General features: G+C 65.0%; 47 protein-coding genes and 2 tRNA genes (1 of these 49 cut by a window edge). 12 read left to right on the plus strand and 37 right to left on the minus strand.

Annotated elements, in window-relative coordinates:
• Positions 1 to 12 precede the first annotated feature (12 nt).
• The 13 genes from BN3266_RS11635 to pdxS all read right to left on the minus strand — a co-directional run bounded on the left by BN3266_RS11635 (position 13) and on the right by pdxS (position 15,060).
• Entirely contained in the window at positions 13 to 366 is a 354-nt protein-coding gene (locus BN3266_RS11635) for a CHC2 zinc finger domain-containing protein (RefSeq protein WP_059005262.1), read from the minus strand.
• 1,056 nt (positions 367 to 1,422) lie between these two features.
• Positions 1,423 to 1,899 (minus strand): GNAT family N-acetyltransferase, encoded by a 477-nt coding sequence (locus BN3266_RS11645; protein WP_059005595.1) that lies wholly within the window; start codon positions 1,897 to 1,899, stop codon positions 1,423 to 1,425.
• A gap of 114 nt (positions 1,900 to 2,013) precedes the next feature.
• Positions 2,014 to 2,100 (minus strand) — tRNA-Leu (locus tag BN3266_RS11650).
• 47 nt (positions 2,101 to 2,147) lie between these two features.
• Positions 2,148 to 2,735 carry a ribonuclease M5 gene (locus BN3266_RS11655; RefSeq protein WP_059005264.1) on the minus strand — a complete coding sequence of 196 codons (588 nt, stop codon included), beginning with the start codon at positions 2,733 to 2,735 and terminating at the stop codon, positions 2,148 to 2,150.
• A gap of 13 nt (positions 2,736 to 2,748) precedes the next feature.
• On the minus strand, positions 2,749 to 3,780 hold the full coding sequence (gene holA / locus BN3266_RS11660) for a DNA polymerase III subunit delta (RefSeq protein ID WP_059005265.1): 1,032 nt from the start codon (positions 3,778 to 3,780) through the stop codon (positions 2,749 to 2,751).
• Between the two features lie 925 nt (positions 3,781 to 4,705).
• Positions 4,706 to 5,878, minus strand: a complete 1,173-nt coding sequence (locus BN3266_RS11665; protein WP_059005266.1) for a dehydroquinate synthase/iron-containing alcohol dehydrogenase family protein — start codon at positions 5,876 to 5,878, stop codon at positions 4,706 to 4,708.
• An 817-nt stretch (positions 5,879 to 6,695) separates the two neighbouring features.
• The gene (locus tag BN3266_RS11670) at positions 6,696 to 6,902 is read right to left on the minus strand and encodes a hypothetical protein (RefSeq protein ID WP_059005267.1); all 207 of its coding nucleotides are present in this window, start codon (positions 6,900 to 6,902) and stop codon (positions 6,696 to 6,698) included.
• A 47-nt stretch (positions 6,903 to 6,949) separates the two neighbouring features.
• Positions 6,950 to 7,489 carry a phosphoribosyltransferase family protein gene (locus BN3266_RS11675; RefSeq protein WP_021659837.1) on the minus strand — a complete coding sequence of 180 codons (540 nt, stop codon included), beginning with the start codon at positions 7,487 to 7,489 and terminating at the stop codon, positions 6,950 to 6,952.
• Between the two features lie 236 nt (positions 7,490 to 7,725).
• On the minus strand, positions 7,726 to 8,463 hold the full coding sequence (locus BN3266_RS11680; RefSeq protein ID WP_059005268.1) for a gamma-glutamyl-gamma-aminobutyrate hydrolase family protein: 738 nt from the start codon (positions 8,461 to 8,463) through the stop codon (positions 7,726 to 7,728).
• A gap of 733 nt (positions 8,464 to 9,196) precedes the next feature.
• On the minus strand, positions 9,197 to 10,414 hold the full coding sequence (locus BN3266_RS11690) for a YibE/F family protein (RefSeq protein WP_075109751.1): 1,218 nt from the start codon (positions 10,412 to 10,414) through the stop codon (positions 9,197 to 9,199).
• A gap of 797 nt (positions 10,415 to 11,211) precedes the next feature.
• Positions 11,212 to 13,095: a DUF3825 domain-containing protein gene (locus BN3266_RS11695; RefSeq protein ID WP_059005270.1), complete on the minus strand. Its 1,884-nt coding sequence runs from the start codon at positions 13,093 to 13,095 to the stop codon at positions 11,212 to 11,214.
• Positions 13,096 to 13,604: 509 nt separating this feature from the next.
• Positions 13,605 to 14,180: a pyridoxal 5'-phosphate synthase glutaminase subunit PdxT gene (gene pdxT / locus BN3266_RS11700; RefSeq protein ID WP_059005271.1), complete on the minus strand. Its 576-nt coding sequence runs from the start codon at positions 14,178 to 14,180 to the stop codon at positions 13,605 to 13,607.
• Between the two features lies 1 nt (position 14,181).
• Positions 14,182 to 15,060 carry a pyridoxal 5'-phosphate synthase lyase subunit PdxS gene (gene pdxS, locus BN3266_RS11705; RefSeq protein WP_044993025.1) on the minus strand — a complete coding sequence of 293 codons (879 nt, stop codon included), beginning with the start codon at positions 15,058 to 15,060 and terminating at the stop codon, positions 14,182 to 14,184.
• 120 nt (positions 15,061 to 15,180) lie between these two features.
• Between pdxS and BN3266_RS11710 the strand changes: the two genes are divergently transcribed.
• Both BN3266_RS11710 and BN3266_RS11715 read left to right on the plus strand, forming a co-directional pair.
• The gene (locus tag BN3266_RS11710) at positions 15,181 to 16,548 is read left to right on the plus strand and encodes a MocR-like pyridoxine biosynthesis transcription factor PdxR (protein WP_059005272.1); all 1,368 of its coding nucleotides are present in this window, start codon (positions 15,181 to 15,183) and stop codon (positions 16,546 to 16,548) included.
• Positions 16,549 to 16,612: 64 nt separating this feature from the next.
• Positions 16,613 to 16,942, plus strand: coding sequence for a rhodanese-like domain-containing protein (locus BN3266_RS11715; protein ID WP_082671821.1), 330 nt, complete (start codon positions 16,613 to 16,615; stop codon positions 16,940 to 16,942).
• Between the two features lie 1,191 nt (positions 16,943 to 18,133).
• Here the strand turns inward: BN3266_RS11715 and putP are convergent.
• Positions 18,134 to 19,627 carry a sodium/proline symporter PutP gene (gene putP / locus BN3266_RS11725; RefSeq protein WP_021659841.1) on the minus strand — a complete coding sequence of 498 codons (1,494 nt, stop codon included), beginning with the start codon at positions 19,625 to 19,627 and terminating at the stop codon, positions 18,134 to 18,136.
• A 165-nt stretch (positions 19,628 to 19,792) separates the two neighbouring features.
• On the opposite strand from putP, the gene BN3266_RS11730 reads away from it, so the two are divergent.
• Entirely contained in the window at positions 19,793 to 20,233 is a 441-nt protein-coding gene (locus tag BN3266_RS11730; protein ID WP_059005275.1) for a GNAT family N-acetyltransferase, read from the plus strand.
• Between the two features lie 756 nt (positions 20,234 to 20,989).
• Here the strand turns inward: BN3266_RS11730 and BN3266_RS11735 are convergent.
• From BN3266_RS11735 to BN3266_RS11775, 10 genes are all read right to left on the minus strand, one after another.
• The gene (locus BN3266_RS11735; RefSeq protein WP_044992461.1) at positions 20,990 to 21,547 is read right to left on the minus strand and encodes a hypothetical protein; all 558 of its coding nucleotides are present in this window, start codon (positions 21,545 to 21,547) and stop codon (positions 20,990 to 20,992) included.
• A gap of 27 nt (positions 21,548 to 21,574) precedes the next feature.
• Complete coding sequence (locus tag BN3266_RS11740) at positions 21,575 to 23,929, minus strand: endonuclease MutS2 (protein ID WP_059005276.1); 2,355 nt, start codon at positions 23,927 to 23,929, stop codon at positions 21,575 to 21,577.
• Positions 23,930 to 24,008: 79 nt separating this feature from the next.
• A complete protein-coding gene (recO, locus tag BN3266_RS11745) occupies positions 24,009 to 24,758 on the minus strand; it encodes a DNA repair protein RecO (RefSeq protein ID WP_082671823.1) in 750 nt (249 codons plus the stop codon).
• The gene (locus tag BN3266_RS13990) at positions 24,706 to 24,867 is read right to left on the minus strand and encodes a hypothetical protein (RefSeq protein WP_154669079.1); all 162 of its coding nucleotides are present in this window, start codon (positions 24,865 to 24,867) and stop codon (positions 24,706 to 24,708) included. The genes recO and BN3266_RS13990 overlap by 53 nt, the downstream gene beginning before the upstream one ends.
• Positions 24,868 to 25,027: 160 nt before the next feature.
• Positions 25,028 to 25,939 (minus strand): GTPase Era, encoded by a 912-nt coding sequence (era, locus tag BN3266_RS11750; protein ID WP_021659323.1) that lies wholly within the window; start codon positions 25,937 to 25,939, stop codon positions 25,028 to 25,030.
• Between the two features lie 9 nt (positions 25,940 to 25,948).
• The gene (locus tag BN3266_RS11755) at positions 25,949 to 26,395 is read right to left on the minus strand and encodes a diacylglycerol kinase family protein (protein ID WP_075109752.1); all 447 of its coding nucleotides are present in this window, start codon (positions 26,393 to 26,395) and stop codon (positions 25,949 to 25,951) included.
• Positions 26,396 to 26,470: 75 nt separating this feature from the next.
• Positions 26,471 to 26,971: an rRNA maturation RNase YbeY gene (ybeY, locus tag BN3266_RS11760; RefSeq protein ID WP_044991953.1), complete on the minus strand. Its 501-nt coding sequence runs from the start codon at positions 26,969 to 26,971 to the stop codon at positions 26,471 to 26,473.
• Positions 26,972 to 27,043: 72 nt separating this feature from the next.
• A complete protein-coding gene (locus BN3266_RS11765; RefSeq protein ID WP_059005277.1) occupies positions 27,044 to 28,018 on the minus strand; it encodes a PhoH family protein in 975 nt (324 codons plus the stop codon).
• 281 nt (positions 28,019 to 28,299) lie between these two features.
• Positions 28,300 to 29,475 carry a sporulation protein YqfD gene (locus tag BN3266_RS11770; protein WP_059005278.1) on the minus strand — a complete coding sequence of 392 codons (1,176 nt, stop codon included), beginning with the start codon at positions 29,473 to 29,475 and terminating at the stop codon, positions 28,300 to 28,302.
• A 21-nt stretch (positions 29,476 to 29,496) separates the two neighbouring features.
• Complete coding sequence (locus BN3266_RS11775) at positions 29,497 to 29,796, minus strand: YabP/YqfC family sporulation protein (protein WP_021658386.1); 300 nt, start codon at positions 29,794 to 29,796, stop codon at positions 29,497 to 29,499.
• A gap of 217 nt (positions 29,797 to 30,013) precedes the next feature.
• Between BN3266_RS11775 and BN3266_RS11780 the strand changes: the two genes are divergently transcribed.
• Positions 30,014 to 31,111 carry a hypothetical protein gene (locus BN3266_RS11780; protein ID WP_059005279.1) on the plus strand — a complete coding sequence of 366 codons (1,098 nt, stop codon included), beginning with the start codon at positions 30,014 to 30,016 and terminating at the stop codon, positions 31,109 to 31,111.
• A gap of 46 nt (positions 31,112 to 31,157) precedes the next feature.
• A complete protein-coding gene (locus BN3266_RS11785; RefSeq protein ID WP_021658383.1) occupies positions 31,158 to 31,376 on the plus strand; it encodes a hypothetical protein in 219 nt (72 codons plus the stop codon).
• Between the two features lie 913 nt (positions 31,377 to 32,289).
• Here the strand turns inward: BN3266_RS11785 and BN3266_RS11790 are convergent.
• Positions 32,290 to 32,643 (minus strand): hypothetical protein, encoded by a 354-nt coding sequence (locus tag BN3266_RS11790; protein ID WP_021658380.1) that lies wholly within the window; start codon positions 32,641 to 32,643, stop codon positions 32,290 to 32,292.
• Positions 32,644 to 32,682: 39 nt separating this feature from the next.
• Positions 32,683 to 33,516, minus strand: coding sequence for an SGNH/GDSL hydrolase family protein (locus BN3266_RS11795; RefSeq protein ID WP_082671824.1), 834 nt, complete (start codon positions 33,514 to 33,516; stop codon positions 32,683 to 32,685).
• Positions 33,517 to 33,656: 140 nt separating this feature from the next.
• On the opposite strand from BN3266_RS11795, the gene BN3266_RS11800 reads away from it, so the two are divergent.
• Positions 33,657 to 33,732: transfer RNA gene (locus BN3266_RS11800), tRNA-Thr, on the plus strand.
• A gap of 114 nt (positions 33,733 to 33,846) precedes the next feature.
• Positions 33,847 to 35,124 carry a GmrSD restriction endonuclease domain-containing protein gene (locus tag BN3266_RS13335; protein ID WP_075109753.1) on the plus strand — a complete coding sequence of 426 codons (1,278 nt, stop codon included), beginning with the start codon at positions 33,847 to 33,849 and terminating at the stop codon, positions 35,122 to 35,124.
• A 108-nt stretch (positions 35,125 to 35,232) separates the two neighbouring features.
• Here the strand turns inward: BN3266_RS13335 and BN3266_RS11805 are convergent, their stop codons facing one another.
• The 3 genes from BN3266_RS11805 to BN3266_RS11815 all read right to left on the minus strand — a co-directional run bounded on the left by BN3266_RS11805 (position 35,233) and on the right by BN3266_RS11815 (position 37,547).
• Positions 35,233 to 35,718, minus strand: a complete 486-nt coding sequence (locus BN3266_RS11805) for a pyridoxamine 5'-phosphate oxidase family protein (RefSeq protein WP_059005281.1) — start codon at positions 35,716 to 35,718, stop codon at positions 35,233 to 35,235.
• A 6-nt stretch (positions 35,719 to 35,724) separates the two neighbouring features.
• Complete coding sequence (locus BN3266_RS11810) at positions 35,725 to 36,837, minus strand: nucleoside 2-deoxyribosyltransferase (RefSeq protein ID WP_021658377.1); 1,113 nt, start codon at positions 36,835 to 36,837, stop codon at positions 35,725 to 35,727.
• A gap of 164 nt (positions 36,838 to 37,001) precedes the next feature.
• A complete protein-coding gene (locus BN3266_RS11815; protein ID WP_059005282.1) occupies positions 37,002 to 37,547 on the minus strand; it encodes a dihydrofolate reductase family protein in 546 nt (181 codons plus the stop codon).
• Between the two features lie 457 nt (positions 37,548 to 38,004).
• Here BN3266_RS11815 and ileS point away from each other — a divergent pair, with 457 nt between their 5' ends.
• Entirely contained in the window at positions 38,005 to 41,118 is a 3,114-nt protein-coding gene (ileS, locus tag BN3266_RS11820; RefSeq protein ID WP_059005283.1) for an isoleucine--tRNA ligase, read from the plus strand.
• 630 nt (positions 41,119 to 41,748) lie between these two features.
• On the opposite strand, the gene BN3266_RS11825 is transcribed toward ileS, so the two are convergent.
• Entirely contained in the window at positions 41,749 to 42,522 is a 774-nt protein-coding gene (locus BN3266_RS11825) for a type III pantothenate kinase (RefSeq protein WP_021658371.1), read from the minus strand.
• Between the two features lie 250 nt (positions 42,523 to 42,772).
• On the opposite strand from BN3266_RS11825, the gene BN3266_RS11830 reads away from it, so the two are divergent.
• From BN3266_RS11830 to BN3266_RS11845, 4 genes are all read left to right on the plus strand, one after another.
• Positions 42,773 to 43,447: a hypothetical protein gene (locus BN3266_RS11830; protein WP_154669080.1), complete on the plus strand. Its 675-nt coding sequence runs from the start codon at positions 42,773 to 42,775 to the stop codon at positions 43,445 to 43,447.
• 32 nt (positions 43,448 to 43,479) lie between these two features.
• Positions 43,480 to 44,127: a hypothetical protein gene (locus tag BN3266_RS11835; RefSeq protein WP_059005285.1), complete on the plus strand. Its 648-nt coding sequence runs from the start codon at positions 43,480 to 43,482 to the stop codon at positions 44,125 to 44,127.
• Positions 44,128 to 44,538: 411 nt separating this feature from the next.
• Positions 44,539 to 45,063 (plus strand): RNA polymerase sigma factor, encoded by a 525-nt coding sequence (locus tag BN3266_RS11840; protein ID WP_059005286.1) that lies wholly within the window; start codon positions 44,539 to 44,541, stop codon positions 45,061 to 45,063.
• A complete protein-coding gene (locus BN3266_RS11845; RefSeq protein ID WP_059005287.1) occupies positions 45,056 to 46,441 on the plus strand; it encodes a hypothetical protein in 1,386 nt (461 codons plus the stop codon). Before BN3266_RS11840 ends, BN3266_RS11845 begins: the two co-directional genes overlap by 8 nt.
• A gap of 62 nt (positions 46,442 to 46,503) precedes the next feature.
• On the opposite strand, the gene BN3266_RS11850 is transcribed toward BN3266_RS11845, so the two are convergent.
• The 7 genes from BN3266_RS11850 to BN3266_RS11880 all read right to left on the minus strand — a co-directional run.
• A complete protein-coding gene (locus BN3266_RS11850) occupies positions 46,504 to 47,424 on the minus strand; it encodes a putative ABC transporter permease (protein WP_154669081.1) in 921 nt (306 codons plus the stop codon).
• Positions 47,425 to 47,461: 37 nt separating this feature from the next.
• A complete protein-coding gene (locus BN3266_RS11855) occupies positions 47,462 to 48,781 on the minus strand; it encodes a 2-hydroxyacyl-CoA dehydratase (protein WP_059005289.1) in 1,320 nt (439 codons plus the stop codon).
• On the minus strand, positions 48,768 to 51,719 hold the full coding sequence (locus BN3266_RS11860; RefSeq protein WP_059005290.1) for an acyl-CoA dehydratase activase: 2,952 nt from the start codon (positions 51,717 to 51,719) through the stop codon (positions 48,768 to 48,770). Before BN3266_RS11860 ends, BN3266_RS11855 begins: the two co-directional genes overlap by 14 nt.
• A gap of 67 nt (positions 51,720 to 51,786) precedes the next feature.
• The gene (locus tag BN3266_RS14475; RefSeq protein ID WP_059005291.1) at positions 51,787 to 52,344 is read right to left on the minus strand and encodes a TetR/AcrR family transcriptional regulator; all 558 of its coding nucleotides are present in this window, start codon (positions 52,342 to 52,344) and stop codon (positions 51,787 to 51,789) included.
• 418 nt (positions 52,345 to 52,762) lie between these two features.
• Positions 52,763 to 55,000, minus strand: a complete 2,238-nt coding sequence (locus BN3266_RS11870; RefSeq protein WP_059005292.1) for a CehA/McbA family metallohydrolase — start codon at positions 54,998 to 55,000, stop codon at positions 52,763 to 52,765.
• A 40-nt stretch (positions 55,001 to 55,040) separates the two neighbouring features.
• Positions 55,041 to 55,958 (minus strand): ABC transporter permease, encoded by a 918-nt coding sequence (locus tag BN3266_RS11875; protein WP_021658361.1) that lies wholly within the window; start codon positions 55,956 to 55,958, stop codon positions 55,041 to 55,043.
• 2 nt (positions 55,959 to 55,960) lie between these two features.
• Positions 55,961 to 56,913: the 3' portion of an ABC transporter permease gene (locus BN3266_RS11880; protein ID WP_075109754.1), read on the minus strand. The gene runs 148 nt beyond the window's last position; 953 of the gene's 1,101 nt are visible here — the last part of the coding sequence; the start codon falls outside the window, past its right edge — the gene reads right to left on this strand; the stop codon is at positions 55,961 to 55,963.

The following is a 56,913-nucleotide window of genomic DNA, read 5'->3' on the forward strand; positions in this document are numbered from 1 at the left end:
CACCTCCCCCCCTCACTGGAAAGGGCAGCGCGCCACCTCTGGGCGTACCCCATCAAAGCCATTGCAAGGGCTGTCTCTTATACACAGCGAGAGTGGATAAGGGACAGCGTCCAGCCGCACCAGGGCCTGGGGGTAGGCCAGGCTGAACAGCCCCATCACCAGGTCGATCACCGAGCCCCCCGCCCCGCAGACAAAGCAGTGAAACCGCCGCTGGTCGTAGGCGAAGTTGGGCCCCTCCCCCCCGTGGATGGGGCAGGCGATCCGCCCCCGGGGGGAGGTGGGCAGCCCGTAGCGCCGCAGCGCCTCCGGCAGGCTTACCCGGACCTTGACCTCCTCCGCCGCGCCCCTCCCCGCCAAACCGCTCATTTCATAAACTCCCCTTTTGACACATTTCTTCCCCACCTTTCCCGGGCGGGAAGCAGGGTGCCTTCCCCGCCCCCCTGCCGCGGACGCCGGATTTTCCCATGCAGCGCCGAAACGCCCCGCCCTATGACCACTCTACCACGCAAAACCGGTGCTCTCCGTCCGAGTCAAAATGCCCGCGTTCCGACCTCCGCCAGCGCCCGCCGAGCGGCAGCGACCCCCAAGCAGGGCCTCCCCCGCCCCCACCGCAAACCAGCCGCCCCTCCCCGCAGAGGGCGGCCCGCCAATGCCACACAAAAAAAGCCGGGGCAAGCGATCGAACGCCTGTCCCGGCCCGGGAAGGATGCGTCACTCCCTGAAAAAAGGAAGCCGCCCGGCAGCTTATAAGGGCAAATCCCAGCAAAAGAAATTCGCCCGAAAGGAATCCCCCTCGGCGAGAGTTCCCCCGCCCAAAAGAAACCCCTCCCCCCTTTCCAACCCGCAAAAAAACTGCTCCCCCAAGGGCCCCACACTCAAAAAAAGGGCGGCCCGCAGGCCGCCGAAACTGCCAGAAAGAAACCCGCCTGTCCGAAAGGAGCCCCCCTCGGCGAGCGTTCCCCCGCCCAAAAGAAGCCCCTCTCCCCTTTCCAACCCGCAAAAAACTGCTCCCCCAAAGGCCCGCACCAAAGAAAAAAAGGGCGGCCCGCAAGCCGCCGAAACTGCCAGAAAGAAACCCGCCTGCCCAAAGGGCGAACCTTCTGTCGAGAGCTCCCCCACCCAAAAGAAGCCCCCCCTTTCCAACCCGCAAAAAACTGCTCCCCCAAGGGCCCCTCACCAAAGAAAAAAGGGCGGCCCGCAAGCCGCCGGAACTGCCAAAAAGACGCCATTTTCATTTCTCGGATGCGAGCGCAAAAAGAGCGCTGAACGCAATCGAAATCGGGTCCAGCGCCGCGCTGTAGGGGTGTGCCCATCCTGAGCGCCATTGCATTTTTAAGAGGAACGCGGGGAAATCGGACCCGCACGGCGAACGAGACCATACATCGAACTGCCGGGCATCCCGCCGAATGGGGCGTCGTCCCTCTAACACAGATGACGGAGCATGATATACTCTTCATCCTTTTCGTCTACGATTTCAAATCCAAGCTTTTTGTACATGTTCAGTGCGCCATTCGCCTTCTGCACCGCCAAGGAAGCTTGCCGGTAGCCCTTTTCTTTCAATTCATCGAGCATCGCCTTCATCAATGCCGTGCCCATGCCTTGACTCCGGTATCCCCTGTAAAGCGAAATCGCAAAAGAGGGTGTTTCATCGTCGATATGCCCATAATCGTCCATCACGCGGACCCATACAGCCCCAACGACCCTGCCGTTCACCTCTGTAACATAGCAAATATCGCTGTCCCTCTCCCCAAAAGCAGATGTGTAGACCTGAAGTTCCGGCCGGTCGATGATTTCCCTTGGCGGCGGTGCGACCCCTTTCGGAACAAATATTGCTTCATATAGAAAATCAGATAACAGCGGTATTTCTGACTGCTTTATCTTTCTGATCGTATGGTCCATAGCCGCCTCGCCCACTTCCAATTTATCAAAATACGGCATGTTGCCGTCCCCCCATACAGCGCGATTGAAAACACAGAAAAAGACCTATCGTCCCCCAGGGGAAGATAGGTCTTTTGGTGCCGCTGACGAGACTTGAACTCGTACGGAGTCTCCCCCGAGGGATTTTAAGTCCCTTGTGTCTGCCGGTTCCACCACAGCGGCATGCCTCTCTGGCAGCTTTTTCAGTATATCCGCCGGGGCTGCGTTTGTCAAGGCCGCTCCAGCTCCTCCACCAGGGCCGCCAACTCCTCCCGGGTGCAGAGGTCGTTGACCGCCCCCAAAAGCCCCTTGGGGGAGAGGTTTTCCGGCAGGTCCAGCCGCGCAAGCAGCGCCCCCCGCCGCGCCGCGCTGTCAGCTCCCCCCACCAGCCCCCAGTTGTAGAGGTCCAGCCGGGTGATCTCCCGGGGGCGGGGCGCCCCGTCCGCCAGGGCGCCGGCGGTCTGCAGCGCCCGCAGCAGCACCTCCCCCGGCACCCCCTCGACCCCCAGCTTCCCCTCTTTGGAGGGGCGGGCCTTCCGCCGCTCCTTGCCGTAGATGTCGGGGATGTAGGCGTCCACCACGTCGCAGTCGGCCAGGTAGTTTTTCAGGTAGCTGCGGATCTGAAACCCCGCCACGTCGCTGTCGGTGAGGATCACCGCCCCCTTCTGCCGCGCCAGGGTGCGGATCTCCCGCTTCTTCCCCTCGTTGTGAAAGAGGGAGAACCCCCCGCAGGGGATGATGGTCCCCTCCACCAGGTTGGACAGCTTGATCTTGTCGTAGCGGCCCTCCACCACGATCACCCGCTCACAGCGAACCATCCTGCTCCCCCCTCTAGCGCGCCCGCAGCAGCAGGCTGATCTGCACCAGCAGCCGCTGCAAGATCACGGTGGCGTCGGCGCCGGAGGACTTGAGGGCCAGGTCGGCCTCCAGCAGCTCCTCCAATATCTTCACCACCTGCCCGTACTTCAGGCTGCGGCTGTTCTGCACCGCCTGCTTGACCCGAAAATCCCCCGGCCGGTAGCCAAAGGTCTTTTCGATCTGCGAGGTGGCCAGCCGGTCGGCCTGGCCGCACTTGACCTTGTACATGTCGCAGAAGTTGGTGGCCAGGGCCGCCACAATGGTGATGGGCTCCTCCCGGGCGCCCAGCAGGTCCCCCAGCAGGTGGAGCGCCCGGCGCACATCGCCCCGGATCAAAGCCCGCGCCATTTCAAAGGAGGTGCGCTCCACCGTGGGGGCGGTGAAGCGGTCGATGTCCTCCCGCCGCACCGTCTCCCCCAGCCGGTAGCTGCCCAGCTTCTTCAGCTCGTTTTGCACCTTCAGCAGGTCGCCGCCGCAGTGCTCCACCAGGTAGGCCACGTCCCGCTCGGCGATCGCAATGCCCTCCTCCCGGGCGAGGGCCGCCGCCAGCTTGGCGCAGGAGGCCGCGTCCGGCTTGTTGACATCCACCAGCGCCCCCTTGGCGTCGGCCAGCTTGCGCAGCTTCTGGGCCTTGGCCCGCTTGACCTTGTAGCTCTCCTTGACAAACTTCTCCTGGGCGATGAGCACCGTCTCCAGGGAGAGGTAGTCGGCCATCTCCCCCAGCCGCTTGATCTGGGCCTCGCTCATCCCCTCGGGGGAGAGCCCGCTGATCACTAGCACCTTGGGCGGGGTAAAGGAGACGGTCACCACCTCGTCGCCCAGGGCGTCGAAGTCCAGCTCGTCCCCGTCCAGGCGGACGACCTGTTCCTCCCCCGCGCCCAGCGCCTCCAGCAGTTGTGCGGTGAAGCGCTCCATCAGGTAGCGCTGGTCGCCGAAAAAGTAGATGAGCCCCCCCAGGGGCCCGCCCTTTACCGCCTTGGCAAAGTTGGTGGCCGTGTACTTCAAGCTCGCCTCTCCCCTCTCGCCGGGCCGCCCCGCGGCCGCCCGTATCTCTAGTTATTATAGCAAACCGCCGCCCCTTTTTCCATAGGCAATCCGCCGCCCGCCCCACCAGAGGGCAGTTGGGGCCAAGCGCCCTCCCCCCGGCCGCCACCGACGCCGCCCCCCCGCCGCCGAGCTCCCCGCCGTGGCCGCGCCGGAGCGGCGCTCTCCCCATCCATCCCCGACAGACCTTTTCCCCGTGCCGACACAGCGCCCGGCCCCCGCGCACAGCCGGCCAAGAGCTCGCCCGGCAGCCCCTTTCCTTCACCCAAACGCTCTCCCATCGGACAAAAGGGCAGCGCCCCGGCCGCCGCCCGGGCAGAGCATCCTGCCAGAGAGAGGGCCAAGCTCCCCCATCATACCGCCGGCCAAAAGGGCGTTCGCACCCCTCTCCCCCCGCCGAGTGAAATGCCCCCTCGAAAGGAGCGCAAAAATCCCCGGGAAACCCGACGGAGAACCCGGCCGCCGAAATAGCCGTTTTCTTCCACCCCCCTCCGTGCAGCGGCGAAGGAGCGGCCGAAAGAGGGGCCCGCACAAGCCCAGACAGCCCCCCGGCACGGACCGAGACGGCCCCACCAGAGCACCGCCTGCAAAGAGAGCGGCCCGCCGCGCCCTCCTTCCGCCCGGTGCAGCGGCAGAAGGGGTCCACTCCGCCAGACGCCCCAACCGGCCGCAAAAGCAAAAAGGACATGAGGCCGAGGGACTTCCCTACTCGCCCCCGCCAGACATCCCCCCTCGTCCCCAGCCCATTCCCCGCCACCCCAGTACAGCAGCGGGCCACACCCCTCCGTCCCCGCCACAAGCCCCCCTCGCCCCTCCGAGCGCAAAGGGGCAAAAAAGGGGCGGGGCCAAGGGACTGTTCCTCCCTTTGCCCCACCCCCTGCGCGCCTCACAGGCAGGCCCGGTAAATTTCCAGCACGTCGGCCGCGTCCAGGGGAACGACCCCCTCCTGCAGCGCCGGGTTGGCGGCCCGCTCGGCCAGCTCCCCCAACTGTCCCCCGGTGACGCCCAGCTCCCCCAGCCGCTCGGGCAGCCCCAGCACCTGGGTGAAAAAGCGCTGGGTCTCGTCGATGGCCCGGCGGGCCAATTCCTCCTTCGGCAGCTCCCTGTTCAGCCGCCAGACCTGCACGCCGTACTCGGCAAACTTCTCCAGGGTGGTCGCCCGCAGCACATAGCCCATCCAGGCCGGGGCCAAAACCGACAGCACCGCCCCCCAGGGGGCGTCGAACCGGTCGCAGAGCTGCCGTCCCATGCCGTGCACCTCCCAGGGGAGCTTGCGGCCCCAGCCGGGCAGCTCGCTGACGGCCAGCCCCAGGGCCCAGAGCAGGTCGCCGCAGTCCCCCTCTTCCCCCCGCAGGGCGCCGCCCGCGCAGTGGATGCAGGTCTTGAGGATGCCCTCGGCCAACCGCCGCTGCAGATAGGCCCCCTCCCCCGGGGCAAGGTAGAGTTCCAGCCCCCGGCAGAAGAGACCGGCGATCTCCTCCGCCACCTGCCCCCGGTCGCCGGTGTAGGCAAAGACCGGGTCCAGGGCGAGGAGCCGGGGCAGCGGTCCGGGCGATCCCACCGGGGCGAAACCCGGCAGTGCCCCCTCCCTGCCGGAGGAGGCCAGTGTAAAGACGGCGAAGAGGGGGAGGGCCGGCTCCCCGCCCTCTCCCCGCCTGCCGAAGCGGCCCGCCGCCGCAATGGCCTGGGCGCACTGCAGGGTGCGGGCCCCGCCCACGGCGAGGATGCCGTCGAGCCGGTATCTCTGGTAGATGTCGATCCCCCGGGCCACCACCCGACTGCCACCGGACGGGTCCTCCCCGCCCGCCAGGGACGACGGCCCCAGCGCGTCCCGCGCAAACGGCGGCCCCTCTCCCTCGGCCAGATCCATCTCGGTCCAGTGAAAGCCGTGGGCCCAGAGGGTCTCGTAGACCAGGTCGTGCAGCCGCCCGCCGATCACCCGCCCGTCGTAGAGCACCATCAGCTTGTCCAGGTGCCCGCGCACCGCCCCGATGGCCCGGTCAAAGACCTGGGGACCGCTGATGAACTCGGTGTCGACCCGGCCGCAAAACTGTGTCATATCGTTTCCTCCCCTCGCCGTGCGGCGCCCCTTTGCCGCCGTCTCTCCCTTTCCCCTATTGTAGCGGCCGGGGAGAGATTTGAAAAGAGTATGTAAAAAATTCCCACGTCTCTCCCGCCCCCGCCCAGCTCCACCGGCCCGCTCACATCGCTGGAGAAAGGGAACGCCGTCCCCTTGACCGGCCGCGCCACCCCAGCGGGAGGCAGCCCTCCCCATGAAAGCTTCCCCCCCTCACTGGAAAGGGCAGCGCGCCACCTCTGGGCTGTCCCCCATCAAAGCCATTGCAGGGGCACACCAGCCCAATTACAGCACCGCTCCTGCCGGAGATACCGTCCCCTTGACCGGCCGCGTCGCCCCAGCGGAAGGCAGCCCTCCCCACGAAAGCCTCTCCCCCTCACTGGAAAGGGCAGCGCGCCACCTCTGGGCTATAACCCCATCAAAGCCATTGCAAGGGCACACCAGCCCAATTACAGCACCGCTCCCGCCGGAGATGCCGCCCCCCTTGACCGGCCGCGTCGCCCCAGCGGGAGGCAGCCCTCCCCATGAAAGCTTCTTCCCTCCTCACTGGAAAGGGCAGCGCGCTACCTCCGGGCTGTACCCTATCAAAGCTATGCGCAGTCGGAGATGCCGCCCATCCCCTCAACGGCCTACCCAAGTCGGTCCTCCCCTGCAGCAATAACGGCGCCTCCCCCTCGACCAGACATCCCCGTCTCTCGCCACGCCTGCCCCCTCTCCCGCACCGCCAAAGCCTGCGCCCGCCGCTCCCCTCCTCACCCCGCCAGCAGCCACCCCCCCAGCGCCTGTCCCTTATCCCCATCTAGATGTGTCTACGAGACAGCTTTGGAGGGGCGGGCCGTCCGCCGCTCCTTGCCCGCCGCCGCGCCAGCAGCAAAAGCAGCAGCCCGGCCGCCGCCGACCCCGCCGCCAACACCCCCTTGGCCAGCGGGGAGAGGGGCAAAAAATAAGCGGCCTCCAGGGACAAAAACCAGCCAAAGCCGATCGTCCCCAGAGGCCGCTTCACCAACTGCCCCACCTCATCAGTGGGCGGGCCGCAGCCCGCCGCAGTCTGTCCTATTTTTCAAAAACGGGAAGTTTGTCCAAAAAGATGATGTCGTCGCGGTTGGCGGCATCGCCCTCGGCCAGCACGGTGGCCTTGCCGACGATGTTGCCGCCGGCCTCGTTGACCAGCACTTCCATGGCGCGCAGGGAGTCGCCGCCGCTGATGACGTCGTCCACGATCAGGATGCGCTTGCCCTTGAGCACGTCGGCGTCGGCCTTGTCCAGGTAGAGGTCCTGCACCTTGGCGGTGGTGATGGACTTGACGCTCACGTGGATGGGGTCGGTCATGTAGAGCTTGGTCATCTTGCGGGCCGGGTAGTAATTCTTGCCGCTCTGGCGGGACATCTCGTACGCCAGGGGGATGCCCTTGGCCTCGGCGGTGACGATGTAGTCGAATTCCGGCACGATCTTCAGCAGCTCTCTGGCGCAGGCGATGGTGATCTCCACGTCGGAAAACATGACGAAGGCCGCAATGGACAGGTGGTCGTCCACCTTGCAGATGGGCAGCTGCCGCTTGCACCCGGCGATCTCGATCGGATAGAACTTTTCCATGCTAAACTCCCTTTACACCGCTTCGGCGGCCCGCCCCCGCAGGGGCCGCGCCCGCCGAAACTTTTTTTGGGCCGGGCCTCTCCCGGTCCCCCGTTTTGCCCCCCTCACGCCCCTGCGAAGGGGGAAAAGGGAACGCCGGCCGCCCCCGGGGGGACAGCCGTCCTCGGCTATTATAGCACAACTTCCCCCGCAATAAAGGGGAAACGCCAAAAAAGGGGCGAAAAATTTTGCCCCGCCTACTCCTGTTCCCCGCCGCCGCAGGTCTCGACCAGCAGCCGGAAGACAGCCAACATGTCCCCCCGGGTGGCGGAGAGCATCTCCGGGTGAAACTGCAGCCCCAGGGCAAAGGAGCCGCCCTGGCGCTCGATGGCCTCCACCACCCCGTCCTTGGCGGTGGCGGCGGTGAGAAAGCCCTCGGCCACCCGGTCGATGGCCTGGTGGTGCAGCGAGTTGACCTGCGCCGTCTCCCCCAAAATGGGGGCCAGCACCGACTGGCTGTCCACGCTCACCGTGTGGCTGGCCTGGGTGGGGTGGCTAGGCTGCAGGTGCTGCACGAAGGAGGAGGAGAGGCTGGGCAGGTCCTGGTGGAGGGTGCCGCCGCAGACCACGTTGAGGATCTGGCAGCCCCGGCAGATGCCCAGGATGGGCAGTTCCGCCTGCAGCGCCAGCTTGCAGACATACATGTCAAAGCGGTCGCGCCGGTCGGAGACGGCGGTGAGGTTTTGGTGGGGTTCCTGCCCGTAGAGCAGGGGGTTCACGTCGTGCCCGCCGGTGAGCACCACCCCGTCGCAGAGCTCCAGCTGGGCCTGCACCACCGCCCGGTCGCCGGTGATGGGAAGCAGGATCGGCACACCTCCCGCCCGCTGGACGGCGGCGATGTACTCCTCGTGCACATAGTCGCTGCTGCAGCCGAAGAACACCGGGTCGTCGTGCACGGTGGTGCCCGCGGTGATGCCGATCACTGGTTTTTTCATACGAATCACTACCTTTTACATATTGGCGCTTTGCCTGCAATCAGTATACCAAAAAACACAAAAAACAGCCAGTGCCCAGGCTCATTTTCTACCATTGTATCAGTTTTTTCCCCTGTTCAGGTGCAGATTGCCGGACGACCCCTCCCCAGCCTGTATAAAGCTACTTGCCTTTACAGTGCTTGCCGTCCATTCCGCAGCCGTCCCCCAGGGAAAAATCCCCCCCTCCTCCCTCCAAAAGGCCCTGCCGCTCCCGACCCGGCCGCCTTCCCCGCCCAGGCAGGCCGTGTCCGGAAGGCAGCGCTAACGCTGCTCCCGTCCCGACTGTCTCCCCGCCCAGGTGGGCCGTGTCCGGAAGGACAACGCCGCCATCTGCTTCCATCCCGACCGTCTCTCCTGCCCAGACGGGCCGCCCGGAAGGGCAGCGCCTTCATCCACTCCCATCCTAGCCGTCTCCCCGCCCAGGCAAGCCGTGTCCGAAAGAACAGCACCGCCACCCGCTCCCACCCCAGCCGTCTCCCCGCCCAGATGGGCCGTGTCCGAAAGGGCAGCACCGCCACCCGCTCCCCGCGTCTCCCCCCTTGCCGGCAGCCCCCTGAAAAAGAAGGAGGGGCGGCGGTCCCGGTGCCCTCCGCACCAGAGCTGCCGCCCCTTGGCCGCTTCTCCCGTTTGGTCCCACCCGCGCCGCGGCAGCCTGTCCGCCGGGGCGCGTCGAAACGTGTAAAGTCCATCCCCTTTATAGGTTGGGCAGGTCCTCCCAACTGGGCTTCCGGGGCGCCTCCTCGGCTTTATGGGAGCCGTCCTCCCCCTCTCCTCCCCGGTGGCCGTAGAGCAGCCCGCAGATCAGGGAGGTGGCGGGGATGGTCAGGAGGATGCCGAAGCTGCCCACCAGCGCCTGCAGGATCTCCACCACGATCATCTCCCGGTTGAGGATGTAGAGCAGGGAGTCGTTGTAGGCAAAGAGGAGGAGCACCACCGACAGGGAGCTGCCGATGTAGGCCAGCACCAGGGTGTTGGCCATGGTGCCCAGGATGTCCCGCCCGATGGTGTAGCCCGAGCGCACCAGGCTGTGAAAACTCGAGTTGGGCAGCTTCCGCTTGATTTCGTAGAGGGAGGCGGCGATGTCCACCGCCACGTCCATGATGGCCCCCACCGCGCCGATGATGATGGCCCCAAAGATGATGGCCTTCAGATCCAGCGGCTTCTCCCCGTTGAGGTACATCAAAAACATCGAGTTCTCGTCCACCATCCCCGTCAGGCGGATGATCTTGTCCATCCCAAAGGTCAGCAGCCCGGTGATCAGCACCCCCGCCGCGCAGCCCAGCCCGGCGGCCAGGCTCTTACGGCCCGGCCCGTTGACGATGAGCAGGGTCATCACCACGATGAAGGCGCAGACCAAAATGGCCCAGAGGTAGACGTTTTGGCCCGAGAGGATGGCGGGCACAAAGACCGCGAAGATGGCGGCGATGGTAAAGCCCAGGGAGAGGATGGTGTTGACCCCCTTGGCCCGCCCAAAGGCAAAGAGCACCAGGCAGAACGCCACTCCCAGCCAAATCAGGGCGTCGCTGCGCACCCGCTCGGCCCAGATCCAGTCGGTGTCGGCCTGCTCGTCGGGGTTGTGGGTCAGCAGCACCTTGTCCCCCGCCTGCACCTGGTCGGGCTGCCCACCCATGAGGGGGTCGAGCTGCTGCTTGGCAAAGAGCACCTGCCCCTTGCGCGCCCCGGCGAGCACCTCCCCTTTAAAGTAGGTGCTGTCCTGGGTGGTCTGGGTGATCCCGTCGATGACCACCTGGCTGGGCACCCGGGCGGTGATTTCCACCACCCGCACCTTCACCGTCTCGGCGGCGGTCCCATCGCCCTGCAGCGCCAGGCCCTCGGTGGCGATCTTGTTGCCGCCCCAGAGCAGCAGCACCGAGCAGAGCACCGTCAACAGGTAGATCAGTTTCTGCTTCACGCGTCCGTCCTCCCTCTCTTCCGTCCGCCCCTGTGGCGGGCAATATTGTACCAGTATACCGTCCCGCCGCCGCCCTCGTCAACCGCCGGGCAATGTCAAATTTCCCCGCCGGGCAGCAAAAAAGGGGGCCATTTCGCCCCCTCTCCCGCCGCCATCTAGGGGGCGGGCCGCCGTCCCGCCCACACACACGACTGCCGCAAGCGGGTGTCCCCCTATTCCCCGTCCAGGCAGCTCTCCCCCTCGCTGAAACGCCGGAACGGCGACCTCCACCGCCCGTTTCCAAATGGCAAAGGACCAGCAGTGCGCGCGGCCCCCACTGTGAGGGCGGGCCCTCTGTGGGAAAACGTCAAAGCAACCCGGGAGAGGGGCCTCAAAAGGGCGCTCTCCCCCTTCCCGTCCCCCCTCATTCCTCCGGCAGTAGGAGGGGGAAGACCGGCAAAGCGATGCGCCCATCTCCCAGGCAAAAGGCCCTCTGCGGGGAATATCTCCCCCGCAGAGGGCGTCCGCAGAGGCGCAGAGAGGGTCCGGCCGCCGGACCCGACCGGGCTTTCTTTCAGAGGAGCCGCTCCAAGGCACAGCCGCTCCGCTCTCCTCGGATACTACTGCAAGCGCCTCCCTCAACAGCGCGCCGCCGTACCCGGCGACAAACAGCAGCCCGCGCCAGACAAAGCGCCCCCTCCGCGAGAACGCCCCGCAGAAGGGCCGGGGCACCGCCCCCCAAAAGCCCTCTTTGCCTTCCCCCGCAGCCAGCCAGCCACCCCGGCGGGCCATCCGCCCGCGCCGGCCTCTCTGCCGGCCTAGTCCTCCTCCCCTGCGGCCGCGGCGGCGCTGGTGTCCAGCCAGTCGCTGTCGGGCCGGCAGAGGAGCCGGGCGTCGATATAGGCCTCCCGCAGGGGGAGGATGGTCTGTCCCTGGTAGTTGCCCGACTGGGTCAACTCCACCACCAGCGCCACGTCCACCCGGTCGTCGCGCAGCAGGGCCAGGGGGAGCATCAAACTCATCACATTGCGGGTGGGGAAGAAGCAGGGCAGGGCGGTCTTGAAGTTCCACCGCACCCGCTTCTTGGCCAGTTCCACCGCCTCGTCCACCCGGCTGCAGATGCGGCGAAAGTGCTTGTCGCCGCTGTCCAAAAAGGCCCGCAGCCGGTCGTAAAGGGCCTTTTGCTCCCCGGGGCGGCCCTCCCGCAGTTCGCAAAGCACCGGGCGCATCTCCCCGCTGTCGTAGAGCACCTCCTCCAAAAAGTCCAGGGGGAGGCGGTTGACGTTGTCCACAATGATGTGGTGGCGGTCGAGGATCAGCTCCCGCTCCAGGTCGTAGAGCAGGTCCTCCTTGCGGCGGAAGTAGCTGGCCGCCTGGGGCAGGGGGTTGAAGCTGTCCACCAGCCGCTTGCCCGCCCCCCGCGAACCGGCGGTACAGAAGCAGTCAAAGGCCCAGGGGGTCTTTTCCGGCTGGGCGTTGGGGAGGAAACAGGCGTAGATCTCCTCGTAGGTGTGGTCCACCAGCCCGGTGTTGAAGGCCGCGAACTCCCGCCGCCCCTCCCGCTCGAGGATGCAGACCTTCCCCTCCTGCTTGAGGCGGTAGAAGGTGTACTTGATGTAGCGCACCAAAATGGAGTAGTCGTCGGCGTTGTCCCGCGAAAAGCTCCAGCGCTCGGGCAGGGCCATCTGGGCCAGGGTGCGCAGGAACTCGGTCATGTTCCCCAGGTAGGCGAACTTGCCCAGCTCGTCCCCGGGGCGGCTGTTGTCCCGGTCGTAGCCCACCCAGTTGACATACCAGCCGTAGCTGCCGCCGGGGCTGGCCTCTTTGAAGGAGGCGACCACCCCTTCGCCGGTGGTGCCGGTGAGGGTGGTGTCGAAAAACCAGGCGTCCCCCCGGCGCTCGATCCGGTCGTCCCGGTAGGCCGCCCGGTACCCCTCCATCAGCTGGGCGGTCTGCTGGTGGCTCAAATAGCCGCCCCGCAGGCCGGTGAGCAGGTAGTTGGCGTTCTGCACCGCCGCCTTGGTGAGGAAGATGTTCCCCTCCATCCCCTCGGGAATGGGGCGCTCTCTCCCGCCGCCCGGGGGTGTCTCCTCGGGGGCGGGCGCAGGCTCCTTCGGCCCGGCAGGGGCCGCCGGCGCGCCCTGCGCCCCCTCCCCCTCGTACCGGGGACAGGGGCGCAGCACCACCTCTACCACCGGCGGGTCGAACTCCTCCCGGGTCAGCAGCTGGGCAAACTCCTCCAACTGCTCAAAGGCGGTCTTCATCTTGTACACCCCTAAGCTGACCTTGGTGTACCCGGCGGCAATCAAATCGCTGCTGGCCTGGGCCAGGGGGATGGGCTCCCCAAAGGGGTGCAGCCCCGTCAGCAGCCGGTAGATCTCCCCCCGCACCTCCTCCGAGAGGGCGGCCGCCTCGGGCCGCAGCTCCCCGCCGATGCGGTATTTCAGGTAACAGGGCCGGTCCCGGGCCGGGTTGCTGTTTTTCACCAGCAAGATCTCCACCCCGCCGTCCAGGGAAAAGCCGAGGCCCTCCCCCTCCCGCCGCAGGGTACCGTCCGCCCGGGCGCCCTCGTAGGCTGCACAGAGCCGCTCGAAGAGGGTCCCCTCCTCTACCTGTAACCGCTTTGCCAGGGAGTGGACCACCCCCCGGTCGATCAGTTCTTCCAGTGGGCAGTCCTCCCACCGCATCTCCTCGCCGTCCATCCATCTGCTCCTTTGCCGCAAAATCGGCCGCCCGCCGGCGGCGCTCAAACTGGTCTTATTGTACCATCATCCGCCGGCAGTGACAAGGCACAGCCCGTCCCGGCGGGGGGCGGGATAGAACCCCTTTTCCCGGCAAGCCGTTCCCCACCGCGCAGAGGGGCCGCCCCCTCTGCGGCCGGGCAAAAGGCCCCCTTTTTCCCAAAAGGGTCGTCCTTTCCCCCGCAGACCCGCACCCGCCGCCCCATTCGGTGGCCTCTCCCCCCAAAACGCCCCCTCCGCCCCAGGGCGTTGGAAGAAGGCCCCCCGCGCCGCAACCGCCCCTCGTCCAGCCCCCGCGCCAGTCTCCGCGCGCCCCCGCGCGCCCCGCAAAAATTGCCTGCCCCCTCCCCGCGCAGACACCCACGCCGCCGCTCTCCCCACCCACTGCCGGACTGCCCCTTCCCCCAAACCGAGCAAAAAAAGAGAGACGCGCCGCCCGCAGGCAGTGCGTCCCCCTTCCCGTTTCCCCCTCACAGCGAGAGGAAATAGCGATAAAAATCCAGGTCTCCAGTTAGTTCCGGGTGAAAGGCGGTGGCCAGCAGCCGCCCCTGGCGGGCCGCCGCGATCTGTCCCCGCACCCGGCAGAGCACCTGGGCCCGCGGCCCCACCCGCTCGATCCAGGGGGCGCGGATGAAGACCAGCGCCCGCTCCTCGGGCCCCACCTCGGCAATCGCCTGGCGGGCGGTAAAGCTGTCCAACTGGCTGCCAAAGGCGTTTCGCCGCACGGCGATGTCCATCGCCCCCAGGTGGGGGTCCTCCCCCACCACCTCGCCAGCCAGGAGGATGGCCCCGGCGCAGGTGCCCCAGGCGGGCATCCCCTCCGCCAACCGGCCCTTCAGCGGCTCCCAGAGACCGGCGCGCCGCAGCAGCCGGCTCTGGGCGGTGCTCTCCCCGCCGGGCAGGATCAGCGCCTCGGCCCGCGCCAGGTCGGCCGGGGTCTTGACCGGCAGGGGCCGCACCCCCTCCAGCCGCCCCAGGCAGGCCAGGTGCTCGGCAAAGGAGCCCTGCAGGGCCAGCACCCCGACGGTCCTCTCTCCTCCCGCCATCCTACCAGCCCCGGTTCTCCATCCGCTGGCTCTCGGGGATCTGGGAGATCTCCACGCCGCGGATGGCCTCCCCCAGATCGCGGGACACCTCGGCGATGATCTTGGGGTCGTTATAGTAGGTGGTGGCGGTGACGATGGCCTTGGCCCGCCGCTCCGGGTTCTCCGAGCGGAAGATGCCCGAGCCCACGAACACCCCTTCGCTGCCCAGCACCATCATCAGGGCCGCGTCGGCCGGGGTGGCCACCCCGCCGGCGGCAAAGTTGACCACCGGCAGCCGCCCCTCTTCGGCCACCTGGCAGACCAGCTCGTAGGGCGCGCCGATCTCCTTGGCAAAGCTCATCCGCTCCTCTTTCGGCAGGGAGCACAGCCGGGCGATCTCCTCGCTCATGCAGCGCTGGTGGCGCACCGCCTCGACGATGTTGCCGGTGCCCGCCTCCCCCTTGGTGCGGATCATGGCCGCCCCCTCGCCGATGCGGCGCAGGGCCTCCCCCAGGTTGCGGGCGCCGCAGACAAAGGGCACCGCAAAGGCCCGCTTGTCCAGGTGAAAGCGGTCGTCCGCCGGGGTGAGCACCTCGCTCTCGTCGATGAAGTCGATCTTCATGGCCTCCAGCACCCGGGCCTCCACAATGTGGCCGATGCGGGCCTTGGCCATCACCGGGATGGAGACGGCCGCCTGGATCTCGGCGATCATCTTGGGGTCGCTCATCCGGGCCACGCCCCCCTCCCGGCGGATGTCCGAGGGCACCCGCTCCAGGGCCATCACCGCCACCGCACCCGCCTCCTGGGCGATCTCCGCCTCCCGGGGGTTGGTCACGTCCATGATCACCCCGCCCTTGAGCATCTGGGCCAGGTTCCGGTTCATCTGTTCGCGCTCTGTCATCTCACGCTCTCCTCTCGTCGCCCCCCAAGCGGGGGTTGCATTTGGTATGGGGCCATTGTACAATCATACTGTTCCCTTGAAAATATACAATTTTATTATTTTTAGTAAGGACAGTTTGCAATGGAGAGTTTTGTTTTCGCAGTGGACCGCGCCAAGCCGGAGCCCCTCTACGCCCAGCTCACCGGGGCGGTGCGGCGGGCGGTGGCGGCCGGGCAGCTCCCCTCCGGGGCGCAGCTCCCCTCGATCCGCGCCCTCAGCGCCAGCTTGGAGGTCAGCAAGACCACGGTGGAGAGCGCCTACGCCCAGCTCCTGGCCGAGGGCTATATCGCCAGCCGCCCGGGCAGCGGCTACACCGTCTCCCCCCTGGGGGTGGTGCCCCCCCTCCACCCGTCCGGGGCCGCCGGGCCCGCCGCCGTCCCCGCCTCCCCCGTGCGCTACGACTTTGCCGCCAGCGCGGTGGACGCCTCCCTCTTTGACCGCCGCCTCTGGAAGCGCTACCTGGGCCGGGCGCTGGAGACCCAGGCCGCCATGACCAGCTACGGCGACAGCCAGGGGGAACCCGCCCTCCGCCGGGCCCTCTGCGAGTACACCCGCCGCTCCCGTGGGGCCGTCTGCACCCCCGAAAGCCTGGTGGTGGGGGCCGGGGTGCAGAGCCTGCTGCAGATTTTTTGCACCCTGCTGGGGCGGGACGGGCGGCCCATCGGGGTGGAGCACCCGGGCTTTTTGCAGGCCGAACAGGTCTTTTTCGACCACGGCTTCCCCGCCGAGCCCTTCTCCCTGGAAAAGCTCCTCGCCCGCCGGGAGAGCCCCTACCCCGCCATCTACCTGAACCCCTCCTCCCCCTACCGGGGCCGCCCCCTCGCCGCCGGGGAGAAGCTCCGCCTCCTGGCCTGGTGCCAGCAGACCGGCACCTACCTGTTGGAGGACGACTACAACGGCGAGTTCCGCTACGCCAAACAGCCGGTGCCCGCCCTGCAGGGGCTGGCCGAGAACGACCGGGTGGTCTACCTGGGCTCCTTCTCCCGGCTGCTGCTCCCCTCCATCCGCATCAGCTACATGGCCCTGCCCCAGCCCCTGCTGGCGCGCTACCTCCCCCTCAAGGGCCGCTACAACCCCAGTTGCTCCACTCTGGAGCAGTTGGCCCTGGCGGGGCTGATCGCCGACGGCCACCTGGCCCGCCAGATCGGGCGGATGCGCCGCCTCTACGCCGAGAAGAGCCGGCTGCTGCGCCAGTGCCTCGCCGCCTCCTTCGGCCCCCTCTGCCGCCCCGGCAGCTTTGCCAGCGCCCTCCAGCTCACCGCCCGGCTGGAGCTGGAGGAGAGCGCCGCCTCCCTCTGCCGCCGGGCCCTGGCCGCCGGGGTCAAGCTGCGCCCGGTGCCCCCCCTGACCCCAGGGGAGCGCCCCCAGGTGCTCTTCTCCATCTCCGCCATCCCCCGGGAGGAGATCGCCCCAGCGGTGGAGACCCTGCGGGCCTGTTGGCTGCCCTGAACGGTCCCCTTTTTCCCCCTCTCTCATAGGATGGGGGCAGCCATAGGAGAGAGGAGGCGTATACATGCCGCAACAAGAATTGTTTCAGGACATCACCCCCCAGGCGGCCCGGGCCCTGATGCAGGCCCACCCCGAGGCGGTGATCCTCGACGTGCGGGGCCCGCAGGAGTACCGCTCCCGGCACATCCCCGGGGCCCTCAATCTGCCCCTGGAAAAACTGGTGGAGCGGGCCCCCGCCCTGCTGCCCAACAAGGACGCCCTGCTGTTGGTCTACTGCCAGATCGGGGTGCGCAGCCTGCGGGCCAGCGCCCTGCTGGCCGGTCTGGGCTACCGCCGGGTATGCCACTTCGGCGGGATCGAGAGCTGGCCCTACGACACGGTGTCCGGCAGTTAGGGCCCGCCGTCACCCCCCCTCTGCACAGGAAACGCCCCCGGATAGACGACCGCTTGCCGCCTGTCCGGGGGCGTCTCTCTCCGCCCGGTGCGCGCCCGGGCAGCATACTCCCCGCGCCCCTTGCCCCTCGCGCCTCCCGTGAAGGCCCTGGCACAGCGGGCAAGTCCCCTTTCAAGACCTAGCCCCCGCATCAGAAAAACATCCGCTTTCCCCACAACCCGACCGGCAGAGAAAAAGGGGGTCCCAACCGCCGTCTGTTCCCCATACTTCTCTGCGGCAAAGGGATAAAAAAGGCCGCCCGACCACCGGGCATCCCCTTTCCCGAAAAACCTCCTGCCCGCTCGGGTCCTGTGGACAAATATCCCCCATTGGCAGCGACTGGACTCCTCTTCCAACCTTCACCGTCCGCAACAAACCGGCCGAAAGGGACCTCCCGGCGACAAAACAGCTTCCCTTACGCCAAACTACATCCCCGTCCGGACTCTGTGACCAAGTGCCCGCCCAACCCGGCGGCGGTGGCTCCTTTTCCCACCAGCACCACTTCCCCGCGCCTGCGGCAAAGCGGCTGCGATGCGACCACCCGAAAACAGGGCAGCCCTTCCCTCATAAAGTCGCCCATACCCAATCGGCGAAAAGCCTCTCCCCATTGGCGCCGGCTCCCCGCGTCTGCGACAAACCGGCCAAAAGGGGCCTCCCGGCGGCAAAACAGCTTCCCCTACGCCAAACCACATCCCTGTCCGTGTTCTGTGACCAAGTGCCCGCCCAACCCGGCGGCAGTGGCTCCTTTCCCCACCAGCACCAACTCCCCACGCCTGTGTCAAATCAACTGCAAGCGACCACCTGACCGCAGAACAGCCTCTCCTGCGCAAAGCCGCTCACCCGCCGGGACACACTGCTAAGCCCCCGTCCAACCGACAGCAGAAGAACCTCTCTCCGCCCAGCGCCGGTCCCTCACAGCCCATCCGCGGCCACCTGGCAAAGGCTCGACCACCGGGCATCCCCTTTCCCGCACCCCCACTCCACCCAAACCGCCCGGCTGCTTTTCCTCCCCCTCCCCCGGCAGATCCCCCCCGCCGCAGGGGGCCAGAGACCCGTCCCTTCCCTTCCCGGCCGACGCCCCCTCCTCCCCAACCCAACAAAGAGAGCCAGCCCCCGCAGGGACTGGCTCTCTTTCATTTTGATTCCGATTCCCTACCGCGCCTTGGCGGCCCGCTCAAAGAGGTCGGTCACCTCTCTGCCCGGCGCCTTGTCGCAGAGGGAGACGACCAATACCAGCGCCAGGGCCAGGAAGAACCCGGGGATCAGCGAGTAGAGGCCGGTGGCCTTGCAGACCGGCAGGTTCTCCCACAGCAGCACCACGGCGCCGCCCGAGACCATCCCGGCGATGGCGCCCTTGAGGGTCATCCGCTTCCAGAAGAGGGAGAGCAGGATCACCGGCCCAAAGGCCGCGCCAAACCCGGCCCAGGCGTAGGAGACCAGCCCCATCACCGAGCTGGTGGGGTCCAGCGCCAGCAGGTAGGCCAGCACCGACACGGCGATGACCGCCCCCCGGCTGACCCACATCAGCTCCTTGTCGCTGGCCTGGGGGCGCAGCAGGGGCTTGTAAAAGTCGTTGGAGACCGCCGAGGCGGTGACCAGCAGCTGGCTGTCGGCGGTGCTCATCACCGCCGCGAGGATGGCCGAGAGCAGCACCCCCGCCAGCAGTCCCGGGGCCAGCCGGCCCACCATCTGCATGAAGATGACCTCGGCCGCCGCGCTGTCGGCGTAGACGATCCCCTCCTGGGTCAGGTAGACATACCCCACCATGCCGATGACCACCGCCGCCGTCAGGGAGATGACCACCCAGATCATGGCGATGAGGCGGGAGCGCTTGATGAGGGAGCGGCTCTTGATGGCCATGAAGCGGGTGAGGATGTGGGGCATCCCGAAGTAGCCCAGCCCCCAGGCCAGGCTGGAGATGATGGCCGTGAAGGAGAGGGCCCCCTGGGGGCTGTTGAAGAAGCTGGTGAAACTCCCCCCGGCGATGGATGTCAGGGTGGAGAGGGAGAAGTCGGGCACGTTCATCACCGCCAGCACCGGCACCAGCACAATGGCGCAGAACATGAGGATGCCCTGGATCAGGTCGGTCCAGCAGACGGCCAAAAAGCCTCCCAAGAAGGTGTAGGCGATGATGATGAGCGCGCCGATGGTGAGGGCGGCCACATAGCTGTCCATCCCCAGCACGTACATGAAGAGTTTGGCCCCGGCGTTAAAGGCCGACGCGGTGTAGACCAGGAAGAAGACGAAGATGATGACCGCGCAGCACAGCCGCAGCACCTTGGACTTGCTCATAAAGCGGTTTTCCAGGTACTCGGGGATGGTGATGGCGTCGCCCGACAGCTCGGTAAAGCTGCGCAGCCGCCCGGCCACCACCTTCCAGTTGAGGTAGGTGCCCAGCCCCAGGCCGATGGCGATCCAGGAGGCCGAGAGCCCCGAGATGTAGGCCGCCGCGGGCAGCCCCATGAGCAGCCACCCGCTCATGTCCGAGGCCTGGGCGCTGATGGCGGTGACCCAGCTCCCCAGGCCCCGTCCGCCCAAAAAGTAGTCGGACAGGTTGTTTGATTTGTTGAAAAAGAACACCCCGATCCCCACCATCAACAGCAGGTAGAGAACGAAGGTGATCAGTGTGGTGACACTGACTTCCACAGAAAAATCCCCCTCTTTTCAGATCGTTGCCGCGCCCGGGCCCGAGGGCCCGACGCAGAGATATTTGTATTATACCTTTTTTTGGACCCAACCGCAATGTTCGATTTGGAATATTGTAAAACCTGTGGTATAATAGCGGTCGAATGCCGAAAAGGAGGGCAAAAAATGAATATACGAGACTTCGCCCATGCAGATCGAGACACATTTCTCACCCTCTCGCGGGCCTTCTACCACACCGACGCCACCGATCACGACATCCCCGACGCCTACCGGGAGAAGACCTTTGCGCTGGCGGTGGAGAAAAGCCCCTATGTGCGGGGTCTGCTGCTGGAGGAGGGGGGCGCCCCCGCGGGCTACGCCCTGCTCTCCCTCTCCCACACCTGCGAGTTCGGCGGCCTGTTGGTGCTGCTGGAAGAGCTCTACGTCGACCCGGCCTTTCAGGGCAGGGGGCTCGGCCGGGCCTTCTTCGACTGGCTCTTCACCGAGTACCGCGAGGCGGCGGCCTTCCGGCTGGATGTGACCGCCGAGAACGAGGGGGCCATCCGCCTCTACGGGCGGCAGGGCTTTCAGTTCCTCCCCTACCGCTGCATGGTCAAACCCAACTGACTTTCCCTTTCCAAAGCGCCAAAAGCGGCGGTCAGCCCACCCGGGCCGGTCGCCTCTTTCTCTATCTGTCCACCCCAGCGGCGGCAGGCCTTTTGGAGGCGCAAAACGCCGCGGGCCGTCGCCGCCCCAGCGGCCGACAGGGCACCGCCCCTCCCTCTCCGCCAGCCTGCAGGTGGAAAAAGTCTGCCCACGCCCGCACTCCCAAATGCAGTCCCCTCGGCGTCGCCCCCGGCAGCGCCCAAGGGGCTTCTTCTCCCCCCGACCCAATCAAAGCCACCGGCCAACCCCCGGTGTGCGCCACCCCTAAAAGGAGACCATGCGGGCCTTGCCCCCGAGGGCATCGATCGCATCCCGCCCGCCGCCACCGGCCAACCGGGCCGCCCTCTCTTGCGCCTTTCGCGCCCTTCCTCTCACCCCGCCACCGGCAGAGCCGGAGGACAGGGCGCCAACGGGACCGCTGCGACCACCCACACATCCGCTCGCCCGCTCCGGCCGCGTAAGGGCCCGGCGACGGCAGGCAGGCGAAGACCCGCCGAAATTTCGCTTCCCCTGCACTTGCACTGCCTGCCCTATGGCCAAGGAAGCGTTCTTGTGACATCCTCTTCGGGTCGTCCCTCCGCCGCTGGCAGTCCGCTCAATGCCGCAGCAAACGCCCCCTTTGGGACATCTCCCCCGGCGGCTCCCGCCGACAAAATAAAAAAGAGGGCCCGGCGCACCCCGCGCCGGGCCCTCCCTCTATTTTTTGCTCCCCTCGGCCTACTGCCGGCTCTCCCCCTCTTTGCGCCGACCGGCCAGGCGGTGGAGCCATTCCAGCACCGCCGAAGGGCTCGCCTGGCCGCCCAGCTTCTGCTGGCAGTGGTCGGCCAGCAGGGAGAGGAGGGCGAAGATGGCCGCCGAGAAGAAAAACCCCAGGGCCAGCCCCTCCATCACCTGCATCAGGGGGGCCATCCGCAGGGTGGCCTCCTGCAGGACGGTGTCGCTGAAGGCCACCTGCACCGTCCCCCGGCTGGCAAAGAAGCGCAGCAGGTAGCAGACGGCCGCCAACAGGGTGAAGACGGCGGTGGCCAGCCGCAGGCTCACCGTCCAGCGCTGCAGGCGGCGGATCTCCTTTTGCACCGGGTCGCCGTAGAGGGTGTAGCAGTAGGCCGCCAGGCAGACCGGCTGCCCCATCTTCCGGCGGATGCGCCAGTCCCGCATCCCGGCGGCCCGCTTCTCCTCGATCTCGCGGCGCAGGTCCGCCTCGATGAGGGCCTTGTCCCCCTCGGGCAGATCGATTTTCTTGAGGGTCTTTTGCAGATAGGTGTCCATCTTCACCGGCGATTCCTCCCTTTTTTGAGCCCTTTATTTGAGGGTGGCGATGGTGACCCCCGCCTCCCCCTCGCCAAAGGTGCCCAGCCGAAACCCGGCCACGTTCTTGTGCCGCTTGAGGTAGCTGTGGATGCCGGCGCGCAGGGCCCCGGTCCCCTTGCCGTGGATGATGGAGATCTGCTCCATCCCCGAGAGGACGGCCCGGTCGATGAAGCCGTCCAGCTCCATCACCGCCTCGTCCACGCTCTGGCCCCGCAGGTCGATCTCCAGGGCCGCGCGGCGGGTCTTCTGGCTGCTGCCCGCCACCCGGCGGGCGCTGCGCTCGCCGCTCTTGGGCATCTTCTTGCCCGAGAGGCGAACGTCCTTCATCTTCACCCGGGTCTTGATGGCCCCGGTCTGGATGGTCACGTCCTCGCCCTTGATCTCCACCACCTCGGCGGGGGTGTTCATCTCCCGCAGGGTGACCACGTCCCCCACCTTCAGGGGGCGGGGCAGGGTGTAGTGGTCGTCCACCTGGGGCTGGCTGCCGGCCACGTCGTAGAGTTTGTCCACCCGGTTGCGCACCGCGCCGGGGGTGAGGGCGGCGTCCTTCTTGCGGTTTCGCTCCTTGATTTCAGCGATGACCGCCTCCGCCTCCCGCTTGGTCTGTTCAATGACCCGCTGGGCGGCGATGTGGGCCTCCTCCGCCTCCTGCTTGGCCGCTTTGAGCTGGCGGTAGAGCTCCTTCTCGGCGTACTCCTGCTGGCGCTTTTGCTTGGCGGCGTACTGCTCGGCCCGCTCCAACTGGCGGGTGAGCTCGCTGCGCTTCTGCTCCAGGCTCTCGATGACGTCCTCGAACTTGATGTCGTCCTTTTGAATGTAGCCCCGCGCCGCGTCCAGCACCATCCTGCTCATCCCCAGCTTGCCGGCGATAGCAAAGGCGTTGGAGCGCCCCGGCACCCCCACGATGAGGCGGTAGGTGGGGCGCAGGCTCTCCACGTCGAACTCGCAGCTGGCGTTCTCCACCCGCGGCTCCTTCAGGGCGTACATCTTCAGCTCTGCGTAGTGGGTGGAGGCGGCGGTGCGGCAGCGGGCCGCGCGCAGGTGTTCCAGCACGGCGATGGCCAGGGCCGCCCCCTCGGTGGGGTCGGTCCCCGCCCCCAGCTCGTCCAGCAGCACCAGGGAGCCCCGGCCCGCCTCCTTGAGCAGCCCGATGATGTTGACCATGTGGGAGGAGAAGGTGGACAGGCTCTGCTCGATGGACTGCTCGTCGCCGATGTCGGCGTAGACGTGGGCGAAGTAGTCCACCCGGCTCCCCTTCTTGGCGGGGATGAGCAGCCCGCTCTTGGCCATGAGGGCAAAGAGCCCCAGGGTCTTGAGACAGACGGTCTTGCCGCCGGTGTTGGGCCCGGTGATGACCAGGGTGTCGAAGTCCCGCCCCAGGGAGATGTCGATGGGCACCACATCCCCGGCGGCGATCAGGGGGTGGCGGGCCCCCCGCAGGTCGATCTGCTGCTCGTCCCCCATCTCGGGGGCGGTGCAGTCCAGGGCCTTGGCCAGCTTGGCCTTGGCCAGCAGCAGGTCGATGGCGGCCAGCAGGTCGTAGTCGGCCAGCAGGTCGGCCTTGCAGGAGACCACCAGCTCGGTGAGCTCCTGAAGGATGCGCTCGATCTCCTCCTGCTCCTTGCCCCGCAGCATCCGCACCTCGTTGTTCAGGTCCACCACCGCCATCGGCTCCACAAAGAGGGTGGCCCCGCTCTGGGAGGCGTCGTGCACCAGCCCGGGCACCTGGGTGCGGAACTCGCTCTTGACCGGCAGCACAAACCGCCCGTCCCGCATGGTGACCAGGGCCTCCTGGAGATATTTCTGCTGGGAGGAGGAGCGGAGGATGTCCTCCAGCTTCTCCCGCGCCCGGTTCTGGGCCCGCAGGATCCCCCGGCGGATGGAGTGCAGCTCCGGGCTGGCCGAGTCGGCCAGCTCCTCCTCGTTCAAGATGGCGTCCCCCAGGCGGCGGTAGATGCCGTCGTGAAAGGTCAGGTAGGCAAAGTAGGGGTCCAGCAGCCCGCTGCCCACCTGGCGGCTGTTCTGGTACCAGTCCTGCACAGTGCGGCAGGCGCCCAGCAACCCCCGCACCCCCAAAAGCTCTTTGATGGAGAGCACCCCGCCCTTGTCCGCCCGGGTCAGGGGCCGGGAGAGGTCGCTCACCCGCCCCACCCCGGGGTCGCCGTAGCGCAGCAGCAGGGTGTACATCTCGTCGGTGCGCGCCAGCGCCTCCCTGGCCTCGTCGGTCGAGGGGCAGAGCAGGTCCTCAAAGGAGAGGGTCTCGTTTTTCTCGCAAAAGGTCTTTTTTTGCAGCTGGAGCAAAATCTTGTCGAACTCCAGCGTCTTGTAGTGTTTTTCCGCGTTCAATGGTCGTATCCTCACTGTGGCGCGGCGGCGGGCAGCGCTCTGCCCTGCCACCGGTGGGTGGTCCTCGCAGGCGGCCCCCTCACAGGGACTTCAAAAAGTCCAGCGCCTGAAAGCCCCCCTCGGTCTGGCAGAGCAGGTACTGCTCGGCCAGCCGGGCCAGGGCCGCCCCGGTCTCGGGCTCGACGCGAAAGTTGAAGAGGGCCGAAAAATCGCTGTAGATGATGTGGCGCATGGCCGCCAGCAGCCCCGGGGAGAGGGGTACATACCGCCCCCCGTCGCCGGGCTGGGCGCAGTCGCGGCAGAGGAGGTTGCCGTTTTGGGGGGAGAAGAGCATCCCCCCGGCGCACTCGTACCCGCCGCAGCGGCAGCAGCCCACCAAATCGGGCATGTAGCCGCTCATGGCCAGCAGCCGCAGCTCAAACAGGGCCTTGAGCAGCAGCCGGTCGCGCTTTTTGGCGTCCAAAAAGTGCAGGGTGTTCAAAAGCAGCCGCAGGTGGCCCGAGAGGTCGGGCTCGTCGGGGCTCAGGCGGCGGATCAGTTCCAAAAAGTAGACGGCGGTGGAGAGGTCCACCACGTCCTTTCGCAGGTTCCAAAACTGGTTGAGGACCTTGGCGTCCTCGATTATGTACATCGCCTTTCCCTCGTAGAGGGAAAAGCTGGAATAGGTCAGCAGTCCGGTGGCGCTGACGAGCTTGCTCTTGACCCGCATGGCCCCCTTGGCCGAGGCCGAGACGATGCCCGCCCGGTCGGTGAGCAGGTGGACGATCTTGTCCGCCTCACCGACCTGCACTTCGCGGATCACGATCCCGCACATCTGTGTATAGGCCATTTTCGACCTCCCCGGTGCGCTCCTTGGCCTGCCGGTAGCGCAGGTAGTCCCCCACGCTGCCGGTCATCTCAAACTGGGCCCAGAGCTGCTGGCTCTCGTCGGTATACACGGCGACTCCCCCTTTTTTTGACCTCTGCAAAACTAGCATCGGCCCCTGGGGGGGAGATTAGTCCTGTCAAAAACAGGTTCGCCGTTTTGGCGGAAAACCGGCGGCCGCCGGGGGTGATTTTTGGCGGCCCCCGGCCGCTGCCCTGCGCCCAAAAGGGCTTTTATTCGACCTTGAGGCCGAAGTTTTGGATCAGCCGGTCCTTGTTTCGCCAGTCCTCTTTCACCTTGACCCAGCACTGCAAGTTGACCTGGCAGCCCAAAAAGGCCTCGATGTCCTGGCGGGACTGGGTGAGGATCTTTTTGAGCATCGAGCCGCCCTTGCCGATGAGCATCCCCTTGTGGTTGGGCCGCTCGCAGTAGAGGGTGCAGTCGATGTCCACCAGATCCTTTTTGCCCTCCCGCTCGGCAAACTTCTCCACCACCACCGCGGTGCCGTGGGGGATCTCCTGGGCGGTGTTGCGCAGGATCTTCTCCCGCACGATCTCGGCCACGATCACCCGCTCGGGCTGGTCGGTAAAGGCGTCGTCGGGGAAGAAGTGGGGGCTCTCGGAGGCGTATCCCTCCAGGGCGCGCACCAGCTCCTCCACCCCGTCGTTTTGAAGGGCGGAGGTGTAAAACACCTCGGCAAAGGGGTATTTCTCGGTGAACTGGGCGGTGCGCAGCAGCAGGGACTCCTTGTTTGACACCGTGTCCACCTTGTTGACGCAGAGGATCGCCGGCGCCCCCGACTGGCGGATGCTGGCCAGCAAGCTCTCCTCGGCGGCGCCGATGGGGCCCTCGGGCTCCACCACCAGCACCTGCACGTCCACGTCGCCGATGGACTGGGTCACCGCCCGGTTCATCTGCTCGCTGAGCTTGGTCTTGCCCTTGTGCAGCCCCGGGGTGTCGATGAAGACCAGCTGGGTCGCCCCCCGGGTGAGCACCCCGGTGATGCGGGTGCGGGTGGTCTGGGGCTTGTCCGAGACGATGGCCACCTTCTCCCCCACCACGGCGTTGAGAAGGGAGGACTTGCCCACGTTGGGCCTGCCCACCAGGCTGACAAAGACCGATTTGCTGATTGGTTGTTCCGTCATATTTTCTCCTTAAAAATGGGTTTTATCGTCTTTTCTTTTCCCGCCGCAGAGGACAAAGAGCCCCAGCGCGGCGAGGAGGGCCAGGGCCGCCCCGGCCCCCAGCGGGGTCCTGATCGCCGCCCCGAGGGCGCGAAGCCCCGCCGGGTCGGCAAAGAGGCAGACCCCCGCGCCCGCGGCAAAAACCGCGCAGGCCAGCACCCCGCCCGCCGCCGCGTCCTTGACCCAGCCGATGGCGCGGTCCCTGTCCGGGCAGACCCGGTCGCAGAGCCGCTCGACGGCGGTGTTGAGGAGCTCGGCCCCCCAGACCAGCCCGCAGGCCAGAAAGAGGAGGGCCCAGTCCCCCCGGTCAAAGGGGTAGAAGGGGGCCAGGGAGAAGACCAGCGCGGTGGCCGCCAGGTGGATGCGCAGGTTGCGCTCGGCCCGCAGGGCCTGCCAGAGCCCCACCCCGCCGGGCATCCCCTTTCCCGCACCCCCGCGCCGCCCACGCCGCACCCGCCCGGCCCAGGGCCGCCGGGCGGTGGGGGCGCAAGATCACTCCTCGCTGACGTAGCTGGCGTCCCGGGGCAGGCCCAGCTGCAGCATGATGGCCTCTTCCTTCTCCCGCATCCGCACCTGCTCCATCCCCCCGGCCACGTGGTCGTAGCCCAGGATGTGCAGCATCGAGTGGACGGTGAGGAAGGCGATCTCCCTCTGCAGGGAGTGGCCGTAGATCTCGGCTTGCAGCACCGCCTTCTCAGCCGAGATCACCACGTCGCCCAGCACGTAGGCGCCGGTCTCCCGGTTCTTGTCGAACTTGCCGTTTTCCCCCAGGGGAAAGGAGAGGACGTCGGTGGAGATGTCCTTGCCCCGGTACTCGGCGTTGAGCTCCTGGATCTGCTCGTTGTCCACAAAGGTGACGCTCACCTCGGCGGGCCCCGCAAATTTCTCGGCGGTCAAAACGGCGTTGCAGGCCCGGCGGACCAGCAGCCGCAGCCCGGAGGGCAGTTTGACCTTCTTCTGGCGGTTGGTGATGGATACCTTTACGAGAGCCATGTTCATTCTCCTTCGCTTATTTTGTCGTCCTGTCACAGAACCTCTCGCCGGGGAGGGCCCGGCCGGGAGGGACTACTCCTCTTTTCCCTCGGGGGTGCGGCGGTAATACGCCTCGTAGGCGCGGATGATCTCCATCACCAGGCGGTGGCGGACCACGTCCTTCTCGGTGAAGTAGATCTGCTCGATCCCCTTGATGCCCTTGACGATGTCGGCCGAGACCACCAGGCCGCTCTTTTTCTTCTCCGGCAGGTCGATCTGGGTGACGTCGCCGGTGACCACCGCCTTGGAGCCCGCCCCCAGCCGGGTGAGGAACATCTTCATCTGCTCGGGGGTGGTGTTCTGCGCCTCGTCGAGGATGATGAAGGAGTCGTTGAGGGTGCGCCCCCGCATATAGGCCAGGGGCGCCACCTCGATGCTCCCCCGCTCCTGATACTTGTAAAAGCTCTCGGCGCCCAGCATTTCAAAGAGGGCGTCGTAGAGGGGCCGCAGGTAGGGGTCGACCTTGGTCTGCAGGTCGCCGGGGAGGAAGCCCAGCTTCTCCCCCGCCTCCACCGCCGGGCGGGTGAGGATGATCTTGCTCACGTCGCCGGCCTTGAAGGCCTTTACGGCCATGGCCACCGCTAAGTAGGTCTTGCCGGTGCCCGCCGGGCCGATGCCGAAGACGATGCTGTTTTTGGCAATGGCCTCGACGTATTTCTTCTGGCCGAAGGTCTTGGCCTTCACCGGCTTGCCCTTGGCCGTCAGGCAGACCACCCCCGGCTGGGCCTGGGGGGGCGCCTCGTCCAGGCCGCCGCCCACCATCTCCAGGGTGTAGCCCACGTTCTGTTCGTCCAGCGGGGTGCCGCTTTTCAGGATGAGCAGCAGGTTTTCCACCGCCTTTTGGGCCAGGTGGGCCTGCTCTCTCTCCCCGGTGATGTGCAGGGCCCCGTCCCGGGCGGTGAGTTTGACCAAAAAGCGCCCCTCGATGCGGCGGGCGTTCTCGTCCAGGTTGCCGAAGAGGGCCGCCAGCTGGACCGGGTCGAGGTTTTCCAGTACGATGTCTTCCATTCAAAACTTCCTTTTTTTCAACGCTGTCTGCGGCGAGGGGAATGGGCGCGCCGCCGCCCCGGGCCCAAAAGAGAGGCGCCCGACACAAGGGAGATTGGGCTCCTTTGCCGCCAAATAGCCCTCTCACGGGCGGATTTTAGAAAATATGGCATAAAAACTGAACGTTTTGTTTGAAATTCTAATAATTGTTCACATATTCCTAGCACATTATATCACACAATTGGGGGTTATAACAGGTTTTTTCTGAAATTTTCAGAAAAAATTCCAAATTTCGTCCCCCGCTACCGCTGTACCGCCTGTTCCTGGGCGATGTCCTGCTCGCAGGTGAGGGTGAAGGTGGCGCGAAAGGCGCCGTCCCCCATCTCGCCGCCGGTCTGGCGGATCTGCACCTCCTTGCCCTGGTAGTGGCTGTCGGCGTACTCCTGGGCGCGGGCCTGGGCCTGCCCGAGGGCCTCCTCCTCGCCCAGTTCCCGGCTGCCCACCTCCACCGGGGTGATGCGCTGGGTGTGCCAGGTGATGGGCAGGGTCAGCCCGAAGAGGGAGAGCTCCTGCCGCTCCACCTCCGAGAGGTAGTCCCCCTCCAACTTGCTGGGGAAAAACAGGGGCACCTTGAAGCCCAAGATCTCCAGCACATGGCGGTTTTTGACCTTCCCCACCGGGATCTTGACCAGCTCGGTGAGGGGGATCTCAAAGGTGATCTCCTCCTCGGTCTCGGCAAAGACCTGGCCCTGGCTGTGCTTGAAGAGGGCCTTGCCCCAGCGGTCCTCGTAGACCCCGGTGACCAGCAGCTGCCCCTCGGTGACGTACTCCCCCACCTTGACGGTGGCGTTCCCCTCCAGCGCCAGCACCCGGGTGATGCGGCCCCTCTTGGCGGCCACCAGGTTGCAGGGCTGCGAGGCGTCCACCACCGGCAGCTTCTCCCTGACCTCCTTGACCTCTACCACCACGGTGGTGCCCATGTTGCTGATGGAGATGCTCGAGAGGCCGGGCAGCAGCACCATGGTGCGCTCCTCGGCCGACTTGAGGTCGATCTTTTTGATGTTGGCCCCCCGCTTGATCCCCGACTCGGCCACCGCCTGCACGATCTGCTCGCTGCTCACCGCCTCGTTGCCCACCACCTCGATGGTCCAGCACAGCCGGGACATCCACCCCAGAAAGAGGCAGAAGAGGAGGATGCCCAGCACCACCCCCACCCGCTTGCGGTAGCGGTGCAGCCAGAAGGGGGCGCCCCGCTTCTCCTGCACCCGGATGCGCACCCCGGTGGCCCGGGCCAGCCGGTGCATCCGCTTGTAGTCCCCCGCCACGGTGTAGCAGTCAAAGCCGTCCTCCCGCTTCTGGGTGCCCCAGAGGCGCAGGCCGTTTTTGTAGACCAAATTGATGAACCGCTCGCTGAAGATCCCCCGCAGGGTGAACCGGACCGTCCCCAGCAGCCAGCGGATAAATCGAACCAGATACAACCTTCTCTCTCCCCTCTCTTCTCACCGCAGGTACTCGATGCTGACAAACACCCCCTCCACCACCGCGTCGGAGTCGTTCATGCACTTGAGGCTCAGGTCCTCCCCCTCAAATTTCACCGACATCTTCCCCAGGTTGAGGACGATGACGTTCTCGTCGTATTCCAGCACCCCTTTGCAGCCCTCCACCACCGCCTCGGTGTTGCCCAGTATCTCGATGCGGCTGTCGGTCAGGTGGGCGCTCTGGGCCAGTTTCTGTGTATCCACAAGCAGGCGAAAGGGCTTTTTCTCGGCCTTTTTGCCCGCGGGTCTGCGTCTGTTCATGTCGATCCCCTCCCCCTCATATATATTGACAGGCTGCGGCTTTTATTATTGCCCTCCGCCGCCCCCCGCAAAGAGGGGGAGGCGGGGGCGGCCGCAGGGGCGAAAGGAGGGCGGCATCCCCCCTCCCCTTCGCCCCGCCAAAAAAGGCCCTTCCCCGCCCCCTGGGGCGGCGGGGGCAGACACACGAAAAACGAAAAAAGATAAAGGAGCGGATCGAATGGAGCGGATCAAAGCGGGGACGAGGGACCTCTGGCAGGGCAGCCTCTGTATCCTCCTGCTGTGGGGCATCCTCTTTCGGGGCAGCTACGCCAAGGACGGCATCCTGCGGGGGCTCACCTCCTGCTATCAGGTCATCATCCCCGCCCTCTTCCCCTTTCTGGTGGTCTCCCACCTCATCATGGGCTCCCGCCTCTCCCTGGCGCTGGAGGCCCTCTTCTCCCCCGTCAGCCGCTTCCTCTTTCGCAGCGGGCGGCAGGGCGGGGCCATCTTCTCCATGGCCATGATCGGCGGCTTTCCGGTGGGGCCCAAGCTGCTGCGGGGGGCGGTGGACCGGGGGGAACTGGACTGGGAGGAGGCCCGGCGGCTGGCCCTCTTCTGCGTGGCCCCGGCCCCGGCCTTCGTCATCACCGGGGTCGGGGGCGGGATGTTTCACAGCATGCAGTTGGGGGCGGTCCTCTACCTCTGCTCGGTGCTGGGGGCCGTCCTCACCGGGACCCTCCTCTCCCGCCAGGGGCCCAAAAGGGGGAAGAAGGGGCGCGCCCCCGCCCCCGCCCATCAACCCCGCCGGTTCGAGCCCTTTTCGGCGGTCTTCGTGCAGGCGGTGAGCAGCTCGGTGCAGTCGCTGCTCTCCATCTGCGGCTATGTCATCCTCTTTTCGGCCCTGCTGCAACTGCTGGGCGGCTGCCTCCCCCTGCCCGACGGGGGAAAGGCCCTCCTCTCCGGGCTCCTCGAAATCACCAGCGGCTGCCTCACCGCCGCCGCCCTGCCGGGGCGGCTGGGGCCCTATCTGGCGGCCTTCTTCTTGGGGTTTTGCGGTCTCTCGGCGGTCTGCCAGATGCAGTTTTGCCTGGGCGACCTCGCCTCCATCGGCAAGCTGCTGGGGGCGCGGCTGCTCTGTGGGGGGCTGGTGCTGGGGCTCTTCTCCCTCTTCTTTGAGCTCCTCCCCTCCCCGGCGGCGGACGTCTTTTTCTCCTCCACCCCGCCCCGGCTGGACGGGGCGGTCAACGCCCCCCTCACCTCGGTTTTGCTGCTGCTGTTCTGCCTGGCGGCCCTCTTCACCCTCTCCCGCAAGAGCCGGGTGCTGCTGGACAAATAGGCCCCCCCTTGTTACAATAGGTAAAAAGACGAGAGGGGGGAACGCCGTGTTTCGGCCCAAACTGTTCGGAAAGAAGATCGAGCCCAACTGCATCTACTGCCAGCACGGCAAGGCCGCGCCGGGGGAACAGATGATCCTCTGCATCAAAAAAGGGGTGGTCTCCCCCTACTACTCCTGCAAAAAGTTCCTCTACGATCCCCTCAAAAGGGAGCCGCGGCCCCGGCCGCCCAAGCCCCGCTTCTCGCCCGAGGACTTCTCCCTCTAGGTCCGCCCCCGACCCATCACGCCGACGGCTCCGCCCCCACCGGGCGCGGGCCGTTTTTTGTCCCACCGCCGCAGACACGGCCGGGAAGCGGCGCTCCTACCCTCCCTTTTCGCCCTCCCCCCAAATCCCTCCCCCCTGAAAGAGATTGCTCCCCAGGTCTGCCGGTGGGCCCGCTTGGAAAATTGCCGCAAAACCGCCCTCAAAAGGGCGCGGACCGCCGCCGAGTGCCGGGAGCAAAAGCCCGCAGACCACCCCGCAAACAGTAGGCGCCTTTCCCCGCCCGCCGCGCTCCGGGCAGAAAGGGCAGAGAGAAGCAGGGGCAAATCCCCCACCCCAAAACGACGGGGCGGGAGACAGCGAGAGGCGCAGGACAGCCCCCACTCAAAGGGATGTCTCCCCACCGCCCCGCCCTTTGGATCGCGGGCAGAATGGCTTCCAAAAGAGCAGTCGGGGCAAGACAGAGGGGACCGCTTCCGCCGCTTGCCGCCCACCAGTAAGAAGCAGCCAGCCGGGCCGCTTTTCCCCTCTGCTCACCAAAAGGGCCACAGCGCAAAAAAGCAGCGGCGAATGGGCCGTCCCCCTGGGGCAAAAAGGTGCACCCCTCTCCCCCTTTCCCTCCCCAGAACAATCGCGCAGCCGGAAGAACACCGTCGGATAGCCCTCCTCCGCGCCAGAGAGGGCGCTTTCGCCTCCGCCTGCACCCCTTTTCTCAAGGCAAAAGGTCGCGCAGGCAGCCGCCGATGGGCAGGCACATCCCTCTTCCTCAAAAGAGCACTCCTCCTCTGTCCGCTCCCCCTTCCCCCAGGCAATAGAGCCACCAGGGAAAACCGAGCGCCGCCCTCCCTCTCTCCCACGCGCAAAAAGCCCCCGGCCACAGGAGGGCCGGGGGCAAATTTTTAGAGCGGTTGGCGCGCTAGAGGGAGATGGTGTCCAAAATCAAAATCAGCGCCAGGATCACCGAAAAGCCGATGCCCAGGATCAGGTGGGCGTTGCGGGTGCGCTTGGAGAGGATGGCTTGGGACAGCAGGGCGATCAGCCCGCAGGCCAGCGCCAGGGCCACCACCATCAAAATCAAATACCACTGCATCGGCCGCAGTGCCCCCACCAGGCGGGACAGGCGGGTGGAGAACGCCATCCCCAACAGGTGGGCGGCGGGGACGATGACGATGGGGATCACCGGCAGGGCGTAGTTGTTGCGGCCGGTGCGCACCTCGATCACGCAGATGGCACAGACGATAATGATGATGGACCAACATTCAAAGGTCATGGCGATTCCCCTCTCAAACAGGTGTTTCGGTCTGCCGGCTCATCCGGCTGTGTGGGTGAAGATGTAGTCGGCCCAGGCGTCGGCCGCCCCGTCGGCCAGGGTGAGGGAACCGTCCCGCAGCCCCACGGCATAGGCCCCTGAAAGCACCTGGGCGCTGTCCAGCAGATAGACCTCTTTTTCGGCGCAGAGGGCGCTCAGTTGGCGGTTGTACTCCTCCACCTTGGTGTTTTGGTAGTTGGGGTGATCCCCCTGGGTGGCGGCGTCAAAATAGGGCAGGGTCGAGAGGACGATGGTCGCCTTGGGGTGCTGCTGGCGCAGCCGGTCGACAAAGTCGCCCAGGGATTTGACCATGTCCTCGGCCGAGAGCCAGGAGACCCCGTTGGCCCCCACCAGCAGGTATATCTTGCCCGGATCGGCCGCCTTGATGGCCGCCAGGGCGGTGGCGTCCTCCGTCCCCCCGGAAGAAAAGAGCCGCCCCGACTGGAGCAGGGTGGGGTTGAGCCGCTCGGAGGAGAGGAAGGTGCCGTTCCCCCCAAAGGCCCCCGCCCCGGCCAGCTGGGCGGTGAGCCCGTCGCCCACAAAGACTGCATCTTTAAAGTAGCGGGCCCGCTGGGCGTCCCGCAGGGGGAGCAGGGGGGCAAACCCCTCCTCTCCCCCCACGGCGGTGGAAGCGCTGGAGCTGCCGTCCTGCCGGTAGGCGTTGGCCTCGCCCTGTTTGGGGTTTTTCTGCCCCTCCCCCCGGGGCCAGAGAAGGGCGGCCAGGCAGACACAGAGAAACGCCCCCAAAGAGAGGACCAGCGCGCGCCGGGCGCGCCCACCCTTGGGGACGATATGCACTTGAGGGGTCGAAAAGAGCTTGGATCGTCTGCGCATGGGGCCCTCCGCTCAACTGGAAATGGTTGGTCTGACATGCTTATTATATACGATTGCTCTCCATTTTTAAACCCCTGCCCCTTGACGAAAGCAAAAAAATACGCGATAATAGAAAGCACCGACTTCGGCCGGCAAACGACGCTACTGTGGCTCAGTTGGTAGAGCAGCGCACTCGTAATGCGCAGGCCGCCGGTTCGAGTCCGGCCAGTAGCTCCATAGAAAACACGGTATACTTTCTGATTAGGGATTGTATACCGTGTTTTTTGGTAAAAAGGAGGAGTAAAAAGCCCACTTTTAAGTAATAAAAACTATATTAAAAAGGATGATACCATGCCTGATCAATTAGAACTACTCTCAATTCATACGGAACAAAAAGATATTACTCTTGCACAACTAAAGGAAGATGTTGATGCAAACGATATCATTACTAATCCTGATTATCAAAGAAAATATGTATATGATGATATCCGTGCTTCTAGACTAATCGAGTCAATTCTTCTCGGCATTCCAATTCCGGTAATCTATCTTTGCGAAGAGGAGGACGGTACCCTATCCGTAATTGACGGTCAACAGCGAATCGTTTCTTTCGTGCGCTATTTGAAAAATGAATTTTCTCTAAATAAGCTGACAAAATTGACAGATATAAATGGCCTTTATTATAGAGATCTTGAAAAAAGAATCCAGCGATTGCTAAAAAGTAAAACACTAAAGGCAATCACAATAAACAAAGATTCTAAAGAATTGAAGTATGAAATTTTTTCGCGTTTAAATCTAGGTGCTATCATGCTAAAAGACCAAGAAGTTCGAAATTGTATCTATCGTGGCAACTTTAACAACATGCTAAAAGATATTGCTCAAACCAATAAAAATTTACACGTTCTTTTTCATGATGAGAATAAACGCAGTGCTTATGAAGAGCGCATCCTTCGCTTTTTTGCATTGCGCAATTATCTTGAACTCCGTGGAACTTTTAAATGGGTTATGAGTTCTTATATGGAGCAACATCAAAATGATGATGAAATTTTAATTTCAAAACTTAAAAGTCAATACAACACCTTAATTGACGTCATTCAGCAAATTCTCGGTGAAAACGCATTTTTTTCGCTGTGTAAAGACAAACGGAAAAAATTTAACGGCGCAGTTTATGATTCGATAATTATCCCATTCTCCTATTTTCCTAGCAGAGTCTTAATATCTCACGCTGATGAGCTACGTATACAGATTAACTGTTTGAAAGAAACCAATAGTGAGTACCAAAACAACACCTATGTAGGAACAAATGCTGGTCCGAGAGTACGTGGTCGAATCGAGCAGGTGATGAAAATTATTAGTGACATAGTTTCAGCAGAAGTCCAGCCTGATAGATACCGCTACTTTCATAAATCTATTAAGGAGCATCTCTTTTATCCTGGATACAAATGCAGTTATTGTGGAAATATCATTCTTTCCCTTGATGACTGCGAAATGGATCACATTATTCCCTACGCAAAAGGGGGATCTACAACTCTTGAAAATGTTCAACTTTTACATAGAAGCTGTAATAGAAACAAAAAAGACAGAATTGTACTAGGAGGAGTTAATGAGCAAGATGATAACAGCGAATATTGAGTAGGTTTCAGACGGAACAATTATCAACCTTATAAAATTTGTTGCAAAAGGAGTGGGGGGAGAGCGTTTGCGCTCTCCCCCCACTCCTTTTATCTCTCCCGCTCTCTCTCAGCGCCCTTCCACCAGTTCGATGGCTTCCTTCCCGCTCAGCCGCTCGATGCGCAGTTCCACCACGCAGACCTGGTCGAAGAGCCGCTCGATCTCCCGCCGGCGGCCCTCCGGCTGCTGGGGGGAGTACTTGGCCGCCAGCCGTTCCAGGGCGGCCCGCTTCTCCCCCTCCTCCCGCAGCACCCGCGCCCTGCCAAAGGCGATGGCGCTGCGAAAATAGGTGGTGTACTCCTGGGGCACCACCCGGTCCTGGTCGACGACGCAGAAGGAGACCCGCTCCTCCCTGGCAATGGCGTCCAGCTTCTGCCCGACCGGGGCGCAGTGAAAGTAGATCCGTTCCCCGTCAAAGACATAGCTCAGGGGCACGGCATAGGGGTAGCCGTCCTCCCCCACCACCGCCAGCACCCCGGAGGTCCCCCGGCGCAAAACGGCCTCGCAGCCCTCTCTGGAAAGGGCCTGCCGCTGTCGGCGCATCTCTCGGGCCACCGCGCTCTACTCCCCTCTCTTCAGCCGCTCGGTGTCCTCTTCCACCTTCAGGATGGCGTCTTTAAAGCCGCCCACCACCACCGTCATGTTGGAGGCGATGATGGAGGCCAGGGGCTGGCCGCAGTTCTCCACCCGGTAGCCCTCGATGTCCCGGTAGATGCCGTCCTCCCCCAGGTTGCAGGGCACCTTCTCTATGAGCTCCCGCCCGTCCGAGAGGAAGCAGTAGCAGCGGTAGCCCAGGCCAAAGCTCATCCCGCTCTCGAAGACGGTGCCGCTGTCGGGCTCGTGGCCGTGATAGGGGTTGAGGTTGGCGATGACCATGTTGCTGTTGCGGATGTGCAGTTGGTCGCGGTCAAAGTAGAAGGCCGAGCGGGTGTAGACGTCGCTCATGTCCTCGGGCTCCTTAAGGCCGGGGGCCTCGTCGGGGGGGAAGATGCCCTCCACCCCGTGGTCCAGGGCAAAGGCCTTCATCCGGTCGCCCACCTCCCTGGCGTTTAAGAGGAAGCACTCGAACCCGGCCAGGTAGGCCCGGGGCAGCTCCCCCAGGGGCCAGGTGGACTTGGCGCGCAAGTCCTGCCGGGGGACGATGCGCTGGCCGCGGTCCTTGGCCTCTTCGATCAAGTCCATGACAATGGTCTTGAGGCAGGCCTCAAAATCGCCCTCCACGATCTTTGAGGGGACCATGTACATCAGGTTGCCGGCGGTGTGGGCGGTGGCATAGCCCATCCCGTGCTCGTCGAGGATCTTCCCGTCGGGGCAGAGCTGGCCCACCGGGTAGCGGTGGATCACGTCCCGCCGGTCGCGGGTGAAGCTGTATAGTTTTTTGCCCCGGGCAAAGCCGACCCCCAGCTCAAAGATGGTGCCGCTCTCCGGCTCGCCGCCGCGAAAGAAGTTCACGTCTCCCACCACGATGTCGCAGTCGTCCAGGTAGTCGGGGGTGAGCTTGCGCAGGGGCTGCTTGCCGGTGGCCGGGTCGCAGTCGTCAAAGCCCATCTTCTCCTTGATGTTGGTGACCTCAAAGCCGTATTCCTCGGCCAGGTATTTCATGGTGAGCAGCTGGTGCTCGCCCCCGGGGTAAAAGCACTGGGGGCCGGTGATGTACAGGCGGGGTCTTCTCATAAAAAATGCCTCCCTTGTTTTCGTCCGCCCGCCGCGGCGGGCCGTCTCGTCGTCCAGTCCCAGAGTAACAGCCCGGCTGTCCTCCTGTCAATTGACGGCCCCGCCAATATCAAAACGGTTTTTTCGACAGAGTGCCGAAATGGGGCCCCATTTTTTGTCATCCCCTATAAAAGAGCCGCCTCTCCCCGCCGCTCGTACACCAGGTCGACGATCCCGTTGTACCGTTTGGCCGACACCAGGCGCAGCGGGCGCTCGACCCCCAGCCCGCCAAAGAGGGAAAGTCCCTCCCCCAGCATGCTCGGCAGCACCGAGAGGTGGTAGCGGTCGATGCCGTCCGCCACCGCCAACCGGCGGGCCAGCTCCGCCCCGCCGCAGACCCAGATGTCCCCCTTCCTCCTCCGCCGCTCGATCAGCCGCTCCGGGAGGCCGTCGACAGAGGTCGCCTCCCCCCGCTCTGCCGGCGGCCGGCGGGTGAGCACGAAGCGCTCCTTCTCCGGGTAGGGCCACCGCCCGGGGGAGAGCTCCTCCGCGATTTGGTGGCAGGTGTGGCCCCCCATCACCACAGCGCCCACCCCTCTGTAAAAATCGGGGTCGCTGCCCTCGCACCCGGGCTGCGACCCGTCCCCCGCCATCCAGCCCGCCCCTCCGGCCCGGTCGGCGATAGACCCGTCCAAACGCATGCCGGTGTAGAGGACCGCCCGTCTTTCCATGTCGTCTCCCCCTTTTTGGGCCCCTGTGGGCCCTCGTTACATGGGTTTTAGCCATCCAAACAAAAAATCACCGCCTTTTTCCCCTTTTTTCACAAAAGGGGTTTGACCTTTTTGCCCCGCTGTATTACAATGTAGGAGAAATAGCCAAAGACGATGATAGAGACAGTACGTTTGAAACAAACGCCACAGCGAGCCGGGGGGAGTGGGAGCCCGGCGCCAGTCGTTTCTCTCGGAACATCCCTCTAGAGTTGCAAGCTGAAAGGGCGACCGAGTAGGCTTCGCCGGTTTTCCGCCGTTATCGGGAACGCATATGTTGGTATGTTGCAATAGGTGGTACAGCGAAGCGCATTCGGCCTTCGTCCTGTTTTGCAGGGCGGGGGCTTTTTTGTCGGTTTGCGCGTTTCCATAGATTCACCTTTCGCAGCGCACGAAAGAAAGCATTGGAGGTTTTGGAAAGATGTACAACAAGGTGCCCACAGATCTCAACTTTGTGGAGCGGGAGAAGGACGTCGAGCAGTTCTGGGAAAGAGAACACATCTTTGAAAAGAGCATCGACAGCCGCAAGGAGGGCGAGACCTACACCTTCTACGACGGCCCCCCCACCGCCAACGGCAAGCCCCACATCGGCCACGTGCTGACCCGGGTCATCAAGGACATGATCCCCCGCTACCGCACCATGAAGGGCTACATGGTCCCCCGCAAGGCCGGCTGGGACACCCACGGCCTGCCGGTGGAGCTGGAGGTGGAAAAGGAGCTGGGCCTGGACGGCAAGGAGCAGATCGAGGAGTACGGCCTCGAGCCCTTCCTCAAGCGCTGCAAGGAGAGCGTCTGGAAGTACAAGGGGATGTGGGAGGACTTCTCCGCCACCGTCGGCTTCTGGGCCGACATGGAGCACCCCTACGTCACCTACGACAACAACTTCATCGAGTCCGAGTGGTGGGCCCTCAAGCAGATTTGGGAGAAGGGGCTGCTCTACAAGGGCTTCAAGATCGTCCCCTACTGCCCCCGCTGCGGCACCCCCCTCTCCTCCCACGAGGTGGCCCAGGGCTACAAAGACGTGAAGGAGCGCTCGGCCATCGCCAAGTTCAAGGCCAAGGGGGAGGACGCCTATATCCTGGCCTGGACCACCACCCCCTGGACCCTCCCCTCCAACGTGGCCCTCTGCGTCCACCCCGACGAGGACTACGTCAAGGTGGAGAGCGGGGGGGAGCGCTACTACCTGGCCGCCGCCCTCTGCGAGAGCGTGCTGGGCGAGCAGGGCTACACCGTGCTCGAGCACTTCACCGGCCGGGAGCTGGAGTACAAGGAGTACGAGCCCCTCTTTGATTTTGTGCAGCCCAAAGAGAAGTGCTGGTACGTCACCTGTGACGGCTACGTCACCCTCACCGACGGCACCGGCATCGTCCACATCGCCCCCGCCTTCGGCGAGGACGACGCCAACGTGGGCCGCAAGTACGGCCTGCCCTTTGTGCAGTTGGTGGACGGCAAGGGCCAGATGACCAAAGAGACCCTCTGGGCGGGGATGTTCTGCAAGGACGCCGACAAAGAGGTCCTCAAAAACCTGGAGGAGCGGGGCCTTCTCTTCTCCGCCCCCACCTTTGAGCACAGCTATCCCCACTGCTGGCGCTGCGACACCCCCCTCATCTACTACGCCCGCGACTCCTGGTTCATCAAGATGACCGCCGTCAAGGACGACTTGATCCGCAACAACGACACCATCAACTGGATCCCCGAGTCCATCGGCAAGGGCCGCTTCGGCGACTGGCTGGAAAACGTGCAGGACTGGGGCATCAGCCGCAACCGCTACTGGGGCACCCCCCTCAACATCTGGGAGTGCGAGTGCGGCCACCGGCACGCCGTCGGCAGCATCGAGGAGCTGCGGAGTCTCTCCCCCAACTGCCCGGAGGACATCGAGCTGCACCGCCCCTATATCGACGCGGTCACCATCACCTGCCCCCACTGCGGCAAGCAGATGAAGCGGGTGCCCGAGGTCATCGACTGCTGGTTCGACTCCGGCTCCATGCCCTTTGCCCAGCACCACTACCCGTTTGAGAACAAGGAGCTGTTCGAGCAGCAGTTCCCCGCCGACTTCATCTCCGAGGCGGTGGACCAGACCCGCGGGTGGTTCTACTCCCTGCTGGCCATCTCCACCCTGGTGTTCAACAAGGCCCCCTACAAAAACGTCATCGTCCTGGGCCATGTGCAGGATGAAAACGGCCAGAAGATGTCCAAGTCCAAGGGCAACGCGGTGGACCCCTTCGACGCGCTGGAGACCTACGGGGCCGACGCCATCCGCTGGTACTTCTACGCAAACTCCGCCCCCTGGCTGCCCAACCGCTTCCACGGCAAGGCCGTGCGGGAGGGACAGCGCAAGTTCATGGGCACCCTCTGGAACACCTACGCCTTCTTCGTCCTCTACGCCGACATCGACCAGTTCGACCCCACCCAGCACGAGCTGGAGCCCGAAAAGCTCTCGGTGATGGACCGCTGGCTGCTCTCCAAACTCAACACCATGATCCGCACCGTGGACGAGAGCCTGCAAAACTACCGCATCCCCGAGGCCGCCCGCGCCCTGCAGGAGTTTGTGGACGACATGAGCAACTGGTATGTCCGCCGCAGCAGGGAGCGCTTCTGGGCCGTGGGGATGGGGCAGGACAAGGTGAACGCCTACATGACCCTCTACACCGCCCTGGTGAACTGCTGCAAGGCAGCCGCCCCCATGGTCCCCTTTATCACCGAGGAGATCTACCAAAACCTGGTGCGCACCGTGGACCGCTCGGCCCCCGAAAGCATCCACCTCTGCGACTTCCCGGCGGTGGACAATTCCCTCATCGACAGCGAGTTGGAGCGCAACATGGACCTGGTGCTGCAGATCGTGGTGCTGGGCCGCTCGGCCCGCAACGGCGCCGCCATCAAAAACCGGCAGCCCCTGCAAAACATGTTCGTGCAGGCCCCGGCCGCGCTGGAGGAGTACTACCGCCAGATCGTGGAGGAGGAGCTCAACTTGAAGGCCGTCACCTTTGTGGAGGACGCCAGCCGTTTCACCTCCTACACCTTCAAGCCCCAGCTCAAGACCCTGGGCCCCAAATACGGCAAGAAGCTGGGCGAGATCCGCACCGCCCTGGCCGGGCTGGACGGCTCCGCCGCCAAGGCCGAGCTGGACGCCAATGGCGAACTGAAGCTGGCCCTGGCCGATGGGGAGGTCGCCCTCACCGCCGATGACCTGCTCATCGAGACCAAGCAGACCGAGGGCTTTTATACCGTGCAGGACGGCGGCATCACCGTGGCCATCGACACCGCCCTCACCCCCGCACTCATCGAGGAAGGGTATGTCAGGGAGCTGGTGAGCAAGCTGCAGACCATGCGCAAAGAGGCCGACTTCAACGTGATGGACCACATCACCGTCACCCTGAAGGGCAGCGAGAAGTTGGCCGACATCGCCCGCAAAAACTGGGACGAGATCGCCTCCGACGTGCTGGCCGACGGCTTTGCCTGCGGCGAGCCCGAGGGGTACGCCAAGTCCTGGGACATCAACGGCGAGGCGGTGGAACTGGGCGTGAAGCGGGTCTAGTCCTCTTCCCCCACCCACCCTGCCACCGAGAGAGGGGCGCTGCCTGCGGGCGGCGCCCCTCTTCCCGTCTCAGCCCTCGCCCACCCGGACAATGTGGGAGAGGGGGCCTTCGCCGCCATGCGTCTCGCCCGCCTTCCCCTCCGCCCGCTCCAAAGGACTTCGGGCGGCCGCTTCGCCCGCGCGAGAGGGTCTCCCATTTCTTTGTCTCCGCCCATCCCCCCTTGCCCATCGCCTTCTATCCTCACTCTTTCCCCTGCCTCTGCCCTGGCAGCCGCCTTCCCCGGCCACCGCCGACGCGCGGAGGAACACGGGATATTCGGCAGCGGTCGAGCCGTCTCGGGGATGGTCCCCCCTCCCCTCGCTCACAGCGCCTTCAAAAGGTCAGCCGGAGGCCCCCGGCGGCCTGGCCAGCAGCAATTTATCACCGGGCAGGTCCCCGGGCACCTTCGGCGCCATTGCGGCGGGGAGATGACCGGCGCCCCCTCTTCCTGCCCGGGCGTTCCGCATCCCGGGGGGCAAACCGCCCTTCTGGCAGATGGCCCCACCGCCCGGCCCTCACATCGGCACCAACCAAAAAAGGCGCTGCGGACAAATCTCCGCAGCGCCTTTTTGCTCGGCAGGCAGGGCCTTCTACGCCCCCGCCTTCCGGCGGTCGTAGAGGACCTTGATGCCGTCGAGGATCAGGGTCTTGTCGATGGCGGTGAACCCCCGGTAGGCCTGGCTCACCGTTTTGGCCAGCCCGCCGGTGGCCACCACCCGGGCCTTCTGCCCCAGCTGTTCCTCCAGCTTTTGAACGATGTTGTCCACCGCGCCGGCATAGCCGTAGATGATGCCGCTCTGCATGCTGGCGACGGTGGAGGTGCCGATGGCCTGCTCGGGGGGGACGATCTCCACCCGGGGCAGCTTGGCCGCCCGCTCCACCAGGGCGTCCATCGAGACCTTGAGCCCGGGGAAGATGGCCCCCCCCAGGTAGGCCCCGTCGGAAGTGACCACGTCGAAGGTGGTGGCAGTGCCGAAATCCACCACGATGAGGGGGCCGCCGTATTTGTGGTAGGCGGCCACCGCAGTCACCAGCCGGTCGGCCCCCACCTCGCCGGGGTTGCCGTAGCGGTTGTCGATCTCCACCGGCAGGTTCTCCCCCACCAGCAGGGGGGGCTTGTCGAAGTACTTTTTGATGGAGTTGATGACGGTGTAGTTGAGCTGGGGGACCACCGAGCTGATGACGATGTCCTCCACCCGGTGCCGGTCGAGCCCCCGCAGGAAGAAAAACTGGGTCACAAAGAGGCCCAGCTCGTCGGAGGTGACGGCCTTGTTGGTGGAGAGGCGGAAGGTGTGCGCCAACTTCTCCCCCTCGAAGATGCCAAACTCCATGTTGGTGTTGCCGATGTCCACGACCAAGAGCATACGTCAATTCCCCCTGCTGTTTCGGTGTTGAAAGCCCCTTTAGTGTACGGCAAAACCGGCTGTCCGTCAAGAAAAAAGAGGGGGCTGGGCCGTTCCCTTCCCCGCCGCGTCCGTCGTCCTGTACAGATTGTAACTGGATTGTATCCATTTTTTAACCACTTGTTACCTTTTGCCCCCTTTTTGTGGTGCTATAATGAAGATAAAGGAAGGGCTCGGCCTTTTGGCCCCCTTTGCGAGAGGAGTGATGGAGGTGACGCGCAGACACCAAACCGTTTGGAGGAACGGGCTGGCCGCCGCCCTGGCGGCCTGGATGGCCCTGGCCCTGACCGGCTGCGGCCAGAAGGAGGTCACCGGCAAACTGGACGAGACCGCCAAGGACGCCGGCAGCGCCCAGGTGCGCATCGACGGGGCGGAGATCGCCTTCAAGAGCACCATCCTGCTGGAGGTGCAGGAGCAGGGGTACGACCTCTCCACCTCCCCCGACTTTGCCGCCCTCCTGGAGCCCGGCGACCGGGTGGACGCAGGGGCCCCGGTGCCCGACGTCTACATGGGCAAGGGGGGCAAGGTGGTGGCCAAGCTCCCCTGTCTCACCGACAGCAGCGGCGAGATCCCCCTGCTCGAGGCGCGGGTGGTCTCGGCCGCGGTCTTCTACGGCCCCCACCACAGCGAAGAGGTGCCCGAGAACGTCCAGCCCCATGTGGAAATCGGCGGGGTCGACTTCACCGGTCTGACCCTGGACGGGGTGGACGCCGTCATGGCCGACAAGGCCAATGAGGACAGTGGGGACGTCGTCATCGGCGGGGACACCGATCTGCTCACCGGCAAGGTCCTCAGCAACGGCTACCCCGTCGGCCGCTGCCGCTACTTTTTCCGTTACGACCGCGACACCGGCCTGCTCTCGATCGTGGAAGTGGGCGCTGTCTGAACCAAACCCAACCAAAAAGGAGGGACGACAGGATGAAAAAGCGGTTTGCACACCCTCTCTCCCGGCGGGCGGTGGCCCTGCTCGCCGCGGGGTGCCTTGTCCTTGCCATGGCCCTGACCGGCTGCGGCAAGGAGGCCACCGGCTACCTGGACGAGGGGGTGAAGGAAACCAAGACCCCCCTGGTGCGGGTGGAGGAGGCGAACTTCTACCTGGGCCGCACCATCCTCTTGGAGGTGCGGGAGCAGGGGTATGACCTCTCCCTCTCCCCCGACTTCACCCAGCCCCTGAGCGAAGAGGACCGGATAGATGCCGGCGGCGCCCTGCTGCCGGTCTACCTGGGCAGGGACGGCCAGGTGGTGGCCCGGCTGGGCTGCGCCAACACCGGCAACGGCGTGCTGCCCACCCTGGAGGCGCGGGTCAAAAGCTTCGAGATCTTTTTCGGCCCCTGCCCCGCCGATGTGGAGGCGCCGGAAAACGCCAAGCCCCGGGTGGCGATCGGCGGGGTCGACTTCACCGGGCAGGATGCCGAGGAGGTGGCGTCCCTGCTGGAAGAGAAGGCCGGCTCCGTGACCAGCGGAGAGGGACCATCCCCCAGCCAGTACACCGTCGGCGGGTGTATGTACACCTTCTCCTTTGCCGCCGGCGGGACGGTCAACCGGGTCTGGGTGCAGGGTCTCTAGTCTTTCCGCCGCACGGGCGGGCGCTCCAAGCGAGAGCGCCCGCTCTCTTTTTCCCCCTTCCCCCTTGCCTTTGTCCTCTCCCTTGCCTTTGTCCTCTCCCTTGCCTTCGCCCTTGTCCTTTCTTTTGTCCCTGTTTTGCCCCTGCCCTCATCCTTGCCCTTGCCCTCGCCCTTTCTTTTGTCCCTGCTTTGCCTCTGTCCTCGTCCTCGCCCTTGCCCTCGTCCTCGCCCTTGCCCTTGTCCTTGTCCTTTCTTTTGCCCCTGTTTTGTCCCTGCCCTCGCCCTTACCCTTGCCCTCGCCCTCTTTTCTACAAAAAAATACAGCTCCGCCGTAACGATCCCCCTCTCCCGGCGGTACTATTGGGTGAAAAGGCCTTTTTAAAACAAAAAAACAGAAGGAGGGCCCTGCGAGATGGATACCAGTCAAGCCCTGTGCGAGCAGGCCCAGCAGCACCAGCGCTTTTTCCGGCAGTACCAGCGCCTGGCCTACACGGTGGCCCTGCGCATCCTAAAGGACGCCAGGGACGCCGAAGAGGTGGCCAGCGACGCCATGGCCCGGGTCCTGCGCGCGCCCGAAAAGTACGACAGCAGCCGGGGCAGCATGAAGAGCTATGTGGCCCTCATCGCCCGCAGCCAAGCGCTGGGCCGCCTTGCCGCCCGCAGGGACGAGGTGCCGGTGGCCGCACCGGAGGGGCCATCCGCCCCCGACTGGGCCGCCTCGCTGGAACTGCGCGAGCGGCTGAACGGGGCGGTGCTGGCCCTGAGCGAGCCGGAGAAGCAGCTCTTTGCCATGCGCTTTGTCTACGGCTACTCCACCCGGGAGATGGCCCGTTTCTTCGGCATCAGCCAGAACGCCGTCACCACCCGGGTATCGCGGCTGCGGGACAAATTGAAACCACTGTTGGAGGAACGAGAGGGGGAGCACACCCATGAATGAAGAGAGATTTGACAGACGGCTGGCCGACCTGCTGGACGAGGAGACCCTCCTCGCCGTCAGCGGCAGCCTGTTTGACGCAAAGCCGCCCCGGCGGCGGGTCTGGCGCCGGGCCGCGGCCGTTGCCGCTGCCTTTGTGCTGCTGTTGGGGGCCGTCAACTACCAGAGCGTGGTGGCCTTTGCGCAGCGGGCCTACCGCTACTTTGTCTCCGGCGAGAGCTGGGTGATGGAGACCCCGCCGGCCAGCTACCGCCTCTGCGTCGACCCGGTGGAGGCGCCCGACGGCAGCGGTGGCACCTACCGGCTGCTCCAGGCGGTGCAGAAGGAGGACGGCACCCTCTGGCTCTCCCTGGAACACCTGCCGTCCAGAGAGGTAAAAGCCGAACTCAGCGAGGGGGCGGAGGAGGTCTGGAACCAGTACCTGACCACCCTCAAGGCCACCCTGCAAGTCGGGGAAACAACTTACCCCCTCACCTACCTGCCGGAACACCTGGGGGCCTCCAGTCCCCACCGGTCCGGGGAGGAGGACGCGCTGGCAAACTTCACCGTCTCCTTTGCCTTCTCCTGCAAGGTGGAGGGAGAGGCGGACGAGATCGCCCTGCAAATCGGGGACAGCCGGTTGCGCACCGCCCTGCAGCCCGCCGTCGCCGTGAGCGCCGAGGAGATCTCCTACGAGGGGAGCGACAACCTCTCCTTCCAACTGATGCAGTTGACCGAAAAGGGGGACGCCATTGCCCTGATCCCGACTGTCAAGGGGCTGTCAGCGGAAACCTGCTCGGTAAACTTTGGCATCACCTGGTTCTCGGTGGAGGACAGCGAGGGCAACCGGGTGGACAGCACAGCCTACGCCCGCCCCCTGATCGGGGACGACGGCGCCTTCCTCTACCGGCCCGAAGAGCCGCTGGCCGAGGGGGCGCGCGTCCACACATTCTCCTTCAACGCCCTCGACCTGTACGTCGGCCGGGAAATGCCGTCCCGCTCCCCCGAGGAGCTGCCCACCAAAGAGGACTGCCTGGAGATCGCGATCCCCGCCGAGGGAAAGGCGGCCACGGTGAACAAGACCTTTGACCTCTGTGGCGTGCCGGTGACGGTAGAGCAGATCCAGCAGAACAACACGGGCCGTATCCAGGTGACCCTCTCCACCGACACCCCCTACGGCGACATCCGCAGCCTCTGCGCCTTTGACCTGGGGGAGGAGGGCAAGTTGCCAGAAGACGGGTCCCCCTACTACGCCTGCTTCTTCGATGACAGCCAATCCCATCTGGGCAAGGGGCACATCGACCTCACTTTCAACGCAAACGAGTGCGGCGACAGCCTCTTCCTCTATCTAAACAGCGCCGTCATCCGCAGCCCCGGCGGCGGGACCTACACCCCCCAGTGACCCCTGTCCGCACACAAGAGAGGGCCCCCGGCCAAATTGGCCGGGGGCCCTCTTTTCTCTCTCTAGTCGTCGTCCCGGTGGGCGGAGACCCGCTTTTCAATGTCCTCCTTGAGGCGCTGGGCCCCCTCTTCGGTGCGCTGCTGCAGCCCTTCCAGCCAGCTCTCCCAGGTCGAGCGGTGGGCGCGCAGGCTCTCCTTGATCTGCTGCAGGTGGCTCTCATAGCGGGTGGAGCGCATGTTGGGGAAGGCCTTGGTCAGCCGCCGCTGAAAGAGGCGGTGGCGCTGGGACTCCTCCCTGTACTTTTGCAGCAGCTCCCTCACCCGCAGGCGGGCGTCGTCGGCCTTGGCGGAGTGGGCCTCCTCCAGCAGCCGGTCGAGGCGGGCCTTGATCCCCTCGCCGTTGTACCAGCCGGCGGCGTCCAGCCGGGCCTTCATCTCCTCGGCCAGGGCGTTGAGGGCCTGCAACTGCCGGTTGATGCCCAGGGCGGCGCGGACCGACACGATCAGGTCGGCGGCAAAGACCGCCAGCAGCACCAGGGTGACCGTCAGCTTGGCCCAGGGGGGGATGCGGTCAAACAGCCGCTCCACCGCCGGGTGCAGCAGGTAGAGCATGGCCACCGCCATCACCCCGAAGAGGAGGGAGTTGCGCAGACAGACCCGGCCGTTCAGGTTGAATCGGCGCGCCGAGTAGTCCCACCACTTGGCGGAGAAGAGCTTCTCCATCGCGTAGCTGGTCAGGTATTCCAGGGCGCTGGTGAGCACCATCCCCAGCACAAAGACCGCCGCCGGGCTCTGCTGCACCGGCCGCAACAGCAGCACGACGCCTAGGGCCCCAAAGCCGTAGATGGGGCAGACCGGCCCGTTGAGAAAGCCCCTGTCCGCCAGCTTGCGCTGGCCGATGGAGCAGTAGACCGTCTCGCAGAGCCAGCCCACAAAGCTGTAAAAAACCAGGTACAAAAACCAGGTGCAAAGGGTGGTGACCATCTTCACTCGCCGCCTTTTTTATTGGATTGGGTCCCTGCTAAAGGGTGACTGTCTCCCGCTGGGTCTCCCCCTCCGGCGCGGCCGGGGCCTTCTCCCCCTCGGACGAGAGGCCGAACTCCTCGGCCAGCCGGGCGTTGGAGAGCATCAGCTTGAGGCGGTTTTCCTGGTTGACCGAGGTGGCGCTGGGGTCGTAGTCCACCGCCACGATGTTGGCCTGGGGGTAGCGGTCCTTGATTTTGCGCATCATCCCCTTGGCGACGATGTGGTTGGGCAGGCAGAACAGGGGCTGGGTGCAGACGATGTTGTCCACCCCGCTGTGGATGTGCTCCACCATCTCGCTGGTGAGCAGCCACCCCTCCCCCATCTTGGCGCCGGTGCCGATGACCCCGTCCACCAGGTGTTTGAGTTCGCTGAAGCTGGTGGGGACCCGGAACTCGCCGTGTTTGGCGATGGCCCGGATCATCTTGTTCTGCCAGCGCTGGAAGTAGCGCAGCAAAAAGGCGTTGACCGCCCGGTGCTTGAAGGCCTTGCCGTAGAGGTCGTTGTCGATGATGTTGTTTTGGATGCAGTACATGCAGAAGTCCAGCAGCCCGGAGAGGACCGGCTCGGCCCCCTCGTCGATGAGAAACTGCTCCAGGTTGTTGTTGCCCAGGGGGGCGTACTTCATATAAATTTCGCCGACGATCCCCACCTTGATCTTCTTCTCCCGGTGGCGCTGGATGGCAGAGAAGTCCTCCAGGATGGCCCGGTAGTTTTTCTGCACCTGCAAAAAGGCCTTTGACTCAAACTGCTCGCAGAGGGCGTCGGTCCAGCGCTCCACCACCGCGTCGGTGCTGCCCTTGATGATCTCGTAGGGCTTGCACTGGTTTTTCAGCCACATGAGCATGTCGCCGTAGATGATGGCGTACATGGCCTGCACCAGCATGCCGGGGGTGAAGGTGAAACCGGGCTGCTTTTCCAGGTTGGAGAAGTTCAGCGAGATCACCGGCACATAGCCGTAACCCGACTGGCGCAGGGCCTTGCGCAGCAGCGAGAGGTAGTTGGACGCCCGGCACCCGCCCCCGGTCTGGGTGATGAGGAGGGCGGTCTTGTGGGGGTCGTACGCGCCGCTCTTGAGGGCGGAAATCAACTGGCCGATGACCAGCAGCGCGGGGTAACAGGTGTCGTTGTGAACGTTTTTGAGCCCCTCATCCACGATTTGGCGGCCGATGGTGGTGAGGATCTTCACCTTGTAGCCGTTTCTGATGAGGATCTTTTCGAGCATCCGAAAGTGGATGGGCAGCATGCCGGGGATGAGGATGGTGTAGTTTTCGCGCATCTCCGGCGTAAAGACGGGGGGTTTTTCAATTGGCGGCATGTTGCTGTCTCTCCCTTTCCTCCATGGCCGCCAACAGGCTGCGAATGCGAATTTTGATGGCGCCCAGGTTGTCTACTTCGTCGATTTTGATTTGGGTGTATATCTTGCCGCACCCGCGGAGGATGTCGCGCATCTCGTCGGTGGTGATGGCGTCGAGGCCGCAGCCGAAACTCACCAACTGGATGAGCTCGGTGTTCTCGGCCTGCCCCGCATAGCGGGCGGCGTTGTACATTCTGGCGTGGTAGGTCCACTGGTTGAGGACGGTGCGCTTTTCATACCCTGTCATCCAGGAGACCCCGTCCTCGGTGACCACCACAAACCCCAGCGAGCGCAGCAGCTTGTTGATGCCGTGGCCTATTTCGGGGTCGATGTGGTAGGGCCGCCCGGCCAGGATCACCGTCTTGCAGCCGTGCTCCTTGGCGTAGGCCAGGGCGCGCGCCCCCTCCTCCTTCACCTCGCGGCGGTAGTCGGCGTAGGCCTGGTAGGCCCGCTCGGCGGCGCGGGACACCTCGCCCCGGCGCAGGGCAAAGCCGTACTCGTTTAAGTAGCTGGTGATCTTCTTCTCAAAGACCTTGCGGTCGTTGAGGCTGATGTAGGGGTAGATGAACTGGCAGCCCCCCAGGTCCATGTTGCCCTTGACCACCTCGGGGTAGTAGGCCACCACCGGGCAGTTGTAGCAGTTGTCGGAGATCTCCTCGTTGAAGTTGTAGCTCAAACAGGGGTAGAAGATGGTCTGCACCCCCTGCTCCAGCAGCAGCTTGATGTGTCCGTGCACCAGCTTGGCCGGGTAGCAGACGGTGTCGGAGGGGATGGTGTTCTGCCCCTTGAGGTAGACGGATTTGCTGGAGCGGCCCGACACCACCACCCGGAAGCCCAGTTCGGTGAAGAAGGCGTGCCAGAAGGGCAGGTTTTCGTACATGTTCAGGGCCAAGGGCAGGCCGATGTCCCCCCGGGGGCCCGGCTCGCTGGGCAGGTGGGTGAGCTTTTCGTACTTCCACTCCACCATGTCGGGCAGCTCGCCGCCCCCGGCCTTGCCGGTCACCGGGCGCTCGCAGCGGTTGCCGGCGATGTGGCGGGAGCCGTCGCCAAAGGTGTTGACCGTCAGGTTGCAGTGGTTGGTGCAGAGCCCGCAGTTGACCGCCTTGGACTGGTGGGTGAAGGCCGCCAGTTCGGCGGCGGTGAGGACCCGGCTCTCCCCCTCCGGCTGGAGGGAGCGGGCGTAGAGGGCCGCGCCAAAGGCGCCCATCAGCCCGGCGATGGCCGGGCGCACCACCGGGCGGCCCAGCTCCATCTCAAAGCTGCGCAGCACCGAGTCGTTGAGGAAGGTGCCGCCCTGCACCACCACGTTCTTGCCGATATCGTCGGCACTGCGGGCGCGAATGACCTTGTAGAGGGCGTTTTTCACCACGCTGACGGCCAGCCCGGCGGAGATGTCCCCCACCGTGGCCCCGTTTTTCTGGGCCTGCTTGACCGAGGAGTTCATGAACACGGTGCAGCGGGTGCCCAGGTCCACCGGGTGCTCGGCCAGGAGGCCCAGCTTGGCGAACTCGTCGATGGGGTAGCCCAGGGACTTGGCAAAGGTCTCGATGAAGGAGCCGCAGCCCGAGGAGCAGGCCTCGTTGAGGACGATGTTGTCGATGGCGTTGTCCTTGATTTGAAAGCACTTCATGTCCTGCCCGCCGATGTCGATGATGAAGTCCACCTGGGGCTGAAAGTGCTTGGCCGCGGTGAAGTGGGCCATGGTCTCCACCAGGCCGAAGTCCAGGTGGAAGGCGCTTTTGATCAGGTCCTCCCCGTAGCCGGTGACAGCGCTGCCGACGATCTTCACCCGCTCGCCCGACTGGGCCCTGATCTGCTCCAACTGCTCCTTGACGGCGGAGATGGGGTTGCCCAGGTTGTTGACGTAGTGGCTGTACAGGATGTTGCACGCCCCGTCGATGAGCACCATCTTGGTGGTGGTGCTGCCGGCGTCGACCCCCAGCCAGGCCGGGCCGCTGTAATCCGCCAGCGGGCGCTGGGGGACGTCGTTCTGGGCGTGGCGGGCGCAAAACTGGTCGTACTCCGCCCGGTCGCGAAAGAGGGGGGCAAGCCCCTGGGGGGCGTGGGGGATCTCGAGGACGTGGCGGAAGGTGCCGAGCAGCTCCTCATAGTCGTGCTCCTCGTTGAGGCCGCCGGCGTAACAGGCGGCCCCCAGGGCCACGAAGTAGGGGGCCAGGGGGTGGAAGTTGGCCGAGCGCTCGTCCAGCTCCAACGTCTCGATGAAGCGGGCCTGCAGCCCCTTGAGGAAGGAGAGGGGCCCGCCCAAAAAGAGGACATTTCCCTCGATGGCGCGGCCCTGGGCCAGCCCGGCGATGGTCTGGTCCACCACCGCCTGAAAGATGCTGGCGGCGATGTTTTCCTTGTCGGCCCCCTGGTTGATGAGGGGCTGGATGTCGGTCTTGGCAAACACCCCGCAGCGGGAGGCGATGGGGTAGATCTTTTTGTGGCGCAGGCTCAGCTCGTCGAGGGTGGCCAGGTCCACATCCAGGAGGGTGGCCATCTGGTCGATGAAGGCGCCGGTGCCCCCGGCACAGGTGGAGTTCATCCGCTCCTCCAAAGCGCCCTTCAAAAAGATGATCTTCGCGTCCTCCCCGCCCAGCTCGATGACCACATCGGTCTGGGGGACAAAGCGCTTGACCGCGCCGGCGGTGGCGTACACCTCCTGCACGAAGTCGAGGCCGCTCTCCTTGGCGACCCCCAGGCCGGCCGAACCGGTGACCGCCACCTTGACCCGGTGGCCCCGCAGCAGTTCGCCCAGCTCCTCTATCTTTTGCAGCGCCAGTTCCCGCACCCGGGAGAGGTGGCGCTCATAGCTCTTGTATACGATTTCGTCTCGGTCGTCCAGGACCACCGCCTTGATGGTGGTGGAGCCCACGTCCAGTCCCAGTTGATAGCTCATCCCGTTCTCCTTTTTTCTGCCTTTCCCCAATTTTCTCGGTTCGGCCCCATCGGGGCGCAAAATCCCACTATCTGTATATGCCAGCCACCGTCTGCAAAAGAAGGGGTTTGATGACCTCGATGGAGGCCGGCTGCCCCTCGATGATGGAGCGGTAACAGGCGGTGATCAAAAAGTCCAGCATCACCGTGAGCCGGTTGCGCGACTGTTCCTCGCTCTCCCCCGGCAGGGACAAAAGCCCCTCCAGCGGGGCCAGCAGCTCCCCGTGGAGCAGACAGGTCCCCTGCCCGCCCCTGGCAATAAAGCGGAGGACCGGCGGATTTTCGGCGTAAAAGTCGATGAGGCACTCGCAGAAGCGGGCGGCCGCGGCGGGGCGGTCGGCACAGCCGGCGCGGCGGGTGCGCTCGATGGCCCGGCAGAGGGTCTCGCCCCCCTTTTCGGCCACCACCTTGTCCACCAGGGCCTGCTTGTCCTTGAAGTAGAGGTAAAAGGTGCCCTTGGCCACACAGGCGGCCCGGGCGATCTCGCCGACGCTGGTCTGGGCCACCCCCTTTTGCAGAAAAAGGGCGGTGGCCGCCTCCTCGATGCGGGCGCGCTTTTGGTCCCGCGGGACCTCTGCCACAGTCATCGCCATCCCTCCCCCCGTCCGAAAATTTTGTATAGATGACCCAATTTACAGAGTTTGCTTTGTATAACACCATCAATCATAGACCTTTGCTGACCGGCGGTCAACCGTTCTTGTCGAAACGGGCGGAAGTTTGACAGTACCCCCCAATTTCTCACCCCACAGCGACGCGGAATTTGGCGAGTTTTCAAGGCCGATTTCAGAAAGATGTAAGAATTGCCACGCCCCCCTTTCCAGATGTTGAAAGGGGGGGAAATCCCTCCCAGACAGGGGCCGAAAAAGAAAGCCGGCCGGTCCCGCAGCAAGGGCTGCAGGGCCGGCCGGCTCCCCAGGAAAGAGGAGGCTGCCATGCGGGGGTCCCCCGCTCCCGGGCGGGGCGGCGGCCCTGTGGCGATGGGGCCGCCTGAAAAAGGGGAAGGGCTTACTGGACGTCCACCCAGATGGGGGAACTCCAGGCCTGGTGCTGGTCTTTCTGGGTGACGCGCAGGTAGTAGAAGTGGGCGCCGGCGGTCAGGTCCTCGTCGGCCCAGGTGAAGCGGCAGCGGTTGCCCGAGACGGCGGGGGTGTAGATCTCCCCGTTGTCCTTGACCACCTCGACCCGCTCCAACTCCCCGGTGCCCAGCACGTCCACCTCGAGGGTGGCCTTGCCGCCGGGCAGGGCGGTGATCTCGCTGCCCATGCGGGCGCCGTTCACCTTGCAGGAGAGGAGGATGCCCGCGCCGGTGGTGGCGTAGGTGAAGCGGTTGTAGATGGCGTCAAAGAGGGTCTCGCGGGTGAGGCCGGGGACGAAGGCGGCCACGATGCCCCCCTCCACCCCGTGCTCGAGCTGGTGGGAGTCGCTGCCGGCGGTGAAGCCCAGCCGGTAGCCGCGGGCCAGGGCGTCCTGCACGTACTTGCCCTTCTGGCGGGGGTTGTTCTTGGTGTAGATGGACTCGGTGCCGTCCTTTTCAAAGGGGGCGTGGCGGGAAAAGATCTCCACCGCCCGCTGCACCTCGGGGTCGTGGAAGGCCCAGTCGGTGGCGGCGCTGACGGCCGACCAGATGGCGGCCGGGTGGTGGGGGATGCAGAGGGCCCCGTACTTTTTGATGCTGGCAAAGAGCCGGTCGGGGGTCATCCCCTCGGGGTCACAGGCGCGGAAGAGCTCCCCCTCGCCGGTGCGGTAGTAGACGTTTTTGTGGCCGAAGTCGTAGTGCAGTTCGTTGGAGGTCCACTCGTAGGCCAGCAGGGTGGTGAGCTCGCCGTCCTTGTTGAACTCGTTGGCCGAGGTGCGCATGTACTCCCACTCCGACTCGGTGATGACGTCGGGGAACATATCGTGGTCGGTGAGGGCGGTGAAGTCCAGCTTGGGCACAGCCTTGGCGTAGTTGTAGTACTGGTCGATCTGGCCCGAGGCGTCGGACATCCCGCTCTGGCCGTGGATGTCGCCGAACTTCAGGTCCAGCCCCAGGTAGCCGTTCTCGTCCAGCCAGCGGCGCTTCTCGCCCTCGTCGATGCGGTCGAGGGCCTTGTCGCCGGGGATGGGTTTGGTGAAGTTGTCGATCACCTTTTCGATGTCGCTGTCGTCGTGGCCCTGCAGCTCCGCCAGGGTGGTGGAGAGGAACTTGATGGAGGAGTAGCGCTCCTGGTGGCCGTTGCCCGCCGAGTGCTGGTAGAGGATGAAGATGTTGTCCTCCTCGTCCACGCAGGCGCGGGGGCGGATCGGGCAGTTGGAGGCCTCGTCCCGCACCATGGCCACCGGCACCGACCAGCTGCCGTCCTCCTGCCGCCAGCGCATGAGGAAGCAGCGCATGCTCAGGGCCTGGGCCAGCAGCTGGGTGCCCTTGCGGTTGCGGCAGAGGGAGGCGGAGGCAAACCAGACCCGCATGTGGGAGAGCTGCCGGCAGTCGGCGGCGATCCTGCCGCCCGCCAGGGTCAGGTCACAGGTGTAGTAGTTGGTCTCCCCCTTGGGGCCGACCCCGTGCCAGACCACGGTGGCCCCGCTGTCGGTGGACACGGCGGTGGCGTCGGAGGCCCAGTCGGGGGCGTTGGAGATCACCGCCTCCTCCCCCCAGGCGCCGCCGGCATAGGCGCGGGCGACCTGCAGGTACTGGCTGCCGTCAAAGACGTCGTAGGCCAGGTAGAGCACCCCGTCGCCGCCAAAGGCCACGGCCGGGCGGTAGGCCTGCTCGCTGGAGGAGACCCGCCAGGTCTCGACGGCGGCGCTGCCGTCAAAGCGCAGGCAGCAGATGTGGCTGTCGCCGTGCTGCTGCTCGCACCAGGCCACGTAGAGGTTTTGGCCGTCGTCGGTGACCGAGGGGTAGAAGGCGCCGCTGGACTGGGAGAGGAGGATGGGCTCCCCCAGCTCCTCGCCAAAGGCGCGGGCCAGCAGCTTCCAGTTGCCGGCGGCGGACTCGGACCAGATGATCCAGACCGTCCCGTTGAGGACGTAGAGCCGGGGGCGGAAGGCCTGCCCCTCCCCCGAGACCACCGCCTGGGAGAGGATCGCCCCCTTGCGGGAGAGGAAGGCGGCCACGATGTCGTCGTGCTTGTTGTGGTAGCGCTGCCAGCAGGCGGCCAGGCGGCCGTCGGGGAGGACGGCCAGGTCGGGGTACTGGCAGCTGGTGGTTTCGATGTCGGTCAGTTCGGTGATCCGCTCCATAAAATCGGTGAGATAGGCCATTGTAAAACACGCTCCTTTGCAAATGTGGGGTGGATGTTCTCTATTCTTCAGGCAGTTTGCCGGTGCCGGCAGGGCCCTTGACGTGCTTGATGCCGAAGGTCAGCACCAGGATGGTGACGATATAGGGCATCATCTGTACCAGTTGGGAGGGGACGTCGAAGGCCTGCTGCAGGTTGATCTGCAGCGCGTCGGCAAAGCCGAAGAGGAGGGCGGCGAGGACGGTGCCCACCGGGGTGTACTTGCCCAGGGCCATCATCACCAGGACGATGAAGCCCCGCCCGGCGGTCATCTCCTGAACGAACATGTTCAGCTGGTCCAGCGAGAGGTAGGCCCCCGCCAGCCCAGCGCAGCCGCCGCAGATGAGCATGGCGGTGTACTTGTACCCCCGCACCGGGATGCCCAGGGTGTTGGCGGCGGTGGGGTTTTCGCCCACCATCCGCAGCCGCAGGCCGAAGGGGGTGTGAAAGACCACATACTGGGTGATGACCAGCAGCACCAGGGCGATGTAGAAGTTGATGGAGAGGGAGGAGAAGATGGTCCCCACCACCGGGATGTCCGCCAGGAGGGGCACCCGCACCGCCTGGGTGAGGCTGGCCACCTGGGGGGAGTTGCCGCTGGATTTCCAGACCACCTCCATCAGCACGGTGGTGATGGCCCCCATGAAGAGGTTGAGCCCCACCCCGGCGATGACCTGGTTGAGCCGGAAGCGGACGGTGAGCAGCCCGAAGAGGAGTCCCACGGCCGCGCCGCAGACCATGCCGGTGAGAAAGCCCAGCAGCACATTGCCGGTGAAGTAGGAGGTAAAGACGCCGCCGAAGGCGCCGAAGAGCATCATGCTCTCCACCCCCATGGCCATCATCCCGCTGCGGGAGGCGTAGACCGCGCCCATCCCGGCGATGAGCAGGGGGATGGACATCCGCAGGGTGGAGACGATGAGAGAGACTACACTAAATCCCATGGTCAATTCGCCTCCTTTTTCTCTGCCGTCTTGGCGGGCTCGGTTTCCGGTTTCTTGGCGCGGGTCTTAACGACCTGGAAGAGGGCGGGCATGGCCACGAAGATGACCACCAGCGCCTGGATCATGTCCGCGAATTCGGGGCGGATGCGCTGGGTCATGTTCAGCACCATGGCCCCGGCGCGCAGGGCGCCGAAGATGAGGGCCGAGACCCCCACCATCAGGGGGTTGCCGGAGGCCAGGGAGGAGACGGCGATGCCGTTGAAGCCGTATCCGGGGGAGAAGCCCTCGATGTAGCGGCCGTTGACCCCCAGCACCATGCTGACCCCGGCCATGGCCGCCAGGCCGCCGCTGATGAACATGGTGAGCATGGTGGTGCGGGCGATGTTGATCCCCGCCGTCTCGGAGGCCAGCCGCCCCCGGCCCACCGCCCGGATCTCATAGCCGGGCTTGGTGCGGTCGAGGAAGAAGTGCACCAGCACCGAGAGGGTGACGGCGATGAAGAGGGCCGCCGTCAGGCCCCGGTTTTTCACCAGCTTGGTGAACTGGGCGGTCTCCAGCACCGGGGCGGTGGCCACATTGATCTCGCCCTCGGGCCGCAGGGGGCCGTTTGCAAGGTAGCTCATGAGGAGGGTGGCCACGTAGTTGAGCATCAGGGTGACGATGTACTCGTTGGCCCCGAACTTGGCCTTCAGCAGCCCGGCGATCAGGCCGTAGAGCCCGCCGGCGAGCACCCCCACCAGGATGGCCAGGGGGAGGTGGACGAACTTGGGCAGCCCCAGGTCCCAGGCGCCGGCCACCGCCGCGCCCATGGCCCCACAGAGCATCTGCCCCTCCATCCCCAGGTTGACCAACCCCGCCTTTGCCGCAAAGAGGTAGGAGAGGCCGGTGAACATCAGGGGGGTGGTCTGGATCAGGGTGTTGATAAAGGCCGACATACTCCCCACCGAGCCCTTGA

Origin of the sequence: Bittarella massiliensis (ex Durand et al. 2017) (genome assembly GCF_001486165.1) — a bacterium.
GTDB lineage: Bacteria > Bacillota > Clostridia > Oscillospirales > Ruminococcaceae > Bittarella > Bittarella massiliensis.

What these genes read in the sequence shown, in the direction of transcription:
- BN3266_RS11635 (WP_059005262.1), bottom strand. Translation starts at nt 366, where the DNA reads ATGAGCGGTTTGGCGGGGAGGGGCGCGGCGGAGGAGGTCAAGGTCCGG.
- BN3266_RS11645 (WP_059005595.1), bottom strand. Translation starts at nt 1,899, where the DNA reads ATGGACCATACGATCAGAAAGATAAAGCAGTCAGAAATACCGCTGTTA.
- BN3266_RS11655 (WP_059005264.1), bottom strand. Translation starts at nt 2,735, where the DNA reads ATGGTTCGCTGTGAGCGGGTGATCGTGGTGGAGGGCCGCTACGACAAG.
- BN3266_RS11665 (WP_059005266.1), bottom strand. Translation starts at nt 5,878, where the DNA reads ATGACACAGTTTTGCGGCCGGGTCGACACCGAGTTCATCAGCGGTCCC.
- BN3266_RS11675 (WP_021659837.1), bottom strand. Translation starts at nt 7,489, where the DNA reads ATGGAAAAGTTCTATCCGATCGAGATCGCCGGGTGCAAGCGGCAGCTG.
- BN3266_RS11680 (WP_059005268.1), bottom strand. Translation starts at nt 8,463, where the DNA reads ATGAAAAAACCAGTGATCGGCATCACCGCGGGCACCACCGTGCACGAC.
- BN3266_RS11695 (WP_059005270.1), bottom strand. Translation starts at nt 13,095, where the DNA reads ATGGACGGCGAGGAGATGCGGTGGGAGGACTGCCCACTGGAAGAACTG.
- pdxT (WP_059005271.1), bottom strand. Translation starts at nt 14,180, where the DNA reads ATGGCGGGAGGAGAGAGGACCGTCGGGGTGCTGGCCCTGCAGGGCTCC.
- pdxS (WP_044993025.1), bottom strand. Translation starts at nt 15,060, where the DNA reads ATGACAGAGCGCGAACAGATGAACCGGAACCTGGCCCAGATGCTCAAG.
- BN3266_RS11710 (WP_059005272.1), top strand. Translation starts at nt 15,181, where the DNA reads ATGGAGAGTTTTGTTTTCGCAGTGGACCGCGCCAAGCCGGAGCCCCTC.
- BN3266_RS11715 (WP_082671821.1), top strand. Translation starts at nt 16,613, where the DNA reads ATGCCGCAACAAGAATTGTTTCAGGACATCACCCCCCAGGCGGCCCGG.
- BN3266_RS11730 (WP_059005275.1), top strand. Translation starts at nt 19,793, where the DNA reads ATGAATATACGAGACTTCGCCCATGCAGATCGAGACACATTTCTCACC.
- recO (WP_082671823.1), bottom strand. Translation starts at nt 24,758, where the DNA reads ATGGCCTATACACAGATGTGCGGGATCGTGATCCGCGAAGTGCAGGTC.
- era (WP_021659323.1), bottom strand. Translation starts at nt 25,939, where the DNA reads ATGACGGAACAACCAATCAGCAAATCGGTCTTTGTCAGCCTGGTGGGC.
- BN3266_RS11755 (WP_075109752.1), bottom strand. Translation starts at nt 26,395, where the DNA reads ATGCCCGGCGGGGTGGGGCTCTGGCAGGCCCTGCGGGCCGAGCGCAAC.
- ybeY (WP_044991953.1), bottom strand. Translation starts at nt 26,971, where the DNA reads ATGGCTCTCGTAAAGGTATCCATCACCAACCGCCAGAAGAAGGTCAAA.
- BN3266_RS11765 (WP_059005277.1), bottom strand. Translation starts at nt 28,018, where the DNA reads ATGGAAGACATCGTACTGGAAAACCTCGACCCGGTCCAGCTGGCGGCC.
- BN3266_RS11775 (WP_021658386.1), bottom strand. Translation starts at nt 29,796, where the DNA reads ATGAACAGACGCAGACCCGCGGGCAAAAAGGCCGAGAAAAAGCCCTTT.
- BN3266_RS11780 (WP_059005279.1), top strand. Translation starts at nt 30,014, where the DNA reads ATGGAGCGGATCAAAGCGGGGACGAGGGACCTCTGGCAGGGCAGCCTC.
- BN3266_RS11790 (WP_021658380.1), bottom strand. Translation starts at nt 32,643, where the DNA reads ATGACCTTTGAATGTTGGTCCATCATCATTATCGTCTGTGCCATCTGC.
- BN3266_RS11795 (WP_082671824.1), bottom strand. Translation starts at nt 33,516, where the DNA reads ATGCGCAGACGATCCAAGCTCTTTTCGACCCCTCAAGTGCATATCGTC.
- BN3266_RS13335 (WP_075109753.1), top strand. Translation starts at nt 33,847, where the DNA reads ATGCCTGATCAATTAGAACTACTCTCAATTCATACGGAACAAAAAGAT.
- BN3266_RS11810 (WP_021658377.1), bottom strand. Translation starts at nt 36,837, where the DNA reads ATGAGAAGACCCCGCCTGTACATCACCGGCCCCCAGTGCTTTTACCCC.
- BN3266_RS11815 (WP_059005282.1), bottom strand. Translation starts at nt 37,547, where the DNA reads ATGGAAAGACGGGCGGTCCTCTACACCGGCATGCGTTTGGACGGGTCT.
- ileS (WP_059005283.1), top strand. Translation starts at nt 38,005, where the DNA reads ATGTACAACAAGGTGCCCACAGATCTCAACTTTGTGGAGCGGGAGAAG.
- BN3266_RS11825 (WP_021658371.1), bottom strand. Translation starts at nt 42,522, where the DNA reads ATGCTCTTGGTCGTGGACATCGGCAACACCAACATGGAGTTTGGCATC.
- BN3266_RS11835 (WP_059005285.1), top strand. Translation starts at nt 43,480, where the DNA reads ATGAAAAAGCGGTTTGCACACCCTCTCTCCCGGCGGGCGGTGGCCCTG.
- BN3266_RS11840 (WP_059005286.1), top strand. Translation starts at nt 44,539, where the DNA reads ATGGATACCAGTCAAGCCCTGTGCGAGCAGGCCCAGCAGCACCAGCGC.
- BN3266_RS11845 (WP_059005287.1), top strand. Translation starts at nt 45,056, where the DNA reads ATGAATGAAGAGAGATTTGACAGACGGCTGGCCGACCTGCTGGACGAG.
- BN3266_RS11850 (WP_154669081.1), bottom strand. Translation starts at nt 47,424, where the DNA reads ATGGTCACCACCCTTTGCACCTGGTTTTTGTACCTGGTTTTTTACAGC.
- BN3266_RS11855 (WP_059005289.1), bottom strand. Translation starts at nt 48,781, where the DNA reads ATGCCGCCAATTGAAAAACCCCCCGTCTTTACGCCGGAGATGCGCGAA.
- BN3266_RS11860 (WP_059005290.1), bottom strand. Translation starts at nt 51,719, where the DNA reads ATGAGCTATCAACTGGGACTGGACGTGGGCTCCACCACCATCAAGGCG.
- BN3266_RS14475 (WP_059005291.1), bottom strand. Translation starts at nt 52,344, where the DNA reads ATGACTGTGGCAGAGGTCCCGCGGGACCAAAAGCGCGCCCGCATCGAG.
- BN3266_RS11870 (WP_059005292.1), bottom strand. Translation starts at nt 55,000, where the DNA reads ATGGCCTATCTCACCGATTTTATGGAGCGGATCACCGAACTGACCGAC.
- BN3266_RS11875 (WP_021658361.1), bottom strand. Translation starts at nt 55,958, where the DNA reads ATGGGATTTAGTGTAGTCTCTCTCATCGTCTCCACCCTGCGGATGTCC.